This window comes from Flavobacterium sp. (assembly GCF_044348915.1).
Classification (GTDB): domain Bacteria; phylum Bacteroidota; class Bacteroidia; order Flavobacteriales; family Flavobacteriaceae; genus Flavobacterium.
This window is the reverse complement of the sequence record NZ_JBIKRX010000006.1, coordinates 1-56096: the sequence shown is the minus strand read 5'-3', so window position 1 is coordinate 56096 and position 56096 is coordinate 1. Positions and strand designations below refer to the sequence as shown.

Annotated in this window: 60 protein-coding genes, 1 tRNA gene and 1 pseudogene (1 of these 62 running past the window's edge); 21 read left to right on the top strand and 41 right to left on the bottom strand. The window is 35.3% G+C overall.

The annotated features are described in order from the left end of the window. From ACIQ1E_RS02180 to ACIQ1E_RS02165, 4 genes are all read right to left on the bottom strand, one after another. On the bottom strand, positions 1-356 hold the 5' portion of the coding sequence (locus tag ACIQ1E_RS02180; protein WP_396168287.1) for a DUF6146 family protein. It extends 121 nt beyond the left edge of the window; only the first 356 of its 477 coding nucleotides appear in the window; it begins with the start codon at positions 354-356; its stop codon lies beyond the left edge, outside the window. 108 nt (positions 357-464) lie between these two features. Continuing rightward, positions 465-1415: a D-2-hydroxyacid dehydrogenase gene (locus tag ACIQ1E_RS02175; RefSeq protein WP_396168285.1), complete on the bottom strand. Its 951-nt coding sequence runs from the start codon at positions 1413-1415 to the stop codon at positions 465-467. An 80-nt stretch (positions 1416-1495) separates the two neighbouring features. Further along, complete coding sequence (gene serC, locus ACIQ1E_RS02170; RefSeq protein ID WP_396168283.1) at positions 1496-2566, bottom strand: 3-phosphoserine/phosphohydroxythreonine transaminase; 1071 nt, start codon at positions 2564-2566, stop codon at positions 1496-1498. Between the two features lie 93 nt (positions 2567-2659). After that, the gene (locus ACIQ1E_RS02165) at positions 2660-3718 is read right to left on the bottom strand and encodes an acyl-CoA reductase (RefSeq protein WP_396168282.1); all 1059 of its coding nucleotides are present in this window, start codon (positions 3716-3718) and stop codon (positions 2660-2662) included. A gap of 140 nt (positions 3719-3858) precedes the next feature. On the opposite strand from ACIQ1E_RS02165, the gene ACIQ1E_RS02160 reads away from it, so the two are divergent. The 10 genes from ACIQ1E_RS02160 to ACIQ1E_RS02115 all read left to right on the top strand — a co-directional run bounded on the left by ACIQ1E_RS02160 (position 3859) and on the right by ACIQ1E_RS02115 (position 14298). Then, positions 3859-4209, top strand: coding sequence for a 4Fe-4S dicluster domain-containing protein (locus ACIQ1E_RS02160; protein ID WP_396168280.1), 351 nt, complete (start codon positions 3859-3861; stop codon positions 4207-4209). A 152-nt stretch (positions 4210-4361) separates the two neighbouring features. Then, positions 4362-5456, top strand: coding sequence for a redox-regulated ATPase YchF (gene ychF / locus ACIQ1E_RS02155; protein ID WP_396168278.1), 1095 nt, complete (start codon positions 4362-4364; stop codon positions 5454-5456). Positions 5457-5740: 284 nt separating this feature from the next. Next, the gene (locus ACIQ1E_RS02150; protein WP_396168277.1) at positions 5741-6406 is read left to right on the top strand and encodes a hypothetical protein; all 666 of its coding nucleotides are present in this window, start codon (positions 5741-5743) and stop codon (positions 6404-6406) included. A 53-nt stretch (positions 6407-6459) separates the two neighbouring features. Then, positions 6460-6981, top strand: a complete 522-nt coding sequence (locus ACIQ1E_RS02145; RefSeq protein ID WP_396168275.1) for an NADPH-dependent FMN reductase — start codon at positions 6460-6462, stop codon at positions 6979-6981. 61 nt (positions 6982-7042) lie between these two features. Next, on the top strand, positions 7043-7723 hold the full coding sequence (locus ACIQ1E_RS02140) for a TIGR02117 family protein (protein ID WP_396168310.1): 681 nt from the start codon (positions 7043-7045) through the stop codon (positions 7721-7723). 147 nt (positions 7724-7870) lie between these two features. Then, positions 7871-9763 carry a DNA topoisomerase IV subunit B gene (locus ACIQ1E_RS02135; RefSeq protein WP_396168274.1) on the top strand — a complete coding sequence of 631 codons (1893 nt, stop codon included), beginning with the start codon at positions 7871-7873 and terminating at the stop codon, positions 9761-9763. A gap of 22 nt (positions 9764-9785) precedes the next feature. Beyond that, on the top strand, positions 9786-10922 hold the full coding sequence (locus ACIQ1E_RS02130; protein ID WP_396168272.1) for a YhcG family protein: 1137 nt from the start codon (positions 9786-9788) through the stop codon (positions 10920-10922). A 2-nt stretch (positions 10923-10924) separates the two neighbouring features. Beyond that, entirely contained in the window at positions 10925-11116 is a 192-nt protein-coding gene (locus ACIQ1E_RS02125; RefSeq protein ID WP_396168270.1) for a hypothetical protein, read from the top strand. A gap of 4 nt (positions 11117-11120) precedes the next feature. Continuing rightward, entirely contained in the window at positions 11121-11549 is a 429-nt protein-coding gene (locus ACIQ1E_RS02120) for a hypothetical protein (RefSeq protein ID WP_396168269.1), read from the top strand. Between the two features lie 34 nt (positions 11550-11583). Next, on the top strand, positions 11584-14298 hold the full coding sequence (locus ACIQ1E_RS02115) for a DNA gyrase/topoisomerase IV subunit A (protein ID WP_396168267.1): 2715 nt from the start codon (positions 11584-11586) through the stop codon (positions 14296-14298). 35 nt (positions 14299-14333) lie between these two features. On the opposite strand, the gene ACIQ1E_RS02110 is transcribed toward ACIQ1E_RS02115, so the two are convergent. The 10 genes from ACIQ1E_RS02110 to ACIQ1E_RS02065 form a co-directional block, all read right to left on the bottom strand. Continuing rightward, a complete protein-coding gene (locus ACIQ1E_RS02110; protein WP_396168265.1) occupies positions 14334-14993 on the bottom strand; it encodes a PolC-type DNA polymerase III in 660 nt (219 codons plus the stop codon). Continuing rightward, positions 14993-16897 (bottom strand): DUF294 nucleotidyltransferase-like domain-containing protein, encoded by a 1905-nt coding sequence (locus ACIQ1E_RS02105; protein WP_396168263.1) that lies wholly within the window; start codon positions 16895-16897, stop codon positions 14993-14995. Before ACIQ1E_RS02105 ends, ACIQ1E_RS02110 begins: the two co-directional genes overlap by 1 nt. Before the next feature lie 62 nt (positions 16898-16959). Beyond that, positions 16960-17733: a TerC family protein gene (locus ACIQ1E_RS02100; protein ID WP_396168262.1), complete on the bottom strand. Its 774-nt coding sequence runs from the start codon at positions 17731-17733 to the stop codon at positions 16960-16962. A 63-nt stretch (positions 17734-17796) separates the two neighbouring features. Then, entirely contained in the window at positions 17797-18180 is a 384-nt protein-coding gene (locus tag ACIQ1E_RS02095) for a DNA topoisomerase IV (RefSeq protein WP_396168308.1), read from the bottom strand. A 108-nt stretch (positions 18181-18288) separates the two neighbouring features. Next, positions 18289-18861, bottom strand: a complete 573-nt coding sequence (locus ACIQ1E_RS02090; protein WP_396168260.1) for a pentapeptide repeat-containing protein — start codon at positions 18859-18861, stop codon at positions 18289-18291. Further along, positions 18861-19082, bottom strand: coding sequence for a DUF6095 family protein (locus ACIQ1E_RS02085; RefSeq protein ID WP_396168258.1), 222 nt, complete (start codon positions 19080-19082; stop codon positions 18861-18863). Before ACIQ1E_RS02085 ends, ACIQ1E_RS02090 begins: the two co-directional genes overlap by 1 nt. Positions 19083-19119: 37 nt before the next feature. Then, the gene (gene murQ / locus ACIQ1E_RS02080; protein WP_396168256.1) at positions 19120-19935 is read right to left on the bottom strand and encodes an N-acetylmuramic acid 6-phosphate etherase; all 816 of its coding nucleotides are present in this window, start codon (positions 19933-19935) and stop codon (positions 19120-19122) included. Positions 19936-19965: 30 nt separating this feature from the next. Next, the gene (locus ACIQ1E_RS02075) at positions 19966-21048 is read right to left on the bottom strand and encodes an SGNH/GDSL hydrolase family protein (protein WP_396168254.1); all 1083 of its coding nucleotides are present in this window, start codon (positions 21046-21048) and stop codon (positions 19966-19968) included. An 18-nt stretch (positions 21049-21066) separates the two neighbouring features. Next, positions 21067-21735, bottom strand: coding sequence for a ZIP family metal transporter (locus ACIQ1E_RS02070; protein WP_396168252.1), 669 nt, complete (start codon positions 21733-21735; stop codon positions 21067-21069). Between the two features lie 62 nt (positions 21736-21797). Further along, entirely contained in the window at positions 21798-22562 is a 765-nt protein-coding gene (locus ACIQ1E_RS02065) for a class I SAM-dependent methyltransferase (RefSeq protein WP_396168250.1), read from the bottom strand. A gap of 90 nt (positions 22563-22652) precedes the next feature. On the opposite strand from ACIQ1E_RS02065, the gene ACIQ1E_RS02060 reads away from it, so the two are divergent. Both ACIQ1E_RS02060 and ACIQ1E_RS02055 read left to right on the top strand, forming a co-directional pair. Next, a complete protein-coding gene (locus ACIQ1E_RS02060; RefSeq protein ID WP_396168248.1) occupies positions 22653-23819 on the top strand; it encodes a class I SAM-dependent RNA methyltransferase in 1167 nt (388 codons plus the stop codon). 51 nt (positions 23820-23870) lie between these two features. Beyond that, complete coding sequence (locus tag ACIQ1E_RS02055) at positions 23871-24107, top strand: hypothetical protein (RefSeq protein ID WP_396168246.1); 237 nt, start codon at positions 23871-23873, stop codon at positions 24105-24107. A 63-nt stretch (positions 24108-24170) separates the two neighbouring features. On the opposite strand, the gene ACIQ1E_RS02050 is transcribed toward ACIQ1E_RS02055, so the two are convergent. The 7 genes from ACIQ1E_RS02050 to epsC form a co-directional block, all read right to left on the bottom strand. Then, positions 24171-25007 carry a DUF6048 family protein gene (locus ACIQ1E_RS02050; RefSeq protein WP_396168244.1) on the bottom strand — a complete coding sequence of 279 codons (837 nt, stop codon included), beginning with the start codon at positions 25005-25007 and terminating at the stop codon, positions 24171-24173. Continuing rightward, complete coding sequence (locus ACIQ1E_RS02045; RefSeq protein WP_396168242.1) at positions 24979-25518, bottom strand: DUF6452 family protein; 540 nt, start codon at positions 25516-25518, stop codon at positions 24979-24981. The genes ACIQ1E_RS02050 and ACIQ1E_RS02045 overlap by 29 nt, the downstream gene beginning before the upstream one ends. A 147-nt stretch (positions 25519-25665) precedes the next feature. Beyond that, positions 25666-27078, bottom strand: coding sequence for a 23S rRNA (uracil(1939)-C(5))-methyltransferase RlmD (gene rlmD / locus ACIQ1E_RS02040; protein WP_396168241.1), 1413 nt, complete (start codon positions 27076-27078; stop codon positions 25666-25668). A 104-nt stretch (positions 27079-27182) separates the two neighbouring features. Then, the gene (locus tag ACIQ1E_RS02035) at positions 27183-27626 is read right to left on the bottom strand and encodes a hypothetical protein (protein WP_396168239.1); all 444 of its coding nucleotides are present in this window, start codon (positions 27624-27626) and stop codon (positions 27183-27185) included. 30 nt (positions 27627-27656) lie between these two features. Continuing rightward, positions 27657-28301: an SGNH/GDSL hydrolase family protein gene (locus ACIQ1E_RS02030; protein ID WP_396168237.1), complete on the bottom strand. Its 645-nt coding sequence runs from the start codon at positions 28299-28301 to the stop codon at positions 27657-27659. A gap of 42 nt (positions 28302-28343) precedes the next feature. Continuing rightward, the gene (cysM, locus tag ACIQ1E_RS02025; RefSeq protein WP_396168235.1) at positions 28344-29231 is read right to left on the bottom strand and encodes a cysteine synthase CysM; all 888 of its coding nucleotides are present in this window, start codon (positions 29229-29231) and stop codon (positions 28344-28346) included. 1 nt (position 29232) lies between these two features. Then, a complete protein-coding gene (epsC, locus tag ACIQ1E_RS02020) occupies positions 29233-30039 on the bottom strand; it encodes a serine O-acetyltransferase EpsC (protein WP_396168234.1) in 807 nt (268 codons plus the stop codon). 207 nt (positions 30040-30246) lie between these two features. Here epsC and ACIQ1E_RS02015 point away from each other — a divergent pair, with 207 nt between their 5' ends. Together ACIQ1E_RS02015 and ACIQ1E_RS02010 are read left to right on the top strand one after the other, a co-directional pair. Continuing rightward, on the top strand, positions 30247-30801 hold the full coding sequence (locus ACIQ1E_RS02015; protein WP_396168232.1) for a hypothetical protein: 555 nt from the start codon (positions 30247-30249) through the stop codon (positions 30799-30801). 162 nt (positions 30802-30963) lie between these two features. Then, positions 30964-31515 carry a Smr/MutS family protein gene (locus ACIQ1E_RS02010; RefSeq protein ID WP_396168230.1) on the top strand — a complete coding sequence of 184 codons (552 nt, stop codon included), beginning with the start codon at positions 30964-30966 and terminating at the stop codon, positions 31513-31515. A gap of 94 nt (positions 31516-31609) precedes the next feature. On the opposite strand, the gene ACIQ1E_RS02005 is transcribed toward ACIQ1E_RS02010, so the two are convergent. Beyond that, the gene (locus ACIQ1E_RS02005; RefSeq protein WP_396168228.1) at positions 31610-32578 is read right to left on the bottom strand and encodes a hypothetical protein; all 969 of its coding nucleotides are present in this window, start codon (positions 32576-32578) and stop codon (positions 31610-31612) included. Positions 32579-32664: 86 nt separating this feature from the next. Here ACIQ1E_RS02005 and ACIQ1E_RS02000 point away from each other — a divergent pair, with 86 nt between their 5' ends. Continuing rightward, positions 32665-33789: a cysteine desulfurase family protein gene (locus ACIQ1E_RS02000; RefSeq protein ID WP_396168227.1), complete on the top strand. Its 1125-nt coding sequence runs from the start codon at positions 32665-32667 to the stop codon at positions 33787-33789. A 9-nt stretch (positions 33790-33798) separates the two neighbouring features. On the opposite strand, the gene ACIQ1E_RS01995 is transcribed toward ACIQ1E_RS02000, so the two are convergent. The 9 genes from ACIQ1E_RS01995 to ACIQ1E_RS01955 form a co-directional block, all read right to left on the bottom strand. Next, positions 33799-34782 carry an MlaD family protein gene (locus ACIQ1E_RS01995; RefSeq protein WP_396168226.1) on the bottom strand — a complete coding sequence of 328 codons (984 nt, stop codon included), beginning with the start codon at positions 34780-34782 and terminating at the stop codon, positions 33799-33801. 7 nt (positions 34783-34789) lie between these two features. Then, entirely contained in the window at positions 34790-35542 is a 753-nt protein-coding gene (locus ACIQ1E_RS01990) for an ABC transporter ATP-binding protein (protein WP_396168224.1), read from the bottom strand. A 2-nt stretch (positions 35543-35544) separates the two neighbouring features. Then, a complete protein-coding gene (locus ACIQ1E_RS01985; protein WP_396168222.1) occupies positions 35545-36327 on the bottom strand; it encodes an MlaE family ABC transporter permease in 783 nt (260 codons plus the stop codon). Positions 36328-36491: 164 nt separating this feature from the next. After that, positions 36492-37721 carry a phosphatidylserine/phosphatidylglycerophosphate/cardiolipin synthase family protein gene (locus ACIQ1E_RS01980; protein ID WP_396168221.1) on the bottom strand — a complete coding sequence of 410 codons (1230 nt, stop codon included), beginning with the start codon at positions 37719-37721 and terminating at the stop codon, positions 36492-36494. 86 nt (positions 37722-37807) lie between these two features. Continuing rightward, the gene (gene tpiA / locus ACIQ1E_RS01975; protein ID WP_396168219.1) at positions 37808-38560 is read right to left on the bottom strand and encodes a triose-phosphate isomerase; all 753 of its coding nucleotides are present in this window, start codon (positions 38558-38560) and stop codon (positions 37808-37810) included. Between the two features lie 97 nt (positions 38561-38657). Next, the gene (locus ACIQ1E_RS01970) at positions 38658-39149 is read right to left on the bottom strand and encodes a TlpA family protein disulfide reductase (protein WP_396168218.1); all 492 of its coding nucleotides are present in this window, start codon (positions 39147-39149) and stop codon (positions 38658-38660) included. A 130-nt stretch (positions 39150-39279) separates the two neighbouring features. Next, positions 39280-39552, bottom strand: a complete 273-nt coding sequence (locus ACIQ1E_RS01965) for a hypothetical protein (RefSeq protein WP_396168217.1) — start codon at positions 39550-39552, stop codon at positions 39280-39282. Positions 39553-39573: 21 nt separating this feature from the next. Further along, the gene (locus ACIQ1E_RS01960; protein ID WP_396168216.1) at positions 39574-40674 is read right to left on the bottom strand and encodes a BT_3928 family protein; all 1101 of its coding nucleotides are present in this window, start codon (positions 40672-40674) and stop codon (positions 39574-39576) included. 58 nt (positions 40675-40732) lie between these two features. Next, the gene (locus ACIQ1E_RS01955; RefSeq protein WP_396168215.1) at positions 40733-41269 is read right to left on the bottom strand and encodes a DUF1599 domain-containing protein; all 537 of its coding nucleotides are present in this window, start codon (positions 41267-41269) and stop codon (positions 40733-40735) included. Between the two features lie 77 nt (positions 41270-41346). Between ACIQ1E_RS01955 and folP the strand changes: the two genes are divergently transcribed. Beyond that, positions 41347-42174, top strand: coding sequence for a dihydropteroate synthase (folP, locus tag ACIQ1E_RS01950; RefSeq protein WP_396168213.1), 828 nt, complete (start codon positions 41347-41349; stop codon positions 42172-42174). Then, entirely contained in the window at positions 42174-42782 is a 609-nt protein-coding gene (locus ACIQ1E_RS01945) for a hypothetical protein (RefSeq protein WP_396168211.1), read from the top strand. The genes folP and ACIQ1E_RS01945 overlap by 1 nt, the downstream gene beginning before the upstream one ends. Positions 42783-42879: 97 nt before the next feature. Here the strand turns inward: ACIQ1E_RS01945 and rlmH are convergent, their stop codons facing one another. The 5 genes from rlmH to arsC form a co-directional block, all read right to left on the bottom strand. Further along, a complete protein-coding gene (rlmH, locus tag ACIQ1E_RS01940) occupies positions 42880-43353 on the bottom strand; it encodes a 23S rRNA (pseudouridine(1915)-N(3))-methyltransferase RlmH (RefSeq protein ID WP_396168210.1) in 474 nt (157 codons plus the stop codon). Positions 43354-43363: 10 nt separating this feature from the next. Continuing rightward, the gene (locus ACIQ1E_RS01935) at positions 43364-43567 is read right to left on the bottom strand and encodes a hypothetical protein (RefSeq protein WP_396168209.1); all 204 of its coding nucleotides are present in this window, start codon (positions 43565-43567) and stop codon (positions 43364-43366) included. A gap of 43 nt (positions 43568-43610) precedes the next feature. Continuing rightward, entirely contained in the window at positions 43611-44756 is a 1146-nt protein-coding gene (locus tag ACIQ1E_RS01930; RefSeq protein ID WP_396168207.1) for a saccharopine dehydrogenase family protein, read from the bottom strand. A 169-nt stretch (positions 44757-44925) separates the two neighbouring features. Next, positions 44926-47367: a TonB-dependent receptor domain-containing protein gene (locus tag ACIQ1E_RS01925; protein ID WP_396168205.1), complete on the bottom strand. Its 2442-nt coding sequence runs from the start codon at positions 47365-47367 to the stop codon at positions 44926-44928. Between the two features lie 89 nt (positions 47368-47456). After that, positions 47457-47798 (bottom strand): arsenate reductase (glutaredoxin), encoded by a 342-nt coding sequence (arsC, locus tag ACIQ1E_RS01920; RefSeq protein WP_396168203.1) that lies wholly within the window; start codon positions 47796-47798, stop codon positions 47457-47459. Between the two features lie 111 nt (positions 47799-47909). Between arsC and ACIQ1E_RS01915 the strand changes: the two genes are divergently transcribed. Beyond that, complete coding sequence (locus ACIQ1E_RS01915) at positions 47910-48863, top strand: lysostaphin resistance A-like protein (protein WP_396168201.1); 954 nt, start codon at positions 47910-47912, stop codon at positions 48861-48863. After that, positions 48844-49896: an AMP-binding protein gene (locus tag ACIQ1E_RS01910; protein WP_396168200.1), complete on the top strand. Its 1053-nt coding sequence runs from the start codon at positions 48844-48846 to the stop codon at positions 49894-49896. The genes ACIQ1E_RS01915 and ACIQ1E_RS01910 overlap by 20 nt, the downstream gene beginning before the upstream one ends. Positions 49897-49949: 53 nt before the next feature. On the opposite strand, the gene ACIQ1E_RS01905 is transcribed toward ACIQ1E_RS01910, so the two are convergent. Together ACIQ1E_RS01905 and ACIQ1E_RS01900 are read right to left on the bottom strand one after the other, a co-directional pair. Then, positions 49950-50372, bottom strand: coding sequence for a DoxX family protein (locus ACIQ1E_RS01905; RefSeq protein ID WP_396168199.1), 423 nt, complete (start codon positions 50370-50372; stop codon positions 49950-49952). A gap of 85 nt (positions 50373-50457) precedes the next feature. Further along, positions 50458-52083 carry an acyl-CoA carboxylase subunit beta gene (locus ACIQ1E_RS01900; protein WP_396168197.1) on the bottom strand — a complete coding sequence of 542 codons (1626 nt, stop codon included), beginning with the start codon at positions 52081-52083 and terminating at the stop codon, positions 50458-50460. Between the two features lie 233 nt (positions 52084-52316). Between ACIQ1E_RS01900 and ACIQ1E_RS01895 the strand changes: the two genes are divergently transcribed. Continuing rightward, positions 52317-52390 (top strand) — tRNA-Pro (locus ACIQ1E_RS01895). A 6-nt stretch (positions 52391-52396) separates the two neighbouring features. Here ACIQ1E_RS01895 and lpxD read toward each other — a convergent pair. After that, positions 52397-53398 (bottom strand): UDP-3-O-(3-hydroxymyristoyl)glucosamine N-acyltransferase, encoded by a 1002-nt coding sequence (gene lpxD, locus ACIQ1E_RS01890; RefSeq protein ID WP_396168196.1) that lies wholly within the window; start codon positions 53396-53398, stop codon positions 52397-52399. Positions 53399-53592: 194 nt separating this feature from the next. Between lpxD and ACIQ1E_RS01885 the strand changes: the two genes are divergently transcribed. After that, positions 53593-54309: a L,D-transpeptidase gene (locus tag ACIQ1E_RS01885; RefSeq protein WP_396168194.1), complete on the top strand. Its 717-nt coding sequence runs from the start codon at positions 53593-53595 to the stop codon at positions 54307-54309. A gap of 66 nt (positions 54310-54375) precedes the next feature. On the opposite strand, the gene glgP is transcribed toward ACIQ1E_RS01885, so the two are convergent. Both glgP and ACIQ1E_RS01875 read right to left on the bottom strand, forming a co-directional pair. Further along, positions 54376-55929 carry an alpha-glucan family phosphorylase gene (glgP, locus tag ACIQ1E_RS01880; protein WP_396168307.1) on the bottom strand — a complete coding sequence of 518 codons (1554 nt, stop codon included), beginning with the start codon at positions 55927-55929 and terminating at the stop codon, positions 54376-54378. Positions 55930-55978: 49 nt separating this feature from the next. Continuing rightward, positions 55979-56096, bottom strand: a pseudogene (locus ACIQ1E_RS01875) (IS1595 family transposase); the annotation flags it as partial.

Here is a 56096-nt window from a genome sequence, read left to right as displayed (position 1 = left end):
CTCATTTCATATAAATTCGGATTGAAGCGTTGAGGTTGTAACACACGATTGTTCCACTCGTTGATGTAGAAAATATTCTTCGTTTCCAAGTAGGACTGAGAATGATATCCTCTTTGAAAAGCTCTGCTAGCAATCCAAGAACTGAAACCGGGATCGATAATGATCACCTCATATTCTAATGAATCATTGGCAATTCGGATGGTGTCATTGGTTACTTTGACATCTTTTTTTGCAATTTTTATAGTGTCATTTATTGTAGTTATATTTTTTTCAGGATCGGACGCAGTTGACTTTTTGCTAGTGCAGCTCACGATAAGAAAGAGAATCAAAGTTAATATGTAGCAGTAATTTTTCACTTTGCAGTTTTGAAAAATAAAATTACAAAAAACAAATGGTTGATGAATAGTATTTAACAAAAAAAAGGCTGCCTAAATAGACAGCCTGTAAATATATAGTATAGATATTTAGCTTAAAATGTTAATTATTTGCGAAGCTAATTCAGTTCCAATTCGATCTTGTGCTTCTCCAGTTGCAGCTCCGATGTGTGGAGTCAAAGAGATTTTTGGGTGCATCAAAATAGTCATTTCAGGTTTTGGTTCACTTTCGAAAACGTCTAGTCCAGCAAAGGATACTTTTCCTGAATCTAATGCTTTGATTAACGCTACTTCGTCAATAACGCCACCACGAGCACAGTTTACGATTCCAACTCCGTCTTTCATAGTAGCTAATTCTGCTTCGCTAATGATGTATCCATCTTGAGCAGGAACGTGCAATGTAATGAAATCGGCTTCTTTGAATAATGATTCTAAAGATTGAGAAACAATAGTTGTGGTAATAGATTGCCCGTCGAAAAATTCAACTTTAACATCTACAGTAGGAATAAAACTATCGGCAGCAATTACTTTCATGCCAAGACCCAAAGCCATTTTTGCAGTAGCTTGACCAATACGGCCAATTCCAACAATACCTAAAGTTTTACCTCTTAATTCAGTTCCGTTAGCGTAGGCTTTTTTCAAACCTTCAAAGTTTGAATCCCCTTCTAAAGGCATATTTCTATTCGAATCGTGCAGGAATCGAACTCCTGAGAATAAGTGTGCAAATACCAATTCCGCCACCGATTCCGATGAAGAGGCAGGAGTATTGATAACACTGATACCTTTGCTTTTTGCATAATCAACATCGATATTATCCATCCCAACACCTCCACGACCAATAATTTTTAGTCCAGGACAAGCGTCGATTATATCTTTGCGAACTTTGGTTGCACTTCTTACCAAAACTACGCTTACGTTGTTTTCGTTTACAAAATTTGCAACTTGTTCTTGGGCTACTTTTGTAGTTATAACTTCAAATCCACCTTTTTCTAAAGCTAGAATTCCACTTTTCGAAATTCCGTCATTGGCTAATACTTTCATTTTCTTTTCATTGTGAGAAATGAATTCGTTTCACTCTCTTATTAAATTATAATTTTCTAATCCCTTTTGGAATCTAAGGCTTATACTCTATTTTCTAAATCTTTCATTACTTCAACCAAAACCTGAACACTTTCTAATGGCATTGCGTTATACATAGAAGCTCTATAACCTCCTACTGAACGGTGCCCTGGCAAACCAACAATTCCGGCTTCTTTCAACATTGCATTGAAAGTATCCGTGTGTAATGGAGTGTCCAATAAGAAGGTCGCATTCATTGTAGAACGGTCTTCAACTACTGCTGTTCCTTTAAATAAAGGGTTTCTATCAATTTCTGTGTATAGTAAATCTGCTTTTGCATTGTTTATCTTTTCTATTGCAGCAATTCCACCAAGGTTTTTAAGCCATTGCAAAGTCAAAAGTGAAGCGTAAATAGGAAAAACAGGTGGTGTGTTGTACATACTTTCTGCTTTAATATGCTTAGAATAATCTAGCATACTTGGAATAGTACGTCCGTTTTTACCTAGAATTTCTTCTTTGATTACGACCAAAGCCGCTCCCGCAGGTCCCATATTTTTTTGAGCTCCCGCGTAAATAATGCCGAATTTAGAAAAATCTATGTTTCTCGAAAAGATGTCAGAACTCATATCGCAAACCATTGGAATATCCAAAGTAGGAAATTCTTTCATTTGAGTTCCGAAAATGGTATTGTTACTAGTACAGTGAAAATAATCCGCATCTGCAGGGATTGAGTATCCTTTAGGAACGTGGTTGTAGTTTTCGTTTTTTGATGAACCAACGATAACAGTTTCTCCGAAAAATTTAGCTTCTTTGATAGCTGCGCTGGCCCAAGTACCTGAATCAAGATAAGCAGCTTTACCGTTTTCTTTCATTAAGTTGTATGGTGCCATCAAAAATTCCATACTTGCTCCACCAGCAAGAAAAAGAGCTTGATATCCTTTTCCTTCTAATCCTAAAAGTTCCAAAGCCAATGCTCGAGCTTCTTCCATTACGGCAACGAAATCTTTACTTCGGTGCGAAATTTCTAAAATGGACAAGTCCGAATTATTGAAATTTAATATGGCTTGAGCTGATTTTTCAAAAACTTCTTGTGGTAAAATACAAGGTCCTGCGCTGTAGTTGTGTTTTTTCATGGTGTGATTGATGTCCAAAAAATTAAGTTGCAAATTTCGGAAATCGGACTTGAATATGCATTAAATAATTCGGAATAATTCGCTTATTTTTTTTTATAATGTTAACAAAAAAGACACTGTATCCACATTATCTGCATAATCCCATAAATTTGGCTTTTGTGTACAGCCAAATGGGATGCTGTTTTCGACAAGATTGTTGCCGACAATGCATTGAACTTTTTCATTTTCAGATTCAAGTCGATTTTGTAAATCTTCAATAGATTCATAGTATTCATAAAAAACACTCGAAATAGGGGAGCTGTAGCTGTTGTCTTCTTTAATAGTCAAAAAACCATTATCTAATAGCTTGAAATTACTCATCAAGAAAACCGCTTTGTTATAATCATAATTATTGGCGTATTTTTCATAATGGATTATATCTTGGTATTCAAAAATGGCTTCAAAAAAGGGGTTGAAAGAATAGCCTTTTGGGACGAATAGTTTGGAAACATTGCGGCAACCCAATCCAAAATACCTAAAAATATCTTCACCCAAAGCAACTAGTTGTTCTTTGGTTTCCTCTCCATTCAAAACAGCAACTGAATTTCGGTTTTTACGAATAATGCTAGGTTTATCTTTAAAATAATATTCGAAATAACGCGCAGTATTGTCACTTCCGGTGGCGATTACAGCATCAAAATTTTCTAGTTTTCCTTCGATAAAAGTGATTTTGTTAGCCAATTCGGGTTCAATCGCAATTAAATAGTTTGCTAAAAAAGGCAATAAAAATTGATCGTTTGATGAAGTTTTTATAAGGGCATTATGTCCTGAAATTAATACCGATAAAAAATCGTGAAAACCAACTAGCGGAATATTTCCGGCTAAAATCAGCCCAACGGTTTTAGGTTTTACATCATTGAGATTATAGGCAGACAGCCATTTCTCAAAGTTTTCTTCCGTTAAGGCTGTTGCCCAAGATTGAAGAGCAAAGTAAACGTTTTCAGGGGTGTACCAACCGTTGTGGGATTGTGATAGTTGTATTAAATTTTCAAAATCTTCAAAAAACAACTCATTTTGCAAAACCGATGGATTCTGGCTAGACTCATTCTCGGAAAACTGGCTTAAAAATTTTCCCAATTCAATAAATCCTCTTTTTTTATCGCTTTCTAGCATTTGTTATTTGTATTTGAAAAGTTTTGATTGTATTTTTGGCAAAAATAAGCTTTTTATTAGCTCTAGACAATAGTCAAAAGCAGAGGTCTAAAGTTCTTAATGCTTTAAAATTCAACGTATAAACCAAAAACAAAATAGATATGGCAATTATAATAACAGACGAGTGCATCAACTGTGGTGCCTGTGAGCCGGAATGTCCAAATACTGCAATTTACGAAGGAGCAGACGATTGGAGATATAGAGACGGAACTAGAATCAAAGGAAAAGTAGTTTTACCGTCAGGAGAAGAAGTAGATGCCGATGAGGCTCAAACACCTATTTCGGATGATATTTATTACATTGTACCAGGAAAATGTACAGAATGTAAAGGTTTTCATAAAGAGCCACAATGTGCAGCGGTTTGCCCAGTAGATTGTTGTATTCCTGATGATAATCACGTAGAAAGCGAAGAAACATTGTTAAGCAGACAAGCATTTTTGCATAACGAATAAGATGTTTTTTCCAAAAATAACAAAGGCTGTTCTAATCAAATTAGTGCAGCTTTTTTTATGAATTATGATCTCAAAATAATTAATACTTAAATTTTGTTTATCAAGCATTTATTAAGTCTTATATTTGCACACTTTTAATAAAATACAGTATAATGAAAGCAGGAATTGTAGGATTACCAAATGTTGGAAAATCAACATTATTCAATTGTTTATCCAATGCCAAAGCGCAAAGTGCCAACTTTCCGTTTTGTACCATCGAACCCAATATAGGAGTTGTAAACGTACCCGATCCCCGAATCAATAAGTTAGAAGAATTAGTAAAACCGGAACGCGTTCAAATGGCAACTGTAGATATCGTAGATATCGCAGGTTTGGTAAAAGGAGCCAGTAAAGGCGAAGGATTGGGAAATCAATTCCTTGGAAACATCAGAGAGTGCAACGCCATTATTCACGTTTTGCGTTGTTTTGATAATGACAATATCGTTCACGTTGACGGAAATGTAGATCCTATCCGTGACAAAGAAACAATTGATATCGAATTGCAATTGAAAGATTTAGAAAACGTTGAAAAACGTCTCGAAAAAGTGAATCGTGCTGCCAAAACTGGAAATAAAGATGCCCAAGTCGAAAAAGCACTTTTAGACCGAATTAGAGAAACCTTATTGCAAGCAAAATCAGCCAGAACGGTTGTTCCTCAAACTAATGACGAAGAAGTTTTGATGGAAGGTTTCCAATTGATTACAGCAAAACCCGTTTTGTACGTTTGCAATGTTGATGAAAATTCAGCTGTAAACGGAAATAAATATGTAGATCAAGTTCGCGAATTGGTAAAAGATGAAGATGCAGAAGTGATTGTTCTTTCCGTTGGTGCTGAGGCTGATATCACAGAGTTAGAAAGCTACGAAGAGCGCCAGGTTTTCCTTGAAGATATGGGATTGACTGAGCCTGGATCAGCAGTTTTAATCCGTGCAGCTTATAAACTATTGAAGCAACAAACGTATTTTACGGCTGGTGTCAAAGAAGTTCGTGCTTGGACCATCAATATTGGAGCTACTGCACCACAAGCTGCTGGAGTAATCCACACCGATTTCGAAAAAGGATTCATCCGTGCCGAAGTGATTTCGTACGAAGATTTTGTGCAGTATGGTTCAGAAGCCAAATGCAAAGAAGCCGGAAAGTTCAAGGTCGAAGGAAAAGAATATATCGTAAAAGATGGCGATGTGATGCACTTTAGATTTAATGTGTAAGAAGAAAATAGAATAAGGAATTAAGAAAATAGACAAAACTGTTCAAGCAATTGGGCAGTTTTTTTTGTGCACCTAATCCAGCTTTTCATTGCAAGATTTTTCCATAACGCTATTTTTTCTAAGACCAAAAAGGAGCTTCCTTTGGTCGCTCTTTTTGGTCAAGAAAAAAGGAGCGTTACAGCAAAATGCTTTTCATTTCAATCTGGGGTAAAATCAAGAGGGGAAATCAATTGTATTTAAGATTTTTATGCGTAATTTTACTAGGAATTTTAGAGATGTAGAAAATGAAAAAATATTTTTTAGTGCTTGGAATTCTGCTTTTGTTTTCCTGCAAAAAGGCCGAACCTAGTGGACTCAGTTTTTATTTCGAAAGTTCCCAACCTATAAATGATGCCGAATTGGCAGATATTCCCAATAAATTTCAGGGGTTGTTTATAGACTCCGATTCAGTTTATTTGAATATTAAAGGCCATGTTATCCTTCGCGAAAGTTTTTTTAAGTTCAAGTGTCATAAAAACTACATTGATTCCCTTAAGAACGACTTTGTTTTTTCAAAGGGCAAGTACATTGCTAAAGATGACAATGAAGTATTTGATTATAGACAACTCAAAGATTCTATCGAATTATCAAGTAAACAAATTGATACTTTTTTTATCTTTTCAGCGGCACAGAAAGCCAAACGATTTGACGGAAAATTAGTTCTTAACTACAAGGATTCATTATATTGGACTGTCAAATCAATCAGTTTAGGAAAAAATAGCCTCAAAATCAAATATATGTATACTGAGCAAGATATAAAGCGTATCGATTCATTGACCAAAGTCAAATCGACGATGCTGGATTCATCATCATTTGTTATAAAACCTAGTAGAAATGAATTCAAACGAATTCTAAATTTGAAACATTTGGGCGAAGATGTAGAATATAGAAAAGTTGCCAAATATTATTAAAAAGAGTACTTTTTGTTTTTGCTTTTTTATACTATATTTATAAAAATTTTTTTATGAAAATCATCGCCTTTGCAGGAAGCAACAGCCAGAACTCGATCAACAAAAAGTTAGCAACTTATACAGCCAGTCTTTTCGAAAATGCCGAAGTCGAAGTTTTGGATTTAAACGATTTTCAAATGCGCTTGTTTAGTGTGGATATCGAAACGGAAATCGGTCAACATCCATTGGCGAAAGTCTTTTTAGATAAAATAGCTTCAGCCGATATTCTCGTAGTTTCTCTCGCTGAACATAACGGAAATTATTCTGCAGCTTTCAAAAATATTATCGATTGGTGTTCCAGAATTGGAGCGAAAGTATTTCAGGAAAAACCAATGTTATTATTGGCGACTTCGCCGGGCGCTAGAGGAGGAATGTCGGTTCTTGAAATTGCCAAAAATGCATTTCCACGTTATGGAGCGATTATTAAAAACACTTTTTCTTTACCAAGTTTTAACGATAATTTTGATGTTGAAAAAGGCAAGATTTCCAATATAGAATTGGACAATCAGTTGAAAGAAATTGTTAAAAAATTTTAAAAACCTATTCTTTTTGGCTTGAAAATTGTTTTCATCCTTAGAACCAAAAAGTATTTGTATGATGTCAGTAAAAAAGAGCCTAAAAACTTTAGGTTTAGCAGTTTTAGGGATAATGAGTTTCCTTGTTTTATATGTAGTTTCTGTACTTTTAATTTCTAAAATTTCGGTTAACTCGAATGTTTCTCAAAAAGATAAAGAAATTGAAATCTTCATTTTATCCAATGGAGTTCATACTGATATTGTTGTTCCAATAAAAAATAAGTACAAAGATTGGTCAAAAGAAATTCTCTTTCAACAAACTAAATCAAAAGATAGTTTGGTCAATTATCTTGCTTTTGGTTGGGGAGATAAAGGGTTTTATCTTAATACTCCCGAATGGTCTGATTTGAAAGCGAGTACAGCTTTCAATGCCGCTTTTGGATTAAGTTCGTCGGCAATGCACACCACTTTTTATAAAAATATGAATGAAAATGCGAATTGTAAAAAGATCAAAATTTCTGCTAAAGAATATCAAAAATTAGTAACTTATATTTCCGAAAGTTTTGCGTTTGATTCTTCTAAACGTGTCCAATGGATTTCTAATTATAGTTATGGAAACAGAGATGCTTTTTATGAAGCTAAAGGCAGTTATACTTTGTTTTACACTTGTAATACGTGGTCGAATAATGCCTTAAAAATCACAAATCAAAAGGCAAGTTTGTGGACAGTAACCGATACTGGAATTCTTTGTCATTATCAATGATTTGTTTTGTTTTTTGCTCATTACTTTGTCAATAACTTTGATAAATATCATTTTAAAAATCTTCCGAAATACACTATATTAGCACACCCGAGGTCGATACGCAAAGCATAGACCGAATAGAACTTAGTAAATTCGATAAAATTTAAAATGTCAGATCAAGCTCAATACAACGAAGACAATATACGCTCACTCGACTGGAAAGAACACATCAGAATGCGTCCCGGAATGTACATCGGAAAATTGGGTGACGGTTCTTCTTCCGATGACGGTATATACATTTTGCTCAAGGAAGTGCTGGACAACTGTATCGATGAATTCGTTATGGGTGCTGGAAAAACCATAGAAGTCAGCATAAAGGAAAAAACAGTTTCGGTTCGCGATTACGGCCGTGGAATTCCTCTCGGTAAAGTAATTGATGTGGTTTCTAAAATGAATACAGGTGGAAAATACGATTCACTTGCCTTCAAAAAATCTGTAGGTTTAAATGGAGTTGGAACAAAAGCCGTGAACGCTTTGTCCAGTTATTTTCGTGTGGAATCGGTTCGTGATGAAAAACAGAAAGGAGCCGAATTCTCAGGAGGAAATTTAGTTTTAGACGAAGAAATTATTGAAACTACCAAGCGAAAAGGAACCAAAGTTACCTTTATTCCAGACGAAACAATTTTCAAAAATTATAAATTCCGCTATGAATATGTAATCCGAATGCTCAAAAACTATTGTTACCTAAACAATGGTTTGACCATTTTATTCAACGGTGAAAAATATTTTTCCGAAAACGGATTGAAAGATTTATTAGAGGAAACCATAAGTGTCGAAGATTTAGAGTATCCAATCATTCACTTAAAAGGCGATGATATTGAAATTGCTTTAACACATAGTAAAACCCAATATTCCGAAGAATACCACTCTTTTGTAAACGGTCAGAATACCACTCAAGGAGGTACGCATTTGGCTGCTTATCGTGAAGCTCTCGTAAAAACTATTCGAGAATTTTACAACAAGCCATTCGAAGCTTCTGATGTGCGGAAGTCGGTTGTTACTGCGATAAGTATCAAAGTGATGGAGCCTGTTTTCGAATCGCAAACCAAGACCAAATTAGGTTCCACAGATATGGGTTCAGAACCCGGAATGCAATCGGTACGAACTTTTGTAAATGATTTTGTAAAAAATAAACTAGATAATTATTTGCACAAAAATCCTGAAACTGCCGATGCACTTTTACGTAAAATTTTACAAGCAGAAAGAGAACGAAAAGAACTTTCAGGAATTCGAAAATTAGCTAAGGATAGAGCCAAAAAGGCCAATCTTCACAATAAAAAATTAAGGGATTGTCGTGCCCATCTTACCGATACGAAAAATCCAAGAAACCTAGAAAGCACACTTTTTATCACCGAGGGAGATTCGGCTTCGGGCTCTATTACAAAATCTCGTGATGTGAATACACAAGCAGTGTTTAGCCTTCGGGGTAAGCCATTGAATTCGTATGGAATGAGCAAGAAAATTGTGTATGAAAACGAAGAATTCAATCTCTTGCAAGCCGCTTTGGATATCGAAGACGATATGGAAAACCTGCGCTACAACAATATTGTAATCGCTACCGATGCCGATGTCGACGGAATGCACATTCGATTATTGTTGATTACCTTCTTCCTGCAATTTTTTCCAGAATTAATCAAAGAAGGGCATTTGTATATTTTGCAAACACCGCTTTTCCGGGTTCGAAACAAGAAAGAAACCATCTATTGTTATTCTGATGAAGAAAGAAGAGATGCTATCGAAAAATTAAAACCAACCCGAGCCGCAGGCGAACGGAGCGGAGCTAAACCAGAAATCACCCGATTCAAGGGATTGGGAGAAATATCGCCAGACGAATTCAAGAATTTTATTGGCGAAACCATTCGGCTAGATCCAATTATGATGGATAAAAACACTTCGGTTGAGCAATTGTTATCTTTCTATATGGGGAAAAACACACCCGACCGACAAGATTTTATCATCAACAATTTGAAGGTGGAATTAGATACTATAGAGGCGAGTTAGAAATGGTTTTAAAATAAAAAATTTGTCAAAAGATCTTCAAAATAAAATGCTGTTCCAGCAAGTAGTTGAGCTATTGCAAAATGCTCGACAGCAGGTTTTACGCACTGTAAACTCAACAATGGTTTGCACCTATTTTGAAATTGGGAGAATGATAGTTGAAGAAGAACAAAGTGGAAAAGACCGAGCGGAATACGGAAAACAAATTCTAAAAGGACTTTCAGAACTGTTAACGAATGAGTTTGGGAAAGGGTTTTCAGTTGAAAACCTTGATCGAATTAGAAAGTTTTACAGAGTGTATTCAATTTCGTCATCACTGATGCGGATATTGGAAATTACAAATTCGTCATCACTGATGACGAATTCTGAAAGTGTAAAATTAGAAGAAAATCAAACTACAAAAACGCAGTCACTGATTTCGTTTTCTGAAGAATCAATTTCGAAATCACTGATTTCGTTTTTCAAGCTGACTTGGACACATTATGTTTTCTTAATGCGAATTGATGATGAAAAGGAAAGGCGTTTTTACGAAATAGAATCTGAAAAATACAATTGGAGCGTTCGGGAATTAAAAAGACAATATGATTCGGCACTTTATACACGATTGGCTTTAAGCAGAGATAAAGAAGGAGTTTTGAAACTTTCAGAGCAAGGGCAGATAATTGAAAAACCAAAAGATATTATCAAAGATCCTTATATTCTGGAATTTCTTGGATTGCGAGAATTACATCAATATTCAGAAACTGAATTAGAGGCGGAAATCATTGGTAAATTAGAACATTTTCTATTAGAATTAGGTCACGGATTTACGTTTGTAGCGCGTCAACAAAGAATTACTTTCGATGATAAGCATTTCCGAATTGATTTGGTTTTCTACAATCGAGTTTTAAAAAGTTTTGTTTTGATAGACTTGAAAATAGGCGAATTAAAACATCAAGATTTGGGTCAAATGCAAATGTATGTCAATTATTACGACAGAAAAATGCGTTTGGAAGACGAGAACAAAACAATAGGAATTGTACTTTGCCAAAACAAAAGTGATTTAGTTGTAGAATACACTTTACCAGAGAACAACGAGCAAATTTTTGCCAGTAAATACAAAACAGTTCTTCCAAGTAAGGAAGATTTAATAAAATTAATTTATAAGGAAGTAACCGAATAGTTATGAAATATTGGATAATAATTTTAGCTGTTTTTTTTATAATTTCTTGTAAAAAAGAACAAATAGAAAAAAAAGATAAAGCTGAAACTGATTTAGGTATTCCAATTCCTAAATCAGTTAGTAAGTCAATTAGAAAAAGAATTTTTCCATTGAAAGAGATTTCAAAAGTTGAATTAATTTCTTATCCTACATAGAGTTATGTGGGATACAATATCATTTAAGGGTCAAAAACCTTTTCAAAAGCCATTAGTTGATAATTATAAGCTGACTTTTGATAGTACTATGATAAAAGAGAGAGTCACTCTAAATAAAGTAGAACAAAAAGAACTTTTAGATTTAATTGTTTGTGATACTTGTATGCCAGAAGAGGTCGTTATGGCTTGTTATGACCCACGGCATATGATTTTGTTTAAAGATAAAAAGAATAAAATTATTGGTTATACTGAATTTTGTTTTACTTGTTTAGGATCTAGAAGTTCAGAAAATTTAAGTAAATTTCAAAAGTATTGTTATTCTGATATGAATGAATTATTTAAAAAATTTGGTATTAAATATTTTATTGAAGATCCAAGTGATGAGGATAAAGAATATTCATTTTTAAAAAGTAAAGGTTATATAAAAGATTGATTTTTTTAAATATTAAAAATCATTAACAAAATAAATGAAAGACGAAGAAGAAGATAACATCATTCCCAACGAAGACGAGAATAACGAAGAGTTAAACGAGTCAACGAGCGAAGAAGGTTTTGAAGACATTATTAGTTCGGGAGGAAATCATTTTTACGAGAACGACGAAAATAGCGAAGATACCATTACCAAAGTTACAGGAATGTACAAAGACTGGTTTTTGGACTATGCTTCCTATGTAATTCTAGAGCGTGCGGTTCCCGCAATTGAGGACGGTTTCAAACCCGTTCAGCGTAGAATTATGCACTCGCTCAAGGAATTGGATGATGGTCGTTACAACAAAGTAGCAAATGTTGTGGGTCACACTATGCAATACCATCCGCACGGAGATCAAAGTATTGGCGATGCGATGGTGCAAATTGGTCAAAAAGAATTGTTGATAGATTGCCAAGGAAACTGGGGGAATATCTTAACTGGAGATGGTGCTGCGGCTTCACGTTATATCGAAGCGCGTTTGTCGAAATTTGCCTTAGAAGTTTTATATTCTCCAAAAATTACCGATTGGGGTGTTTCTTATGACGGACGTCGTGCGGAACCCAACAATCTTCCTGTAAAATTTCCTTTGCTTTTGGCACAAGGAGCCGAAGGGATTGCTGTTGGACTTTCAACAAAAGTTTTGCCACATAATTTTAATGAATTAATCGATGCTTCCATAAAAATATTAAAAGGGAAATCATTCCAGATTTTTCCCGATTTTATGACTGCAGGTATTGCCGATGTTTCCAATTATAATGATGGAATGCGTGGCGGAAGGGTTCGTGTTCGTGCCAAAATCGCTCAGTTAGACAAAAATACTTTGGTGATTACCCAAATTCCGTTTTCGACCAGTACAACGACTTTGATTGATAGTATTTTGAAAGCTAATGATAAAGGAAAAATCAAAATCAAGAAAATCGAAGACAATACAGCTGCTGAGGTTGAGATATTAATTCATCTATATCCTGGAGTTTCTCCAGACAAAACCATCGACGCCTTGTTTGCCTTTACGGCTTGTGAAACATCAGTAGCTCCATTGGGTTGCGTGATTCAAGACAACAAACCGTTGTTTGTAGGCGTTTCAGATATGTTGAAAATTTCTACAGCGAGAACCGTTGAATTACTCAAGGCAGAACTGGAAATTCAATTAGAAGAACTTAAAAACAAATGGCATTTTTCTACTTTAGAAAAAATCTTCATTCGGGAAGAAATGTATATTGATTTCAAGTTGTATTCCGACAGAGAGTCGCTTTACACCTATATGTACGACCGTTTTGAGCCATTTGCAAAATCATTCGTCAGAGAAATAAATGATGACGATTTGCAGCGTTTGACTCAAATTCCGATGATTCGTATTACTCGTTTTGATTCTGATAAGGCCGATGATTTTATCGCTAAGTTGGAAGACGAAATGAAAGAAGTAGAATTTAATCTAGCGAATTTAACCGATTTTGCGATTGCTTATTTTACCAAATTAAAGGAGAAATACGGAAAAGGAAGAGAACGCCAAACCGAATTGCGTGGTTTTGATAATATCGAAGCAACAAAAGTAGCTTTGCGTAACACCAAACTTTTTGTAAATAGGGCAGAAGGTTTCATAGGAACAGGTTTGAAGAAGGACGAATATGTTACCGATTGTTCTGATATTGATGATGTAATTGTATTTCTGCGTGATGGAAATATGATGATTAGCAAAGTCGACGATAAAAAATTTGTTGGAAAAGACATCATACACGTTGCGGTTTTTGACAAAAGCGATAAGAGAACTATTTATAATATGATTTATCGTGACGGAAAATCTGGTCCAGCGTATATTAAGCGTTTCAATGTTTCGGGAGTAACTCGCGATAAATTGTATGATTTGACCAATGAAAATAAAGGATCACAAATTCTTTATTTTACGTGTAATCCAAATGGTGAAGCCGAAGTTATAACCATTTTATTACGTCAAATAGGAAGCATCAAGAAATTAAAGTGGGATGTAGATTTCGCTAATATAGCCATAAAAGGTCGGGCTTCGAAAGGGAATTTGGTTAGTAAATATCCAATTAAGAAGATCGAAATCAAGGAGAAAGGTATTTCAACTTTGAAACCAAGAAAAATTTGGTTTGACGATACGGTTCAGAGATTAAACGTGGATGCAAGAGGTGAATTGCTTGGCGAATTCAGACCCAATGACAAGATTCTTGTGATTGCGCAAACTGGGAAACTCAAAGTTATTATTCCAGAATTATCTACACATTTCGATGAAGATATGGTGGTTTTAGAAAAATGGCATCCTAAAAAACCAATTTCAGCCATTTATTTCGATGGCGAAAAAGAAAAATATTATATCAAACGTTTCTTGGTAGAAAACGAAGGAAAAGAAGAAATTTTCATTACTGAACATCCAAAATCGCAACTAGAAATTGTTTCTACTGATTATCGCCCAATGGCCGAATTGGTTTTTACAAAAGTGAAAGGGGTTCAAAAAGAAAATCAATTGGTAGATATCGAAAACTTTATAGCGGTTAAAGGTTTCAAAGCCTTAGGCAATCAATTGACTTCGGATAAATTGAAACAAGTTAATCTTTTGGAACCATTGCCATTTGAAGAACCTGAAGAGGTTGTGCCCGAAGAATTAGAAGTTGAAGGAGACACCGAAGTTGGACCAATAAATGATTCCGATGATGATGTTCAGCTCAATGAAGACGGACAAATTACATTATTTTAATGCATAAAAACTAGTACAAAAGGATTTGGTTTTCATCAATATTTTAATAATTGTTGAAGGCTAAATCCTTTTTTGTCTTTCAGTTTATTCAATATTTTCAAAAAAGCAATAGCTGTTATATAGGCATCTCCCATTGCAGTATGTCTGTCTTTTTTGGAGATGTCAAATTTATCAGCAAGGTCATCAAGACTATAATGGTCTTTTCTTTCTAACAGCGGTGAATTCAATAATGTTTTTTTATAAAGAACTCCAGTGTCTAAAGTTTTGTTCTTTAAAATGGGCATTCCATTTCTTTCTAAGGCTCTATTAATCATAGTAACATCAAAAATGGCGTGGTGGGCTACAATTATGGAATCGCCTAAATACGCTACAAATTGGTGTAAGGCTTCTAATTCATTTGGACGATCAAGTACAGATGCTTTTAAAATGCCGTGAATTTGAGCGGTAGATTGATTGTAGTGTTCCTGTTGAATAAAAATTTCTAAGCTTTCTGTTAGAGGAATCCTATAATCTTGAAGTACAATGGCTCCAATGCAAAGTATTCTGTCTTTTTCATAATCAAAACCTGTAGTTTCAGTGTCTAGCACCACAAAACGTAACGAATTAATCTCACCCAGTATTTCTTCGTCTGATGAATTGTCGGAAGAACGCCAAAGTGATTGTATGAAAGTTTTGATTTTGGTAAAGAATGTCATTATAATATGTTTGAAGCATTAAATCGTACTCGAATGATTTCTTGTAATTCCTTGATGGTCTTAAAGGTGCTTTTTAACTTTATTTTTTCTGCTTTTGACAGTCGGTCTAAAGCGATGTATTGACCAGAATCATTGTGTAAAAGCCCTTGTTTGGTTCTGAATTTCAATAAAGCCTTATAAGAATATGCGCAAGCTAAATACAACTCACTATTTTGAGGTTCTAGTTCGGCTAATTTTTCAAAACGTTCAGCTGTATTGCTAATCGATTTTACCGAATGGGAGAGAATCAATACTCTAGCAGCATCGGCAAGAGGCATTAATGCCCGATTTTTTATATTGAAAAAATCTTTGTGAGCACCATCAGGTTCTAACAAAAATTCCCTGAAGAATCCAGTAGGTGATTGGCTTTGCAAAGCGCCACTTACAAGATGTAAATATAATGAAGGATTGGCTTTGACGTCTTCAAAGATATAATCGGATAAACTATCGACGATTTCTTTCTCTCCATAAACCAAACTGTAATCAAAGAATATAAACGATAATAGCACTTCGTTTTTTCCGGTATTGGTGATCCAATGATGCACTTTATCTTTGCATTCGCTAAGACTCAAACACCAATTTGGATTCGAAGCCATCATTTCGGCGGGGCAATATTCGTAGCCAATTTCAAAAAGGCCTTTATTGATTTTGCTCGCCATTTCCAAAAAGTACTTTTTAGCATCTGCTTCCTTTTCTGCGGGAACATCCTCGTAAACTATAGCATTGTCTTGATCCGTTTGCAATAATTGCTCGCTTCGTCCTTGACTTCCCATTGCCAACCAAGAGAATTTTACTGGAGGAGTATCCATTTTTTTCAGCACAATTGCAATTACTTGCTTTGTACAGGCGTCATTCAATTCTGAAATTATCTTCGAAATCAGGGTCATTGGAATATTTTGATCCAAATAGCCCTGTAACAAATGTGTAATATTAGATCGGATTAATTTAATTTTTTTAAACTTTTTAGCCCTTTTTATGGCACTTAGCAAAACTGCTGGATTATTTCCAATAGAGACCATTACATCGTGCTTAGTCAACATTCCCACAGCTTTAGTATTTGTGGTTCCGTCTACGGTTAAGCATAAATGACTAATGTCACTTTTCATCATGGCTATTTGGGCTTGGGTGATGGTCATTTTTGTTGGATAAGTAATGACAGGTGAAGTCATTATTTCCGATGCGGGAGTTGTAATTGGAAATTGTCCTGTAACAATTTTGTTTCTTAAATCTTTATCAGTTATAATACCAATTGGAAGATAATCTTCAACCACTACAATAGCTCCAACATTTTTAGCAATCATAATTTCAGCAACTTCTTTTGCTCTATTTGATGGGGAACAGCTAATAATTTTTTTTGAATACTTTACATCTTGCAAATCCAAAAGTTTTGTATCAGCCTCTATAGATTCTTCTCCGTATAATTTTCCTCTATGGCTATTTGAAAAAGGGTTTAATGTATTGGAAGCAAAACATTGAATCAAAAAATTTCCAACGGCTTTATTTTCAAGAGCATAAGGTTTGAAAATGTTTATGGGAATTGCATAAAGAATGGTTTCCTCGTAGGCTCTGGCTTCCATTTTATAGTTCTCATTGGCAATAAGTGGTCTCAACCCAAAAATATCTCCTTCGTCACACATGTCTAATATTTCACTTTGCTGGTCTGCTTTGAGAGCTACTGCGCCTTTGTGAACGACATAAAAACTATCATGAGTATCTTCATTTACTGCAAAAACCACACTGTCTTTTTCTTTGTAGATAATAGATATTTGTTCAGAAATAATTTCTAAATCTCTTTGATTTAAAAAACTGAATGGGGGAAAGTTTTTTAAAAAGTCCGCTACTCTGTGTGAGATTGTATTTTTCATAGTGCTAATTTACAATTGCTTTGAATAAAAAAAGCTCCAAAAGGAGCTTTGATTCAATTGTTTTATTTCTTTTTCTTATCGACTTTCATATTCAAGAATTCAACTAAAAGTGAAAATGAAATGGCAAAATACAAATACCCTTTTTGCACGGGGGTTACGTGGCTGCCAAAGATTAAGGCATTCGATAAATGGGCACTTTCTGTTATAAGCATAAACCCAATAAGGATTAAAAAAGACAATCCTAGAATTTGAATAGAAGGGTGTTTGTTGACAAAAGCTCCGACAGGAACAGCAAATTGCATCATAATCAAAACCGATATTATCACAGCTGTAATCATAATATATAAAGCTCCTTCAACACCGTTTGTCATTCCTACTGCCGTTAAAATACTATCGAACGAAAATACCAAATCAATCATAATAATTTGCAGAAGTACTCCTTGAAAGGATTTGGAAGCCGTCTTTTTGATTTCTTTTTCTTCTTCGCCTTTTTCATCCACTTTTTCGTGAATTTCCTTCGTGCTTTTATAAATCAAAAATAATCCACCCAATAGGAGAATTAGACTTTGTCCTGTAACTCCAGCCGAAAACCAATTAAAATCAACATAAAACCATGGCTTTTTCATTTGAATCAAGAAACTAATTCCAAACAAAAGGGCTATTCTCATGAACATGGCCAAAAACATTCCAATTTTTGTAGCTCTTTTTCGTTTCTCTACAGGCAATTTTCCTGTCACTATGGATATGAAAATTATATTGTCAATCCCAAGAATTATTTCTAGAAAAGTCAAGGTTAATAAGGCTATCCAAGCATCAGGATTTAAAAATACTTCCATGTTTTAATTTATAAATTATAATTTTTTTATGCAACTTCCGCCTCCCAACTTCCTGCCCACCTGTTATCTGAAATCTGAAATCTTCTCCACAGTTCCGCGTTGTTTTTTGTCACTTCCCACAATTCCGAATTCAAATGTATAGGATTTTTTTGAGGTGCTCAAAATTTTCATACTAATTGCCTTTTTTTCTTCCATGTTTTTAGGATGAATTTTTTGCAATATGTATTCACAATCACTGACCCATCGAATGCTTGAAGTGTCAGTTTTTCCTTCGAAAGTTTCAATTTCTATACTTTCTTTGCGTTCAAAAACGGTAGTTTTTTTGACTCCATCCACTTCATATTCAAACTTGAATTTGCCAGTTTTAAAATCCTTGCAATTGTGTTCCACATTATAACACGACATTAAAGCCAAAAGTGGGAGTAGGAAAATAATTTTTTTACTCATAATTTTATTTGAAATTTGGTTTTCGTGAATCTTCGATTTCATTTTGTTTTTTAAAAATCTTTTTGCTTCTAGTTAAAAATTCAATTTTGTGAACTTTGCGGTTAAACTTTACTCGATTTTAATATCATATTTATCTAAAAGTCCCACAATTCCTTGAGTTGAAAATTTGGCTTTCTTCATTGGATTAAATTCTGGATCAATTTTGTAATTATAAGCGGTTCTGAAATCTACTCCAGCCAATTGTGTGTCATTAAAAATAGCATTGTCCAAATTGCAGCTCTCAAAAACCGAATTCGTGAGATTAGTTCCAATAAAAGTAACTTCTTTCATCGAACAGGTATTGAATTTCGTTTTTGGTATTTTCTTATTGGCAAAAGAGGAATAATCCAAAGTGCAATCGTCAAAACTTACACAAAAAAGGAAATCAGCACACAAATGAAATTGAATTCCAAGCAATTTACAGTTTTTAAAATGAACCGTTTTCAAACTTGTATTCCCCAAAAGAGTCATCGATAGATTGCAATGGATAAACTCGCAATCCATAAAAGTATTGTTTGAGAAATCACTATTCGAGAAATCACAGTTCTTGAAAATGCAATCTTCAAACTCCTTATTGTTGACTTTTTTGTCAATAAAGGAGACTTTTTCAAACGTATGGTTAGTATATAATAAGTTTTCCATTAATCATTAAAAACACTTCGCATCAATAGTCTTAGTCCGTCAAAAGCCAAATAAACAGCACTCAAACAAATCGTGATTCCGATTGCTAAAACCAAATAATGCCAAACATTTTGTTTGTTGATAAATGCATTGTAAATCAGTGATGGACCGATAAACAATAACGGCAAAGCCCAAGCTAATTTCTTAATTCCCTTGGATAGTAATTCTTTGTTGGTTGACATTTTGAAGGTTTTAAATATTCTTTAAACTGACCACTGATTACCGACCACTATAATTATTCACTGCTTTTCGAACGCTACCGAATTTTTCTAGCAGTTCAGATGCTAACTCGTAGGATACTGGGATTTCTGCCATTATCATTTTCACACCTCGATCTACCAATTTGCTATTGCTCAATTGCATATCGACCATTTTATTGCCTTTCACTTTTCCCAATTGAATCATTGCAGAAGTTGAAATCATATTGAGGACCAATTTTTGTGCAGTACCGGCTTTCATTCTTGAACTTCCGGTTACAAATTCTGGTCCAACTATTACTTCAATAGGAAATTTTGCTGTTTGCGAAAGAGGACTTCCTGCATTGCACGAAATACCTCCAGTTGCGATGTTTCGTGAATTACAAGCTTGAAGTCCACCAATTACATATGGTGTTGTTCCAGACGCAGCGATTCCCACTACAACATCATTTTCGTTAATGTCGTGTTCTTGCAAATCAATCCAAGCTTGATGCGCATCGTCTTCGGCATTTTCTACCGCTTTGCGAATCGCTTTGTCGCCTCCGGCAATTATTCCGTTTACTAACTCAGCAGGAACTCCATAAGTAGGAGGGCATTCAGAGGCGTCAAGGATTCCTAAACGTCCGGATGTTCCTGCGCCGATATAGAACAATCGTCCGCCCAATTTCATTTTGGCAACGATGTCAGAAACTAAGGCTTCTATTTGGGGCAATGCTTTTTCAACGGCAAGAGGTACTGTTTTGTCTTCTTGATTGATATTAGATAATAATTCCTGAACTGACATTTTTTCTAAATGTTTGTATTTCGAGGATTGTTCGGTGGTTTTTGTAAAGGTCATTTTTTGATGTTTTTTAATTATATTTTTATTTTACCATTTAATATTTTTGTCTATAAAAGTAATCAAATTGTCAGCCATTTCTTTCTGCTCACTAATTTTCGGGTGACCTGAAGTATTTTTGTATTTAAAGAAATGAGTGTATATTTTTTTATCATTTAAATTTTCGACCGCTTTTATAACATAGTTTGGCCATTTCGACCCTTCTTTGGTAGCATCCATATTGCCAAGAACACAAATAATTGACGCTCTAGGATATTTCGTTCTAATGGTTTTTACAAAGTTTTCATACGATTCTATTATAAAATTTTCTTTAGGTTTTTCAGAGCCAAATCTATTCTTAAATTGTTCGTTTTTTGGAAGGTTGACAATCCAAGAATCATTTTGAAATAGGTTAATAACAACAATATCCGGAGTATAATTGTTAAAATCCCATTTGGTATTTTTATCGTGTGGATCTGTCAAATCGTAAATATCCGGCATAATGATAGGAAACCAACTTACCATAATCCCAATACCGCTGGTGGCAATACAAGAAAACTGAGCATCAAACTGTCTGGCTGTAATCGCAGCATAGGTTAAATAATTGTTTTCAAAATGACCCGTTCCAGAGTCTTTTTCAGAGGTGTCTTCATTGCCATACCCACAAGTTATAGAATCTCCATAAAACTCCATTTTCCTTTTTTTAGATTTCGACTTGGGTAAAATTTTTGTTTCAGTATTGGTTTCAAACCCATAAAAAAAAGTTTGCCCTTTTCCCCATTCTGTACGTTTGAAAAGTTGGATTTTGTGAATTCCTTTGCTTAGACCAGACGCCAGTAAATAGTTTTTCTTGACAGTATCTAGTTGAATTTTTGAAATTACTTTGTCGTCTAAAATTACATCATAGTAATTTGAGGTATCCGCATCTTTTAAAATTGCCGAAATTTCAGCCCCTTTAAAATTCAGGTTTATAGAGGAACCTGACCAATTGATAAGGGCTGCGCTATCCTTGAAAGCAACCCTTCCTTCATACTGAATTTTGGGACTATCAAAAGAAATAGTTTTGTTTTGAGCCGCAAGGAGTTGGGGCACTAGAATAATCAGCAAAATCAATGCAAGTAAATTAATTTTCATAACTATTTTTTTATAAAATTATATAAAATACGCCAAAACCACCCCAAAGATAATCATTGAAACTTTGGCTACATTAAACTTGTGACCTTCGCTGCTTTCGAAAATAATGGTCGACGAAATATGGAATAATATCCCGATAACTACAGCGGTTATTTCGATGTAATAATCATTCAATACGGGTAAATAATTAGATAAAACGGTCCCAAGCGGAGTCATTACTGCAAAACTAATCATAAATGCAAAAATAGCTTTTTTATTCAAGTTCGAATTGATGAAAAATGTGGTTAGAATGATCGCAATTGGCAAATGATGTATGGCAATCCCAATCGCTAAATTATGGTGATGACTAACAGGAAATCCTTCTAAAAATGCGTGAATACATAGGCTGATAAATAGCAACCAAGGAATATGCGTCATTTTTTCGTGACCATGAACGTGACCGTGTTCGGCACCTTTGGAGAAAAATTCCAATATAATTTGGAACAAAATCCCTGCCATTATAAAAAGTCCAATAGTATGATTATGACTTTCATAAACTTCTGGCAATAAATGGATCACGGTTAGAGAAAGCAAAAATGAACCGCTGAACGCCAATAATAATTTAAGATTCGTTTTGCTTTTTGGTTTCAAAAACAAGGCAATAACATAACCAAGAAGGACTGAAAATAAGGGTAAAAGGTAGTTCATTTTTTTGTTTAACTGATTAACAGGTTAATCGATTAAACAAATAACCGATTAACCAATTAAGCCTATTTAAATATCATTATTAATCGTTCGCTATCAGCTTTGTGGAATTTCTTCAATTTATAATCACCAAAAATATCCAAAAGAAAAATTCCAGCTTCTTCCATCATTTCTTTAAAATCTTTAAGGGTCAAGGCTTTAACTTTTTCGGTAAAATGGAATTTCTCACCTTGATCCTCGAAGTCAATTTCTTTGAAAATATGGCCATCATTCACATATCGTTTGATATGAAAATCTATGTTTTCCACTGTTTTTACTTCTTCAGGAACAAGATTATCGATAACTTGATTTACGTTCATAAAGTCGATAACTGCAAAACCGTGTTCGGTAAGGCTTTCTTTCATTGCCTTTAGCGTTGTAAGATTGTCATCGTCATTTTCGAAATAGCCAAAACTAGTGAACAAGTTGAAAATAGCATCAAATTTATCCTCAAAAACATCACGCATATCGTGAACTTGAAACTGCAAAGTTTTGTTTTGGTTTTTGTTGGCTTCGGTAATGCTGTTTTCAGACAAATCGGCACCCACAACATCATACCCCAATTGATTCAAATATATAGAATGACGCCCTTTGCCACAAGCCAAATCAAGTACTTTGGCTCTCTCTGGAAGATTGAGGTAATGGGTCAAATTGTCCATAAATACCTGTGCTTCCCTATAATTTCTTTCTTTATAAAGAATGTGATAATAGGGAGTGTCAAACCAAGAGGCAAACCAGTTTTTGGTTTTGCGATTTTGAATTTCCGATTGTGGATTTTTTAAATCTGACATTTATTATTTTGAATTTCATTTAAAATGCAAAATTAGACTATTTTTGCCGAATAATTAGTATAACAATTCCCCCTTTGGGGGCAAGGGTCTATGGAAAATTTTAAAATGATTGCCAAAACCTTTTTTGGTTTTGAAGAAATATTAGCAAACGAACTGAAAATGCTGGGTGCACAAGATGTGGAGCAAGGCGTGAGGATGGTAAGTTTCAAAGGCGATAAGGGTTTTATGTATAAAGCCAATTTGTCGTTGAGAACCGCTTTGAAAATATTGAAGCCTATTTATTTCTTCAAGGCAACCAATGAACAAGCCTTGTACAAAGGGATTTCGGGAGTAAACTGGTCGAAATACCTCAGTGCCAATCAGACTTTTGTGATTGATGCTACGGTGCATTCTACTTATTTTAATCATTCGGAGTTTATTTCGCAAAAATGTAAAGATGCGATTGTGGACCAGTTTCGTGAGCGAACAGGACAACGTCCGAGTATTGAGAAAATTCATCCCGATTTAAGAATCAATATTCACATTGACAAAGATCAGGTTTCGGTGGCATTAGATACTTCTGGAAATTCATTACACCAAAGAGGGTATCGATTGGCGACGAATATTGCGCCTATCAACGAAGTTTTGGCAGCGGGAATTTTGTTGCTTTCGGGTTGGGACGGTCAAGGCGATTTCTTGGATCCAATGTGTGGTTCAGGAACTTTCTTGGCAGAAGCGGCTATGATTGCTTGTAATATTCCTGCGAATATCAATCGTAAGGAATTTGCTTTCGAAAAATGGAACGATTGGGATAACGATTTGTTCGACCAAATTATGGATTCTCTGATGAATAAAATTCGAGAATTTCATTACACCATAAAAGGCTATGATAAAGCACCAAGTGCTGTGATGAAGGCTAAAGACAATATCAGAAACGCCAATCTTGATGAATACATTACTATCGAAGAACGCAATTTTTTCGAAACGGAAAAAACGTCTCAAGGGAAGTTACATATTGTTTTTAATCCGCCTTATGACGAGCGATTGGACATTCATATGGAAGAGTTTTACAAGAATATTGGTGATACATTGAAGAAAAATTATCCAGGAACCAATGCTTGGTTCATCACTGGTAACTTGGAAGCATTAAAATTCGTAGGACTAAAACCTTCCCGAAAAATCAAACTTTTTAATGCCAGCATTGAAGCCCGCTTGGTGAAATACGAAATGTATGAAGGAAGCAAGAGAACGAAGTTCCAGGTATCAGAAGGCAGTTAGCAGATTTCAGAAAATTGGGAACTCAAAACCATAACTCATAACCTAAAAACAATGACAAAATTACAAGTACGTGCGTTTCTATATCAGTTAGGCTGTTTTGGAATTTTATTTATTTTATTCCGATTCTTATTAGGCAAATATACCCATTTAGAAGGGGCGTGGATTTCTGTTACTGCTTTTGTAGTAGGAACTATTTTGGCGCCAAAATTTCAAGCTGCAAAAACCAAAGACGGCGAAAAATTATTCATGTCTTGGATTTTTATAAAAGGAATTAAGGAAATAGGGTAGTAAGGAAGTACGAAATAAGAAGTACGAAATAAGAAGTACGAATTATAAATTTATCGGATTTTATTATTTAACTTTTTCCTCTGGCTTTACCGTTTTCTTATAAAACGGAATAAAATAGGTCACGGTGTAGTTGAAACCTGCTCCAAAATTGCCATCATAAGTTCTGTTGAATCCCGGAATGTATAAATTTTCGAAGTTATCACTTGGTTTCTTCTCGTAAAGAAGTGTGTTCAATCTAAGGCTAAATCCAACAAAAATATTGTTGTACACTTTTACTTTGAGTCCTGCCACTACCTCAATCCAACCTGCAGTTAGTCCACTAAAAGTTTCTCCGGAATTAACAGGAGGTACTTCTCCCCAATAGGGATGAGCATTGTAAATTTTGTAACTATTCAATTCTTGGCTGAAAGTGCTAAAACCACCTCTTAAACCTATGGAAATAATATTTTCCATATCGAGCCAATTGTTGTACGCATTATAATCAAATCCTCCTTTTATATACGTTCCTATTGTAGTGGTGGTTAATCTGTCGTCTTCGGTTGTTTTGTCTTCACTACCTAGTTCGGCTGCTAAAAAATACTTTTTGGTCAAACGATAATCACCTACAAGCTCTATTCCTTTGTAGTTTTTGTCGTACAATCCACGTGTTAATCGATACAAGTCAAGTCCAACGCGTAAACCATAGCGGTCTTTTTTAAGTGGGACAATCGTATCGGTTTTGGTTGTATCCTTGGTTGTATCCTTGGTTTTTCTCGTCGCTTTTTTGGGCGCTTCAGGTATTTCACCAACAATCTTTGTTCTTTCGAGCTGAGTTTTGCTAGGAATCGTGTCTTGGGCTTGCGTCGTTAATATTGACAACAGTAGACAAAAACTAAAAAAATACTTTAATGTGTGTTTCATTTTCGTTATCTATGTTGCTTTTTTCAATAGTTATAAACTGCATCCATTTTGCTTTGGTTACCGGAACCGCAACGTGAAAAATGGGATTGTTTGGTGCAAAAGTGAATAGGGTTTTAAAACCGCAAGCTCTTGAAACAAAAACATCGTTTCTGGTGTAGTTGAAGGTCACTTTATCGGTGTCTATCAAAGTAGGGTTTGCATTGCCAGAATTTAATATAAAATCGTAGGTGGTGGTATTTGCATCTGTTTTTAATGGAATAGAAACGCTGCTTCCGTTGACTAAATATTGTTCCTCGCCAGAGCTTCCTTCGTTGAAGATAATTCCTTCTTTCATTCCTTCGCCAATAACTTTTAAATTGGTTACATTTTTCTTAACTGATGGCGTAGTGATATTATAAAAATCAATCACCAAACGAGGCGTTGTGGGCGTATTGGCATCGCAAATATCGTCCTTCTCACAACTCGAGGAAGTGAAAATCAGAACTAATAATAGGCTAACTATTTTTTTCATAAATTTTTAAAAATCAATGGCAATGTCAACGGCAAAATTCAATTTCAATAACAATTTCAATAACAATTTCAATAACAATTTCAATTTCAATGGCATATCGAACAACTGATCACTAATTTCTGATCACTAATTACTGACCATTGACCACTATTTCCTCTCCAAAAGTACAACATTTTCTACGTGATGCGTTTGTGGAAACATATCTACAGGTCGCACACGAGCCACTTTGTATTTTTCGTCCATCAAAGCCAAATCTCTGGCTTGTGTCGCCGAGTTGCAACTTACATACACAATTTTTCCTGGTTCAATTTTCAATATTTGCTCGATAACGTCTTTGTGCATTCCGTCACGTGGTGGGTCGGTAATAATTACGTCAGGTTTGCCGTGTTGTGCAATAAAACTTTCGTTGAAAACTACTTTCATATCGCCCACATAAAACTCGCAATTGGTAATATTGTTGCGTTCCGCATTGGCTTTGGCATCAATAATCGCTTCGGGAACGCTTTCTACTCCAATTACTTTTTTGGCGTTTTTCGAAACAAATTGTGCAATGGTTCCAGTTCCTGTGTATAAATCATAAACGGTTTCTGTACCAGTCAATCCAGCAAAATCTCGGGTAATTTTATACAATTCGTAGGCTTGGTCTGAATTGGTTTGGTAAAATGATTTGGCATTAATGCTAAATTTCAAGCCTTCCATTTCCTCTAAAATGTAATCTCTTCCTTTGTACAATTTAATGTTTTGGTCGTATAAAGTATCGTTTGCTTTATTATTCACCACATATTGCAGCGAAGTAATTTGCGGGAATTTTTCATAAATATGGTCTAAAAGCAATTCTCTGTTGGCTTTGTCATTTTCGAAAAACTGAATCAAAACCATTATTTCACCAGTCGAAGCAGTGCGCATCATCAAAGTTCTAAGCAAACCTTCGTGATTTCTTGGGTTGAAAAAAGTCAAACCATTTTCATTGGCGAAAGACCTGATTTCGTTGCGAATCGCATTCGAAGGATCTTCCTGTAAATGACATTTATTGATATCTAAAATTTTGTCCCACATTTTCGGAATATGAAAACCTAGGGCATTTCTATTACCCAAGTCATCGTCGCTTCCAATTTCAGCTTCGGTCAACCAACGGCTGTTCGAAAACGAAAATTCCATTTTGTTTCTGTAAAAGAATTGTTTTTCGGAACCTAAAATCGGTTCAAACTCGGGAAGTGCTATTTTGCCAATGCGTTGCAAATGATTGAAAACCTCGTTTTGTTTGTAGTACAATTGCTGGCTGTATTTCATATTTTGCCATTTACAACCGCCACAAACACCAAAATGTTCGCAAATAGGTTCGATTCTGTGTTCTGAAAATTCGTGAAATTTAACTGCTTTTCCTTCATAATAGGCCTTACGCTTTTTGAAAGTTTGCACATCGACCACGTCGCCGGGAACAACATTCGGAATAAAAATTACTTTTCCATCTGGGGCTTTTGCCACCGAAACGCCTTTTGCACCTGCATCAAGGACTTTTATATGATCAAAAACGATCTTGTCTGTATTTTTCTTAGCCATAGCGCAAAAATAAGTCTTTGAATGGTTTTATAAATTCAAATTGGGAAATATTTTTGAAAAGTTGGTATTTATTCAAAATTAATCAAGGAAATGAGTTCTTGTGATTACCGTTTCCGTTTAATCAATTCATAATTAACAATGGCGAGACCATAGAAAATGGAATCAGCCGAAATTTTTCCGAGTAGGATTCCCATAAAATAATTACCTGTCAAAATCGGCATCCAATACATACAAAATGGGCGTATGAAGAACAAATCTAGGATAGCTGGATACCCAAATTCCAGGAGTAAGTTTCGAATTAGGATAATTATTTCTTTAAGCGATGTTTTTTTATCCAATAACCGATTGGCTTTGACTAATTTTTGGTATGCCATAAATACAATAACCCCATAAAAGGCAATATATTCGGCAAAAGTGATCAAATACGCTGTTATCAAACCATCAAAGATTCGGCTGAATTGAGAACTCGCCAACGCAGCCGATGTCGCTGCTATTTCGGCATATTTATACCGATCAAACCATTCTTTGAAATTGGATTTATTGAACATTAATTATTTTACTTTTTTTTAAAGGAAAGTTTATTTTGATGATAGGACTTCAGCTATCGCTTTTTCAGCAAGTGGCGCCATTACTTCATATCCTGCTTTATTGGGATGTACCCCGTCTTCAGAGTATTGCGCTTTCATTCCATTTCGTTCATCTACCATAGCCGAATAGTAGTCTAAATAAAGAATTTTATTGGCATCGGCATAGTTCTTAATCATTGCATTTAGTATTGCAATTTTTTGGGCAGGAAAGGAGCCTTTGTTCCAAGAGAAATCATAAGCTGGAAGCACGGAGCACAAAATCACTTTAATTTGGTTGGCTTTGGCCAATTCAGCCATCGAGAAAATATTGTCAGCCATCATTTTCAGAGTCGAAGGACCTGTATTTCCGGCAATATCGTTGACGCCGGCCATTATCACCACCAGAGATGGTTTTAATGTTATTACATCAGCTCTAAATCGAACAAGCATTTGAGGCGTAGTTTGACCACTGATGCCGCGATTCACATAAGGTTTGTTGGTGAAAAACTCGGGATGCAGCACCGACCAGAACTCAGTAATGGAATCGCCCATAAAAACGGTTCTTTTTTGTCCAAGTTCGACTGGATTTAGAGCAGCATTTTCATTTTGGTATTTTTTTAAATTGGCCCAGTCTTGAGCATTTGCCTTTGCTGCCATAAATAGTGAAAGTAGTACTATTAAGTGAAAATATTTCATATATTAATCAAACAAATCCGAAGATAGGTAGCGATCCCCTCGGTCGCAAATAATAGCTACGATGACACCAGATTCCATTTGTTCGGCGAGTTTCAAAGCGACCGTTACAGAACCACCACTGCTCATTCCTGCAAAAACTCCTTCTTCTAGTGCCAATCTTTTGGTCATCGCACGGGCTTCTTGTTCGGTAACTTCCATAATGGTATCTACTTTTGAAGCATCAAATATTTTAGGCAAATATTCCTGTGGCCATTTTCTAATTCCTGGAATTTGCGAACCATCACTGGGTTGTGCTCCAACAATTTGTATTGCAGGATTATTTTCTTTCAGATAGGTTGAAGTTCCCATAATGGTTCCTGTTGTTCCCATTGCCGAGACAAAATGTGTAACAGTGCCTTGTGTGTCTCTCCAAATTTCGGGCCCAGTCGTTTTATAATGGGCTTTCCAATTGTCTTCATTCGCAAACTGATTGAGCATAAAATAGCCACCTTCAGCCACTTTTTGGTCGGCATAATCTCTCGAGCCAATAATTCCTTTAGATGCAGGAGTCAAAATCACCTTGGCTCCATAAGCTCGCATGGTTTGAGTGCGTTCTTTTGTAGAATCTTCAGGCATAATTAACTCAATTTCTATGTTGAGTAATTGGGCTATCATCGCCAAAGCAATCCCCGTGTTGCCACTTGTTGCTTCAATAAGTTTATCACCTTTTTTGATATCACCTCTTTCTAATGCTGATACAATCATATTGTAGGCAGGTCGATCTTTTACACTTCCGCCTGGATTGTTTCCTTCCATTTTAAAAAAGAGTTTTACATTCTTGTTTTTAACGAGATTTCGGGCTTCGACTAAAGGTGTATTTCCTATGAGTTTCAGTATATCTTGACTGTTCATTCTATTTTAGCTCTTTTATTTTTACTTCGGTTATGGTGGTATTTGTCACAATTGATTTTTCTGGAATCGATTTGGTAATCCAAGTATTACCGCCTATGATGCTGTTTTTTCCTATAGTTGTGTTGCCTCCCAAAATTGTAGCATTAGCATAAATACAAACATTTTTTTCTACAGTTGGGTGTCTCTTGGTGCTTTTAAGGTCTTTACTAACGCTTAAAGCACCTAAAGTCACCCCTTGGTATAATTTTACATTTTTTTCGATTACAGTGGTCTCGCCGATAACAATACCGGTAGCATGGTCAATAAAAAAAGGTGATGCAATTTCAGCTCCTGCGTGAATATCTGTTCCGGTAATGCGATGTGCATATTCGCTCATCAGTCTTGATAGGAGCAACATATTAAGCAAATACAACTCGTGACTCAATCTGTAAATGGCAATAGCATAAAATCCTGGATAAGCCAAATATACCTCCTCAATACTGTTGGAAGCTGGGTCGTTTTCTAAAATAAAAGCCGCGTCTTGGTTGAGATTTTCTAAAACAAAAGGTAGTTTTTCAAGAAATTGATTCCAAATTTCGTCACATAAAGTGTCTGGCTTTTTGCAAGAAATTTTCGAAATGTCTTTGAATAATTTCTCAAGTTCATCAATACTTTGGTCCAATGATGCATTAGAGTCAAAAAGGGTATAGAACAGTTTTTCAGTGAAAGCCTCTGTCATAGTTTTAATCCCATAATTGATGGAAGAATGACTTTTTAAAGCTGAAATGGTTTGTATGGTTCGATTTTTAATCACGATGATAAAATTCAAATGTTAGTATAATAGGTAAAAGTAAGTTGTTTTTAGAAATTGCAGTAATAATCACCGAAAAAAATGAAAAATAAATGATGTTTTTCAAGTAAAATATCGGTTTGCAGAAGATTTAGAAGATATGTAACCAGTTTAAAAATTGGAGTTTTGTTGTAGATATTAGTATAAAAACTATATTTGAAGGCTATAAATTTTAACACTTAGAGTATGAAAACGAAATGCATTTCAAGTTTATTGATGTTGATTTTAATGGTATTTATTTCTTGTAAAAAAGAATTGGAACCACAAGAAAGTTCTGGGGTTACAAGCCCTCCATCGGCTGAAAGTCCTGCAGTTTCGCCGGTAGCAACACCTGGAGCGCCTCTCAATTCAAATCAAAACCCATCAGTGTCACCACAGAATTCAAATCAGACTGCTGTAGGAATGAATCCTCCGCACGGTCAACCGGGTCATCGTTGTGATATTGCGGTTGGTGCTCCTTTGAATTCGCCGCCTAACAAATCGAAACCAAATCCAGCGGTAACAACTTCTACAGTGAATGCTTCTGCTCCGGTAATTACAAAATCCACTGCTCCTGTGGTGGTTACCAAACCAGGAATGAATCCTCCGCACGGTCAAGTTGGACATCGCTGTGATATTGCCGTCGGTGCCCCTTTAGATTCTCCAGTTACTAAAGTTGTTCCTGCACCTACAAATACAAGCACCAATTCTCAAGTTCCTGCAATCTTAAAACTTGATTCAACAGCGACTGGAACTAAATAGGAATTCGATTAGTTTTTACAAGAGAGTTGAAAATCATCATTTTTTTTAAAATGGCTGTTTCGAGTAGAGGACAAAAAGGATAAACAAGTTTGGTTTAAAGTTGATGGACTTTGAAATCGAAGTGGAAAAATTGAAATAGTAAAACAATAATAAAGAGTTAAAATGTTCAATAAAGGAGATCAAGTTTCGGTTTTAGACGAAGATGTAAACGGGGTAGTTGTTTCGGTCAAAGACAGACAAATTACTATAGAAACTACAGATGGATTCGTGATGACATACTTTGTCAATGAATTGCTTAAGGTTAACAATTCCAGTAACTTAATGGATTCTATTAGAAGGATAAATATAGGAGAATTCGCTAAGGAAAAAGAAATTCCAAAACCCAGAAGTTTTGTTAAAGAGAAGAAGGATAAACGTGAAATTCCCGCTCCAGAATTCGATTTGCACATCGAGAAATTGGTTGCCAATAAACGCGGAATGTCCAATTATGACATCTTAACATTACAGGCCGAAACAGCAAAGCGCCACATCGAATTTGCGATTAAAAACAGGATTCCTAAGATTGTTTTTATTCATGGTGTTGGCGAGGGAATATTGAAAGCTGAGTTGGATTTTTTGCTAGGGCGTTATGATAATATCGCTTTTCAAGACGGAAATTATCAAAAATACGGGCAAGGAGCTACAGAGGTTTTCATTAAGCAAAGCAGTAAATAATTTGATTTTGAGTTAAAACTGCTGCCTAATAATAAAAAATAAACCGCAAATTGATAAGCCAATTTGCGGTTTTATAATTTAAAATAAAGAAGAATTAGAAGGTTATTAGCTCGCCATAAGTGTACATATCACCCAATTTGAAAGTACTGTTTCCTTTTTTTAGGGTCGCATTTTTAATAACAATCGTATGTTTAAAAGCGGTTGTTCCACTTTTAATAGTGCTAACTTCGATAATACCGCTGACATTGGGTACACCATTTACGCCGATCCATTCTTCGCCTACACTTGGAAGCGGCGGCGGGATTAGATTGCAGAAGTAACTAGGTGTTAGAATTCCGTTTACATACAATCGATAAGTAAGTTTGTTTTTGACAGCGCCTATTAGTGCTGTTCTAGGGCTATTTATAGGAGTTTCTACATTAGATATAAGTCCTGCATCCAGATTGTCCATTGTTATGGCTTCACTGCTGGTGTAATTGTAAACTTGTTTGGGAGCACTCGAACATTGCTCTACTGTTTTGTCAAATCCAAACGGCAAAGGTGTTGATGGTGTTACATAGTCTCCAAAAACAAATGTTTCATATACTTGCGTGCCATTCGTTTTTGCGAAAGTGATGTTTTTGAAAACAATTCGATGATTATATCCAGTAATTACAGTGCTTCCAGGAATACTTCCTGCTGATGTATTGGTAGTAGTTGAAATTTCGATTTTACCAGAAGTTGCAGTCCATTGGTCGGTGATATAGGGCTTAGCAGGTGGGATTGTATTGCAAATATTATCAGCTGCTACTGTCCCATCGTAAAATCGATAGACTACTCGATAAGTTGAATTGTCAATATCGATAACAATTGGGGCAGAGGGATCGGTAGGTTCATTTACAAAAACTGAGTTCGGAATTTCAAGCAGTAAAGCTTCTTTTTCTTTAAGTTTATAGATAATGTCGTTTGTGCTGCAGCTTTGTGTTTGAGCATCTTCGAAATCTATGGTTTCTAAAGTTAAATCACCGTCATCACATCCGTTTAATAAAAGCACAAAAAGCAAAAGGCTAAAAACTCTTTTCATCGTCTAAAATATTTGTGGCAAAAATAGTGAAAAATTGCCAATTGATAGTGCCGGAATCACAATTGATATTTCATAACTTTGCCTATATGAAAAAAGTATATCTCGATAATGCCTCGACAACTCAATTGCGTCCTGAAGTCATTCATGAAATGACTAGAGTGTTGACTGAAGATTATGGGAATCCATCTTCAACCCATAGTTTTGGGCGAATTGCCAAAAGTGTTGTAGAGCTTTCCAGAAAGTCTATTGCCAAGATTGTGAATGCATCGGCTCAAGAAATTGTATTCACTTCTTGTGGAACCGAAGCTAATAATTGGATTCTTCGCTCTGCAGTTCGGGATTTGAAAATTGAAAGAATTGTTTTAAGTAAAATAGAGCATCACGCTGTTTTATATACAGTTGAACATCTAAAAGAAGAGTTCGATATTCAAGTTGACTTTGTTGCTGTGAAGCACAATGGAGAAATCGATTTGACGGATTTGGTCGATTTGCTTTCGCAAGACATTAAAACTTTAGTGAGCTTAATGCACGTCAATAACGAAATTGGGTCTATTTTAGAAATTGAAAAAGTTGGGCGGATTTGTGAGCAACACAATGCGCTTTTTCATTCAGATATGGTGCAATCTGTTGGTAAGTTGGAAATTGATTTAAAATCGATACCTATTCATTTTATGGTGGCGAGTGCTCATAAATTCCACGGGCCAAAAGGAATTGGTTTTGCATTCATCAAGAAAAATTCAGGATTAAAGCCTTTATTTTATGGTGGTGAACAAGAGAAAGGTTTGCGTCCCGGTACGGAAGCAGTGCATCAAATTGCCGGAATGGCAAAGGCTTTGGAGCTTTCTGATGCTAATTTAGAAACCGAAAGAAATCACATTCAGGAGTTGAAAAGTTATTTGGTTACTCAATTAGAAATCGAATTTCCAGTATTTGAAATCAATGGAACTTCGGATGGAATTTATACTATTTTAAATGTATTGTTACCTTTTCCCGATGCTAAAACTGCAATGATTTTGTTTCACTTGGATATGAAAGGAATTGCTGTGTCTCGCGGCAGTGCTTGTCAATCGGGAAGTATAAAGCCCTCGCACGTTTTGGCCGAAATGCTTTCGAGTGACGATTTGAAAAAACCTAGCTTGCGCATTTCTTTAAGTCATTTTAATACCAAAGAAGACATCGATTTGCTGATTACTGCTTTAAAAAGTATTTAAATTAGAATATTACTTTTTATTTTCTGCTGCTTTAGCTTTTTCTTTGTCCTGTTTTTTGAAATAGCCACGAAGCAGAAAACTATGTTGCATCGCTTCCAAATCTTCGTTTAGTTTGATGCTGGCAGCATTGATGTTAGTCATCGTAGAATCAATTTTGTTTACTAGTCCAGGGTCGTTTGTAAGGTAATTGATAGCGCCTTTTCCTTCCTTTATATTGAGAATTGTGGCGTTTAGGTTTGCAACTACTTTGTTAATTTCAGTTGATGACTTTCGTAAGTTGGCAATAGTCTTTTTTAAATCGCTGGCAACAGCGGTATCTTTTACCACTCCTAAAACATTATTTTTATTATCAAGTGAAACTATAAGTTGATCTATTTTTGTTACTGATTCTGAAGCACTTTTAGTGGTTAATTTTAAGTTTAGTATTGTTTCTGCAAGGTCTTTAGAAACGCTGGTGTCGTTCAGCAGCGTTCCGATTGTTCCTTTGCCTTTAATAATTTCGTTGGTGATTTTTAGCAAATTAGCAGTAAGGGCAGCTGCGTTCTGATTGGTTACATTCAGGGTGCTTAACATATCTTCAGTTCGAATGCGATTGTAGGAACGAATCTCGTCACCTGATGTCACCGAAGGTTGATTGCCTTTTCCTGGAATAATGTTTATAATCATATTCCCAACCAATCCGTCAGAGCCAATGGTAGCAATTGCATCTTTTTTGATGTAGAAAAAAACAGATTTGTCAATAATCATATCGACACGGATTGTCGTATCGTTGATCATTTCGATTCCCCGAACAGTTCCGACACTAATTCCTGAATATCGGACGTTATTGCCCAATTGTAAGCCATTTACATTATTAAATACGGTTTCAAGATGATTGGTATCGCCAAACATATTTTTCTTGTTGCCAATGAAATAGACGGCCAATATAAAAATCAATAATCCAATGATAACAAACAGGCCAAGGCTAATTTTTTGTGAAGCTGTTTTTTCCATTTTAAATTTATTTAAAGAAAGCTTGTATTTTAGGGTCATTTGACGTGTGTAATTCGTCAAAAGTACCTTCGGCATAATTTATCCCATCTACTAATAAAATCATCCGATTAGCTATCGCTCTAGCGCAATCTACATCGTGGGTGATAATTAGGGCTGAGGTGTTGTATTTTTTTTGGATGGATTGCATCAACAAAATGATTTCTTTCGCGGTTATGGGATCTAATCCTGTGGTAGGTTCGTCGTACAGAATAATCTTAGGTTGCAAAATTAAAGTCCTAGCAAGTGCAATTCGTCGCTTCATTCCGCCTGAAAGTTCTTCAGGCATCAAATCGATTGTTTTTCCTAAACCCACATTTTCTAAGGCTTCCATCACCAATGGCGTCGTGTCCTCTATTACTCCAAATTTTTTGGTATGACGGCGGAGCGGAAATTCTAGATTTTCACGAACGGTCATAGAATCATAAAGCGCACTTCCTTGGAAGAGAAAACCCACTTCGGTGCGCAATTCGTCTAATTCTTCTCGTTCAAGTGATCCAATATTTTTACCCATTACGACTATGGAGCCACTATCGGGTTCTTCGAGACCTATCAAACATTTTATCATTACTGATTTGCCTGAACCTGATTTTCCCATTATAACCAGATTTTCGCCTTCGACCAATTGCATATTGAAACCGTCTAAAACGTGATTGTCGCCGTAGCTTTTTCGTAAGTCTTTGATTTCAATTATGGCTTCTCTAGTATTTGAAAGTGTTTTCATAATTATAAATCATAAAAAATATCGGTTACAAAAACGGCAATAAAATCGATGATAAAAAGCAACATTGAGGTAAAAACCACAGCAGAATTCGCTGCAAGCCCAACACCAGCAGTGCCTTTTTTGCAATTATATCCTTTGAAACATCCTACTAAACCTATAGCAAAACCAAAAAAGAACGATTTAATCGTGGCTGGAATCAAATCGCCAAATTCTAAATTATTGAACACTTGATTGAAGTATAGCAAAAAAGAAACATTTCCTTTAATGTTTTCAACCAAATAAGAGCCGTAAATAGCAATACAATCTCCAAAAAACACCAAAATTGGCAGCATTAGTGTAGTGGCCAAAATTCGAGTTACCACCAAGTATTTAAAGGGATTTGTGCCCGAAACTTCCATGGCGTCAATTTGTTCCGTTACTCGCATCGAACCTAATTCGGCGCCAATTCCAGAACCAATGCGGCCGGCACAAATTAATGCGGTGATTATAGGGCCAATTTCTCGAATAATCGAAATGCCTACCATTGACGGCATCCAGGAAACGGCTCCGAATTCCTGTAAGGTGGGGCGTGATTGTAGAGTAAAAACCAACCCGATGATAAATCCTGTTACGGCAACCAATAGGAGCGAACGGTTTCCCATATTATAACATTGGCGGAGAAATTCTTTAAATTCGAAAGGACGTTTGAAAACTTCTGTAAAGAAACGACCAGCAAATTGAGAAAGTTCTCCAATTTCAAGAAGGAAACTCTTAAATGAATCGATTATTTTGAAAATAGTTTTCATCTTTTGGTTGCATTTTTATAAAAAAATGAACACTTCTCCTAATACAGCAAACGGACATAGTAAATTTACGAATAATCTGTTGATTTTGAGTTGTTTTGTATGTGTTATATTTGAACAATTTTAGTGCATTAAATGCCGTTTGCAAAAAGCAGACGTAGATGTTTCTAATACAATTTCCTAAATCTTTTATGTGGAAGGTAAGTTACCATTATTTCGATAGTTCTTGCTGTCCAATACGAAACCCAATTGTTAAATTTTGAAGTCAAACCAAAGGTTAATTTTAGAGTTTCGGGAGTAATTCTTTCACATTGCGCGATAATTTCATGGAGATGAACCAAATAATCGGTTGCAAATTCCGCCGAATCGATGGCTACATTCATTTCGATGCTGGCATACGAGCTCAAATTATTGAGGTTGAAAGAGCCAATGGTTGTCCAATTGCTGTCAATCACTGCTGATTTTCCGTGCAAAACTGATTTTTTCCATTCGTATAATTCAATATTGTAACGTAAAAGTTTTGAGTACAAATGACAACTGGCTCGTCTAGCCATTGGAACATCCGATATTCCGGAAAGTATCAACTTTATGGATACATTGTTTTGTGAGGCATTTTTCAGTGTGTTAATCAATTTTTTGCCCGGAAGAAAATAACTACTGACAATTACAATTTCTTTTTCGGCAGTATTGATTTTGTTGATGTAGGTTTTGAAAATTTCATTTTTTCTTTTTAGCCAGTCATTTTGAAGCACAGAAATACTATTTACTTGTCCGTTTTCATAATTTGAAATGATTTTTTTTCTTCGGATAATTCTATTCTTGAAATAGATATCTCTACACAATTTCTGTAACGATTCTGCTATATTTTCATCATTGATTTCTACCGCATAGTCGAGCCAAGGTGCTGTTTTCTCTGTTCCGTGGTATTTGTCGGCGATATTGATACCTCCAATTAATGCCGTTTTAGCATCGACAACGACTATTTTTTGGTGTAATCTTCTGCCAATGTACAAAGAATTCAAAGAGAAAAAAGGGGAGAAGATTCTAATGTCAATTCCTTCGTTTTTGAGTTCGTTTATGATCTCTGTTGGAAAGGACAAGGAGCCAAAACCATCAATGAGAATGTTGATTTTTACCTTTCGAGAAGCCGCTTTTTGTAAAGCCGCAATTATTTTTTTGCCTGTAGTATCATAATCAAAAATATAGGTTTGAATATGGATTTCAGTTTGCGCTTTGAAAATAAGGCTTTCCAAACGGGAAAAATAGTCTTCACCGCTATGTACCAGCGTGATTTTTTCAGAAGTAGAAAAAGAATTCTTATTGGTCAACATCGCTTTACTTGATAAACTTTTTTGAAATACCTGGAGTTTCTCAAATATACGTAATTCTAATGTCAATTAGAGGAATGTTAGCTATAATTCCACAAAAAAATCCCCGACTATTTTCATAATCGAGGATATTTACAAAAAATAAATTTTATTTTTTAGATAGCGTTTACAATTGCTAAGAAATCTTTAGCATTTAGTGCTGCCCCACCAATTAGACCTCCATCAACATCTGGTTTAGAGAAAATTTCTTTGGCATTGTCTGGTTTTACACTTCCACCATATAGAATTGAAACATCTTCGGCTATATCGCTTCCAAAAGCTTTGCGAACCGTTTCTCTGATGAATTCGTGCATTTCTTGTGCTTGTTCTGGACTAGCAGTTTCTCCAGTTCCAATAGCCCAAACAGGTTCATAAGCCAAAACAATTTTTTTCCAATCTTTAGCTTGAAGGTGAAACAAACCATCTTTCAATTGGTTTTCAACAATATTGAAATGAGTTTTCGATTGACGGTCTTTTAATTCTTCGCCAAAGCAAAAAATAACAGTCATATCGTGTTGTAAAGCCGTGTCTACTTTGCTAGCAATCAAGGCATCGGTTTCGTGAAAAATAGCTCTACGTTCTGAATGTCCAAGGATTACGGTATTTACACCAACGCTTTTTAGCATATCGGCAGCGATTTCGCCAGTGTAAGCGCCACTTTCTGCTTGATGCATATTTTGTGCAGACACTTGGATTGGAGTTGAATCCAAAAGGCTAGTTGCCAAAGCCAAATTGACAAAAGTTGGAGCTACAATTACTTGAGCTGTATTTTCAGTTGATACTTGAGTTTTTAATTCGTTTAATAATTCTACGGTTTGAGTTGCATTTTTATGCATTTTCCAGTTTCCTGCAACAATCTTCTTTCTCATTTTAATTGTGTTATTTATTTGATAATAATGTTTCTAATTTTTTTATTTTTTATCCAACGGTTGAAACCGTTGGCTATGGTTAATTATAACTATCGTTTTACAATTTACTTAATTCGTCATTTATTTTATCAAAATCAGTTTCAATAGCTCTGTAAATTACAATTTTCCCGGTTTTATCAAGGATAATATATCTCGGAATCCAATCTAAGTCAATTGCTTTTCCGAAAACACCTTTCATTTGATCGTTTGCCATATAATGATCTCCGACAATTCCGTGTTTTGCGATTCCTTCTTTCCATTTGTCGGCAGTTTTGTCCATTGAAATGAATACATAATCTACTTGCGGATTGTTGGCTTGTAACTCTTTGATTTTTGGCATTGCTTTTATGCAATCTCCACACCAAGACGCCCAAACTTCGATGACAAGTGGCTTGCCTTTATGGCTTTTTAGAATGTTTTTAAAAGCAACTTGTTTTCCATCATTGGCCAACAAAGTTTCTGATAACGCTTCTTTGGAAAAAGAATTTTTTTGCGCCTGCGAACAAGAAAAACTTGCTACTGCAATAAAGAAGAGAAGTATTTTTTTCATCTTAAAAATTTTTCCCAAAGTTACATTTTTAAAACAAAAAAGCGAAGACTAAAATGCATTATTTCAGGGATTTGTACTATTTCGATTTCGTACTCAAATGTTGTATATAAGGATAAAGGATGGCTGCTATTTACTTAGAATTCTCATCGGAGTTCTCGTCTAAATAGACTCTTTTGGTTCTTTTTCTTTTCTTTGGAAATAACAATTGCTTGGTAGTATAGCCTATATAAATTCCAGATATTGCCATTAAGGTGCATCCGAAAACAACGTGAAAAGTTAAGCCTAAAGGGACTTCATAAATCTTTGACACAACATTTAGAATATAGTACCCAATTCCAAATACAATGCAACTGATAAAAAACAATAGCAATTTCTTTTTCTTTCTTTCTCTTCTAGTGCTCATAAATAAATATGGAATTATAAGTTATAATTTTAAATCTTCAATGTCATTATAATGCACTTTTTGTGTCACGGTTCCATAATTTAGAACAACAAAACTTGGATTCGCTCTTTCGACAGTTTTTAATGCTGTAGCATCGCAAAATAAGCAATTAAAATTGAAATTGTATTGTTTTTTCACATTCGAAATCACATCTGTTGTCGAGCCAGTCAAAATGGCTACGTAATATCCTTTGGCGGTTGCTTTTTTATGCAATTCATTGATTTTTTGCAAGCCCGAAACATTTGCTTTTTCTAGATCGTAAGCCACAATCAAGAGCGATTTCTCTTTCGATAATACCGATTCGGTTTGATCTTCTCCGTCTAACGTTAATTTGAAATCGTGAATTGGAGGGACGTAACCTTGCACAATAATTTTATCTTTTCTATCAACAAATTCAGCTCCTGCTGGTAGATTCATCAAATCTTTTTCGGTAAACTCTTTGTCAACTCCATTCACTTTATAGATGAAAATCATTTCAATAACACTTTTAGGAGCGCTGTCGGGAATTTCCATTGATTTTCGGATGTTTGTTCCCACTTGATAAGGTCTGAAATCTTTCAAAGGCAAATGATTGATAACCCAATATCCCATAATAGCACTTAAAGCAATGCTTGTGAGTACCAAAAGATTTTGAATATTTTTCGAAAATAGGGGCTTAATGTATTTTTGATTGTAAAATAAAATTAGAATAAAAAACAACAGAATAAGATCTTTCGAAAAAGATTGCCAAGGAGTCAAATGCAGTGCATCGCCAAAGCATCCACAGTCTTTTACTACATCAAAATAAGCAGAGTAAAAAGTCAGAAATGAGAACAAAACTACCAAAAGCAACAGACTCCAAATTGTCCATTTTGTTTTGTAACCAATGAGCAACATTACGCCTAAAACTACTTCTAAAATAACCAAAAACAAGGCTATTGCCAATGTGAACTGCACAAAAAACGGCATATTAAAAACAGGCTCGCTAAAATATTCGTCTAATTTATACGAAAAACCTAACGGATCGTTGAGTTTTATTAATCCTGAAATAATGAATAAAATCCCGACAAAAAGTCTTGAGAATTGGGTGATGAATGATTTCATTGCTTTTTTTATTAAAAAATTTCTTTTGCAAAGTAGAGACTTTGAAAAAGATTTAAATTTATTTTTTCATTAATATCAACGCGAAAACAGCATAATTTATCATATCCTGGTAATTCGCATCAATCCCTTCTGAAACCAAAGTTTTTCCTTTATTGTCTTCGATTTGTTTCACGCGAAGTAATTTTTGAAGAATCAAATCGGTCAAAGAACTTACTCGCATTTCGCGCCAAGCTTCACCGTAATCGTGGTTTTTGGCTTCCATTAAATCTTTGGTCAATTTTACTTTTTCATCATATAATTGAGTAGCTTCTTCGACATTCAAATCGGGCTGATCAACCACGCCTAATTCCAATTGAATCAACGCCATAATAGAATAATTGATAATTCCGATGAATTCGCCAGTTTCGTCTTCGTCTATTTTTCGGACTTCGTTTTCTTGTAAACTTCTTATTCTTTGTGCTTTGATAAAGATCTGGTCGGTTAGCGAAGGTAATCTCAAAATACGCCAAGCGCTACCATAATCTTTCATTTTATTGTTAAATAGCGAGCGACAAATTGCAATTACGCTATCGTATTGATGTGAAGTAATGTTCATTTATTGGTGTATATTTGTCACAAAAATAAGGATAATTATTTTGTTTTAAGTAAGATGATTAACGAAATTTATTTACGATGACTATAAACTGCAAAGGACAACTTATCGATTTGACAACTCCCAAAGTTATGGGAATTTTGAATGTGACTCCTAACTCGTTTTATGATGGTGGGATGTATAAAAGCAACAGTGAAATGCTGACTAAAGTCGGAAAGATGCTCAATGAGGGAGCTACATTCATCGATGTTGGTGCCTATTCTAGTAAACCGAGTGCCGAATATGTTTCGGAAGAAGAGGAGCTGCAAAGGATCATTCCTATTATTAATCTTATTTTGGAATATTATCCTGAGGCCTTACTTTCTGTAGATACGTTTAGAAGCGAAGTCGCCAAAATTTGTATAGAGAATGGTGCGGCAATAATTAATGATATTTCTGCTGGAAATTTAGATGACAAAATGCTAGAAACGATTGCACAATACAATGTTCCTTATATAATGATGCATATGCGAGGCACTCCCGAAACGATGCAAAAGATGACGAGTTATGAGGATATTGTCAAAGAAATTCTTTTCTATTTTTCTGAAAAAGTGGCTAATGCGAGAAGTTTCGGAATCAACGATTTGATCATCGATCCGGGCTTTGGTTTTGCCAAAACTTTGGATCAAAATTATGAAGTTTTACAAAAAATGGAACTGTTCGAAATCTTGGAATTGCCTTTGTTGGCTGGATTTTCGAGAAAATCAATGATTTATAAAACCTTAAATTCTACTGCCGATGAGGCTTTGAATGGAACCACAGTTTTGAATTCGATTGCCTTGACGAAAGGTGCTAAAATTCTACGTGTGCACGATGTAAAAGAAGCGGTGGAATGTGTGAGTTTGTATAATAAAATTAACAATCAATAATGAAATATTTTTCGCTTGTTGTTCTTTTAATCTTGTTTTCTTGTGGTGAAAAGAAAGATGTTTTGTTGCCAAAATCAAACACAACAGTAGTTTCGGATGTGAAAGACCATTCACCGATTTACATTTTCTTTAATACCCAAGGCAAAGACACTTTGGCGGAAGTCAATCGGAACAATGCGATTAGTTCCACCAACGAGATTTTTAATATAGACAAGCGATTGCCCTTGCGATTAGTAATTCCTGAAGTGATAAAATTGCAAGAAAAAAAGCGAAATTCAGCTCACAAAAACGAAGCTGCCGAAAATTATTATTCGTATGCGGATAGTATAGGGAAGAATATGGCGTTTCTGCCTTTTACGAAAGTGAATTATAAAATGGGGAAGCCGTTGTCTAGTTTTATCGTGTTTTTTTCTAAAAAAAATCAAATTTTTGTAGATGGAACCCCAGGTAATCGAGAAGAATTAAAACATTTTTTAAATAGTTTTAAAGATAAGACCAATATTATTAGATTCGGGTTTGATGAAAATATGAGTTATGGAAGTTATATTCAGAATGAAATTTTCATTCAAAGTATAAAAATTCAAAATAAAGAAGAATTTATCTACTAATTATGAAAATGGAATTCTCTTATGAGATTCCTACGGAATGACAAAATGGGTACTGACAAATCTCTGATTACTAAAAACTGCCTACTGTCCACTTTTTTTACTGGTGATGATACGGTTCATTCTTTAAAATCGTAAAACCACGATACAATTGTTCAATAAAAAACAAACGCACCATTTGGTGGGAAAATGTCATTAGCGAAAGAGAGATTTTCCCTTGTGCTTTGGCATAAACCGTTTCCGAAAATCCATAAGGGCCGCCAATAACAAATACCAAAGTTTTTACTCCTGAATTCATTTTCTTCTGCAATTCTTCTGAAAATTTTACACTAGAAAAAGTTTTTCCGTTTTCGTCCAATAAAATCAATTGGTCTGTAGGGCTGATTTTGGCTAAAATCAATTCGCCTTCTTTTTCTTTTTGCTGGCTTTCCGACAAGTTTTTTACATTCTTGATGTCCGGAATTATCTCTAAATCGAACTTAATGTAAAACGACAATCGTTTTTGATACTCGTCAATCAAGGACTGTAAATTTTTATTATCGGTTTTGCCAATGGCGATAAGCTTGATGTTCATTGAAATACAATTAGCTATCCAAAAATGAGTCGGATTTGTTTTTCTTAAATAATTTAATAACCAATAAAACAGCGGCTACGGCCTCAAAGGTCATCCCGATGATAAGAAAGAAAGTTGTCCAATCTTTTCGCTCGTTCGTAATTTTGAATAAAGCACCAATAACTGTAAGCACTGCTCCGATTAGGAATAGAACAAGGATTTGTGAGTTTTTCATTAGGTGTAAATTAGGTTTCAAAGATATTGAAAAGAATTATAACTTATGATTTTTGTACGGTCGTCGTTTTTACATAGTGAACATTTCGCGCTGCTAAATAGTTCAAAATGTAGTCAAAACAAGGTTCGTGTTTGCCAATTAATTCTGGAGGAAAAATTCCTTTTTCCGTAAATAATCCTTCTAAAAATAGGTTCGCAACAGCCGTTGCAGTATATCCTGTGGTTCTCGCCATCGACGAAGTTTGCGTTTCAGGACAGTATTCATCGTATAAGTTATAAACCACTTCTTCGATTTCTCCATTTTTATTTTCGCCTTTCATTGAGACGCGCATTACTGTGAGTTCTTGTTCAGTTTCGCCTAATTTCCATTCGTTGAAAAGGATTTTGCTAGTGAAATCAAGCGGCGAAATTTCGGTTCCGTTTATTGTTATTTTCTTTTCGCTAAAGAACCCACTGTCTTTTAAGACTTTCACATATTCGACGTGACCAGGGTATCGCAATGTTTTTTCCTTCATATTCTTGATATGAGGCATCGTAAACAATATCGAACGTAATCCGTCAGAGTTGAAGGATTCTAAGGTTCCCACTTGGTCAAATTCAATTAATTCACAGTCGGTTAGAGCGTCTCGAATGATGATATTTCCGTTTTCGACATACCGAGCCGGACGTGTATATTCTTCGATTACATCACTAGGAGAAAAAGGGGCTTTGTAATTGAACGGCCATTTTTTGACCTTTGGCAAACCACCAACCAAGGTTTCGAAGTCAGTCAACTTCAATTTTTCATTATAATAGCCCAAAATGATATTGTGCATTCCGGGAGCTACGCCACAATCAACTATGGCTGTGACTCCATTTGATTTTGCCAAGGCGTCTAATTCGAGCGCATTCTCTGGAAAAAAAGAGATGTCCACGACATTTTTACCTGCTTCAATAATGGTTTTAATGGTTTGGAAACCCAAAAATCCAGGAACGGCACAAACTACAAAATCGAAAGTTGAAAGTGCAGATTTGAGCTTTTCTCTGTCGCTTACATCAAGGTGAACAATGGAAATACTCGGATGTTTTCCTTTGATATATTCTAATCGTTCAATGTTTTTATCTGCGATGGTTAGCTTGTGTTTTTTTGATAAATCGGCAGCCATTGTGCTGCCAACCATTCCTGCTCCTAAAACTAGTATGTTTGTCATAACTATAATTTGGTAGATTTTTGATTTAATTTAAAGCTAAGATAGTACTTCGGATGAATATTTTATGCATTCAAAAAGGAGATTATAAAAAAAGACCTATGAAGTATAATTTTCATAGGTCTTTCTTAAATTGCTAAGATGTAAATGCAATAACTATTGTTTTTGCTTCTTATCCTGGCATATCACCACCACCTTCTTCCATTTCGCGTCGTGGTTGTTTTTCTCTTTCGTTTTTCGATTTGTTCAATCGATAGGTAAACGAAAGGGTAAATTGCCGCACATTTCTCTGTCTTTCAGAATAAGCATCGATAACGCCCGGGATTAGAACTTCCATTTTCATTTTTCTGGTATTAAAAACATCGCTAACATTGAATGCGACCGTTGCTTTATCCTTTAAAACATCTTTACTAAATCCTAAATTCATTGCGAAAATGCCTATAAATTTACCCTGTGCCGTTTTCTGATCTCCAAAGTAATTCATATTCGTTTGCCAATCGATTTTAGCAGGCAAAGTCACTTTTGAATTTAATCTAGCTGTCCAAGAAGTTGTTTTTTGATCGAAATTTTGTGTGATTTCAACATTATTAAAATCGGTGTAGGTGTAGTCTCCATTGGTTTCTATGTTGAAAAAATTGAAATTACTATTCAATTTCCACCATTTATAGGGTGAGTAATTGAGGTTGAACTCAAATCCAAGTCGGTTTTCGGTGGCTACATTGATGGGAGTTGAGATAATGACTGGCACTCCGTTGACTTCTGTTCCCGAGTTTATTCGAACAAAAAGGAAAGCATCGGTAGTTCGGTTATTGTACAGCGAGGTGCTTAGCAAAAATTTCCCCCATTTTTTTAAGAATCCAAAATCGATAGCGTTGGTCATTGCGGGATCTAAATCAGGATTCCCTTGAAAGATGTTGATGTTACTCGAATAATTGCTAAAGGGATTGATAAATCTTCCTCTTGGTCGTGAGATTCGTCGGCTATAACTCAACGACAAACTACTTTCTTCTGAAATTTCATAGGTGACAAAAGCCGATGGAAAGAAGTTATTGTATCTTTTTTTGTTAAAATCACTAGTGGTAAATTGATTCACATCCACATTCGTGTCTTCCCAACGAAGGCCAAAGAGGTAAGAAAATTTGTTTACTTTTAGTCCATATTGGGTGTAGAAAGCATTTACGTTTTCGATATATTCTAATTTGTTGGTAAAGTCAGTATTAATAGAACCATTATTAAAAACAGTGACATCGGTTAAGTTATTGACGAAACTACCGCGGTATCCTGCTTCGAACTGGCTCCCTTTACTAAAAGGTAGCACATAATCCAATTGATACAATTGACGCGTATTTTTTTGTTTGTTTTCCGTAAAATCGTTCCCGTTTTGACTGTCCACGATATCGGCCAGTTCTTTTTCGTTGTTATTAGAAATTTGAACATCAACATCTAATTTGTGGCCGTCTTTTTTGAACTTTTTTTGAAGATTGGATTTGAATTCGAAATCTTCTTCTCTATTTTCTCCATTGCTAACTCGAGTTCTATTGTCGTTATTAGAGGGGTCGGCATATTGATTGTCGTAATATACGTCCTCTAAATTTGTTTCGTTACTGTTTCTGTAATTGATAGAATTGGTCCAAGTAGTCGAGTTGTTTAAAAACAATTCAATGCCGAGGTTTCCGTTGTAGCTTTTGCTTTTATTCTCTCCATCTCTTGTTTCTTTGATTAAACTAGGAGAGTTTGGTTTTGGGTTCAGATATGTAGTTTCGTTTAGCGCATTCCCCAAGGCTAATCTATCAGCATATCCTTGATTGGTGAATAAATTGTATTTTTCTTTTTTGTAATTTAAAGTTCCGCCTAGGCTATTGTTTTTTGGGGTACCTAATGCGCCAATAAAAGTCCCATTGAATCCTTGATTTTTTCCTTTTTTTAGAATGATATTCAAAATTCCAGCGCCACCTTCAGCATCATATCGCGCTGATGGATTGGTAATTACTTCGACTTTATCGATAGCATCCGCAGAAATTAATCGCAAGGCTTCGTTAATATTGACGGCGTTTGAAGGTTTTCCGTCTATAAAAATAGTTACGCTCTCGTTGCCTCTTAAGCTTATGGCTCCTTCAGCATCGACGGATACAGATGGAATATTATTCAGCACGTCACTTACCGTTCCTCCTTTGACCATTAAATCATTTCCAACACTATATACTTTTTTATCCAATTTTATTTCGACCGTGGTTTTTTCGGCTCGAACTTGCACCTCATTGAGTTGGGTTGCATCCTCTTCGAGTGCAATTTGACCTAAATTAGTCTTTTCAAGAAGTTTACGGTCTTTGATTACTATGGGTTTAAACGATATAAATTCTATTTTAATATCATAAGTACCAGGAATAACATCAACACTAAATTCTCCTTTTGGATTTGTAATTCCTCCACCGATAGATTTGGTTGAAGTTTCATTAGTAATTTTAATTGTAGCGTATTCGAGTGGCTGTTTGCTCACTTTTTCGATTACTTTTCCAGTGATTTTTATTTTTGGGACTGGAGGTTTTTGTTGTGCAAAATGATTTATCGTAGTAAATATCAATAGTAAAGCGCAAATAGATTTAAGGTTTCTCATCAAAAGGTGTCTTTTTTTTACAGTTAGAATGCAAAAGTAGTTTTTGGTTTAAGGAACAAATCACAAAGGTTTGTTAATCTTTAATACTACTATAAAATGGAGTTAGTTTTTTCTAGAGGTCTAGCAATTACAGCTTTATTTCCATTAATTACAATTGGTCTTTCTATTAAAATTGGATTCTCAATCATTGCTTGAATGATTGCTTCGTCCGACATTGTGGTGTTTTTAAAGTTTTCAATCCAAATTTTCTCTTTTTGGCGTACTAATTCAATTGGGTTTATCTCTAATTTTTCGATGATTGACTTAAGTTCGTCAAAACTAGGAACATCTTCCAAGTATTTAATCACTTCATATTCTTTTCCAGAATCTTCAAGAAAAGCGAGACATTCTCGGGATTTTGTGCAACGGGAATTGTGATAAATTTGAATCATAAACAATGTTTTTAATTTTTCGGCAAAGTAAAGCATAAAAACAGAAAATTAAGTTAATTTCGGTATTCCAATAGAAAAGTTAAGGTGATTTTAATTCAATCCATTTAAAATATGTTTATCGAACAAGCTTATAAGGGAATAAATTCGTGGTGGCGAGTTGTAATAACTACTGTCTGCACGGCAGGAATTTTTATAGGTAATTTTATTGCTTATTTTATGATGTCTAAAGAAGAGATCGATGCGATATACAAGTCGATGGGAGAAATCCCCAATAACGTCTCGCTTTTTATCAATTTGATGCCCTTTGTTTTTTTGTTGGGTTTGTTGCTTTTGTTTGTCCGAAATTTGCATCATAGGGATATTCTTTCGCTTACAACATCAAGGACTAAAATAGATTATTCTCGGTTTTTCTTTTCCTTTGCATTGGTTGTGCTGTCTACCATTGGGGTTTTTGTTGTTTCGTATTTTGTCGATAATTCGAATATTGTTTGGAATTTTAATCCTTTAAAATTTTTCGTGTTATTTATTATCAGTTTGTTGCTTTTTCCTTTTCAAATTGGTCTCGAAGAATATTTATTCAGAGGGTATTTAATGCAACAAATTGGCATAATGGCACGAAATAGATGGTTTCCATTGATTGTAACATCGGTTGTATTTGGATTGTTTCATAGCGCGAATCCTGAGGTGGCTAAAATGGGTTTTGGAGTGATGTTTTTTTATATAGGAACGGGTTTTTTATTGGGTATCATGACTTTGATGGATGAAAGTTTGGAGTTGGCTTTGGGATTTCATTTTGGTAATAATTTGATGGCAGCTCTATTGATAACTTCAGATTATTCAGCGATTCACACTGATGCCCTTTTCAGATATTCAGGAGTCGAGAATCCAGCTGATATATTAAATGAAATGATAGTTTCAATTGTAATTGTGTATCCGATAATCTTATTTATATTTGCAAAGAGATACAATTGGACGGATTGGAAAGCAAAACTTTTTGGTAAAATCCAGCCTCTCATTTTACAAACTACAAATACAACACAACACAATGCATCAGATAACCTATAAAAATATTCACAACCGTTTTAAATTGAATGGGATTCACATTTCTAGAGAAGAAATGTTCTATGTAGCCTATTGTTTTATTAAAGAAGGAAAGCCTTTCGAGCAGCATATTGGCACTTTCTTGTTGGATTGGTTTGATGAAAAATCCTATATCGAATTGAGTACATCTGGGACTACAGGTACACCAAAAATTATTCGAATTGAAAAACAAGCCATGCTTGATTCTGCATTGGCAACAGGGGATTTCTTTGGTTTAGAGCCTGGAGATACCATGCTACATTGTTTGCCAACCAATTTCGTTGCGGGAAAAATGATGTGGGTTCGTTCTTTTATTCTGGGACTAGACATGAAATTTGTGGAGCCGAATTCTAATCCATTAGATAAAATTGATGAAGATTTCGATTTTTGCGCAATGGTACCTCTTCAGGCAAAAAACTCATTGAAAAAGTTAAAGCAAAAAAGGATTAAGAAATTGATCATTGGAGGGGTAAGAATTCATAAACCTTTGGAAGACGCGTTGGTGAAATTGCCGATAGAGGTTTATGAGACCTACGGTATGACGGAAACTATTACGCACATCGCTGCAAAGAAAGTAGGTGCAGTTGCATTTACAACCTTACCTAGTGTAACTGTTTCTGTGGATGATCGGAATTGTTTAGTCGTAAAAGCCAAAAAAATAAATAAAAACGCCATAGTTACGAATGATGTTGTAAAGTTGATTTCGGATACTCAATTCATTTGGGAAGGTAGATATGACAATATTATAAATAGCGGTGGGATAAAATTAATGCCAGAGCATATTGAAGAAAAGCTTTCTACACTAATTCCTCGACGTTATTTTGTCTTTGGTAAAGCCGATGCGGACTTAGGTGAAAGAGCCGTGCTTTATGTTGAGGGAGCGCCAATGGTTATCGAAGATGCTGTATTCAATGTTTTGAATAAATTCGAGATCCCCAAAGAAATTGTTTTTATTCCTAAGTTTCAAGAAACTGCGACGGGGAAAATTAGGCGAAAGGATAGCATTTCGTCTTTGTAAAATTTATAAAAATAGAAGGAAAGAGAGGGCAGCAGCCCTCTCTTTTTTGTGAATTATTCTTGCATTTTGAAATAGTAATCGGCAGAATGTTTTCCGCTACCGTAAACTATAAATGCAATACAGAATCCAAGAGTTATAAGAGAAAACAATAAATTTTGGGTGTGCATTTGTCCCATAAAATTGATGATAATAGCACCAATTAATATAGGCAATTGTACAATTATTGCCCATCTTGTAAGTAAACCAAAGAAAATCAAAATACCTCCCAAAATGTGGGCTGAAGCCACATAATGCAATAAAATCATTCCGCCACCAATACGTTCAATCGGTGACAATAAATCCGCTAAGTATTGGGTATTTGTAATAAAAGAGATTCCTTTTAAAAACAAAATAACGCCAAGTGCCATCCGAACTAAATCTACTGAGAAATAAGTGTGCGCATTGGCCCATTTATTCAAATGTTTTACATTGTTCATAGTAATTAAGTTTAAAATGTTGCACTAAGTTACTGATTTTAAACTAAGAAAGCAATAAAACACATTTAAATTATAAGGAGTGTTTTTAAACTTGAATCACACCCAAATTGAATTTCTTTTCGATAGGAGAGTGGTTGGCTGCTTCGATACCCATCGATATCCAAGTTCTAGTTTCTAAAGGATCAATGATTGCATCGGTCCAAAGTCTAGATGCGGCATAATAAGGGGAGGTTTGTGCATCATAGCGTGCTTTTATTTTGTCGAATAATTCTTTTTCCAAAGCTTCGTCGACAATTTCTCCTTTTGCTTTTAGCGAAGACGCTTCTATTTGCGCTAATACTTTTGCGGCTTGAGTTCCTCCCATAACCGCGAGTTCGGCACTTGGCCAGGCTATTATCAATCTTGGGTCATACGCTTTTCCGCACATGGCGTAATTCCCCGCACCATAGGAATTCCCTATTATTACAGTAAATTTTGGCACCACCGAATTAGAAACTGCATTTACCATTTTGGCACCATCTTTTATAATTCCGCCATGTTCCGATTTGGCACCTACCATAAATCCGGTGACGTCTTGCAAGAAAACCAATGGTATTTTCTTTTGGTTGCAATTGGCAATAAATCGAGTGGCTTTGTCTGCAGAATCAGAATAAATGACACCTCCAAACTGCATTTCACCCGTTTCCCTTTTCAGAACTTTCCGCTGATTGGCAACAATTCCAACCGCCCAGCCATCTATTCTCGCATAACCGGTGATGATAGTTTGTCCGTAACCGTCCTTATAGGCTTCAAACGCGGAGTTGTCGACCAATCGACTGATGATATCCATCATATCGTATTGTTCATTTCGAGCTTTTGGCAAAATTCCGTAGATTTCTTTTTCGTTCAGTGCTGGTTTTTCGGCCTTCAAACGGCTAAAACCTGCCTTATCGAAATCGCCAATTTTGTCAACAATATTTTTTATTTTATCTAAAGCGTCTTTATCGTCTTTGGCTTTGTAATCTGTAACACCAGAAATCTCGCAATGTGTTGTTGCTCCACCAAGGGTTTCATTGTCGATATTTTCACCTATAGCAGCTTTAACTAAATAACTTCCGGCCAAGAAAATACTGCCTGTTTTGTCAACAATCAAAGCTTCGTCACTCATTATAGGAAGGTAAGCACCGCCAGCAACACAACTTCCCATAACTGCCGAAATTTGGGTAATTCCCATACTGCTCATCAATGCATTGTTTCTGAATATGCGTCCAAAGTGTTCTTTGTCTGGGAAAATTTCGTCTTGCAAAGGCAGAAATACACCAGCAGAATCGACTAAGTAGATTATTGGAATTCTATTTTCCATCGCGATTTCTTGCGCTCTTAAATTTTTCTTCGCTGTAATTGGAAACCAAGCACCTGCTTTAACAGTGGCATCATTGGCAACAACAATACATTGTTTTCCTTTTATGTGTCCCATTTTCACGACAACACCACCAGAAGGACAACCACCATATTCTTTGTACATTCCTTCTCCAACAAAAGCACCAATTTCTATCGATTTTCCTTTGTCGAGTAAATAATCAACCCGTTCTCGAGCCGTCATTTTTCCTTCGGAATGTAATTTTTCGATTCGTTTTTCGCCTCCTCCAAGTTTGATTTTGGCAAATTTAAGTTTGAGTTCTGACAGAAGGAGTTTATTGTGATCTTCGTTTTTGTTGAAGTTTAAATCCATTTTTAGGTTGGGTTTAGAAAATACTGGGCTAAAATACAAAAAAAACTATTAGCCCCCTAACCCCTAAAGAGGGAATAACCGCATAGTCTAACGGCAAAAAAAAAAATGAAAATCTGTGATCCGAGCATAGCGAACAGACGAAGTAAATCTTTGCATAATTTTTCAAAAATCTGAAATCAAAAATCTGATATAAATTTTGATAACCCATTATAAAAAAATAAATTTGCAGCACTCGGGATGTAGCGCAGCCAGGTAGCGTACTAGCATGGGGTGCTAGGGGTCGCTGGTTCGAATCCAGTCATCCCGACTTTTTTTATTTTGATTTTCCTTCGTTTACTAATCTTTTCAAAATAGCCCATTGTTTCAAGGCATCACGAGCTTCAACTGCAGGATAACCCAACATCGTTTTTCCAGCTGGAATATCGCCCGTAACTCCCGATCCAGCTCCAACAATGGCTCCATCGCCAATGGTCGTATGGTCTTTTATCGAGGCGCTTCCGCCAATGATTACTCCGTTACCTAAGGTTACCGAGCCTGCTAATCCAGAATTCCCTGCCATGATGCAGAATTTTCCTAATTTACTATTGTGACCTATTTGCACTAAATTGTCAATTTTACACCCGTCGCCTAAAACTGTAGAACTAAATTTCCCTCTATCAACGCAAGAATTAGCACCAATTTCGACATTGTTTCCAATGATTACATTACCAATTTGTGGAATTTTGACTAAACCTCTTTGCGGGTCGGGACGAAATCCAAAACCGTCTGCGCCGATAGTAGCATTGGGATGGATAATACAATCACTTCCAATATGGCAACGTTCGCGAATCACTGCTCCTGGCCAAATTATCGTGTTGTTTCCAATAGTACATTCGTCAAGGATAGTTACATTGGGATAAATGGTAACATTTTCTCCAATTTGTACTTTTGGACCTATATAACTTCCCGCACCAATTCGGCTTCCTGTCCCTAGAATAGCCGTTTCATCAATTATAGATTTTGGATGAATATCAATGTTAAATAATGGAGTAGGAGGAGCAAATAACGCTAAGATTTGAGACATAGCTAAATCGGCATTTTTTACCTTAATAAAAACTTTGTTTTCACCGGGTTCTATCGAAATATCTTCGTTGACAACAGCGGCACACGCATTCGATGATTCCCAAAATTTTTCGTATTTTTTGTGGCCAATAAAAGAAATTTCCGATGCAGTAGCTTGATCTAACTGCTCTGGAGCAGTTATTCTTAGAGTTGTATCTCCAACAATGATACCCTTTAAAACTTCATTAATTTCGTGGATGGAATAAGATGTCATTGGTGTAGATTTGGGATATATTTCTCAAATAAAATGAATTTACGAATGAAATCCTAATAAATAGAAAGTAACGACGTGTTATTTGACTTTTCGTTGACTAACTAGTAAATTAACCATCTATTTATCTTACTTTTATTTTTTATTTTGAAATTTTAAATGGGTTTCTTTATAAAAGATTTTAAAACCGTACTTATATGAAACATTCAGCACAATTAATGCTCTTTTTTATAATCGTTTTTGCGCCTTTCAAAGTGCAATCGCAAACCAAGATTTCTGCCATTGAAGAGGCATTATTCATTGCAAGAAAAAACCAAATTCAACTGGAGAACGTTAGTCAATTGCTTGTGGTTTACAATTACAAACCCGAAAGTTTTAATGCAGTATTTGTGGCATTGGAAAAAAAGGGTATAAATTGGGAAGTAAAACAAGAACCTATTGCAGCCGGAATTGGTAAAAATGGTTTTGCATTACCCAATCAAAAAGTCGAAGGCGATGGAAAATCGCCAACAGGAATTTTTAAGTTGGGAAAATTATTTTCTTATGAAAAACAACTGAATACATTGCTTGAAAATCAGCAAACCACCCAAGATGACAAATGGATTGACGATGTAAATTCTCCCGATTACAATAAGCACATAGTTGGTGCTACCGAAGCAAAATCGTATGAAAATCTGTTATTGAATACTGATGTTTATAAATACTGCCAAGTGATAGAATACAATACAAATCCCGTTATTAAAGGAAAAGGAAGTGCTATCTTTTTTCATTTGTCCTTGAAACCATCCTCTTTCACTTCGGGTTGTGTGGCTATAGAGGAAGAATATATGAAATTGATGGTAGGCTGGCTCGATCCCAAACAAAACCCAACTATTATTATGGGAAATTTAGATGTTCTGAAAGCAGGTTTGTAGTAAAAAAAAAGACCTGACAGCTAATTTAATCTGTCAGGTCTGAATTATATCAGCTTAAACTACTGTTTATTTATACAATTTCTTGTAATATTCATCAACCATTCTTCCTGATTCAAAAAACGGAGAAACTTGACTCATACTAGTTTCTACCATATCCCACCATTTTTTTGGAGTATTGTAATACAATGGAAGTACTTCGTTTTCAAGCATTTCGTATAGATTTTCTAAATCTAAATCGTCTTGTACGTGAGTAGGTAAATTGTGATCAATAATTGGTAAAACAAAAGAATTTTGAGTTTTATTCAAATCTTTGAATTCACGAACCCAACCGTCATTAGTCGAAAAATTGATGGCACCATTCATAGCTGCAGTCATTCCAGAAGTTCCCGATGCTTCACGGGTAACTCTCGGGTTATTCAACCAAACATCTGCCCCTTTTTTTAATTGGCGTGATAATTTTAATTCGTGTCCTGCAAGAACAGCCATATTTTTGATGTTTTTGCTAATGTGAGTCAGGTTGTCAAAGTTGTGAATCGCACCATAATCTGCAGGATAAGGCTTTCCAGCAAAAATAATTTGAACTGGTCTGTCTATATTTTCTAATAATTGAATGAAACGATTGTAATCTCTTGTAATTAAATGTGGGCGTTTGTAATCGGCAAATCGTCGTGCCCAAACAATGGTTATAATATTAGGGTCGAATAGCTTTCCGGTTTGATCCGCAACAATCTCAAAAAGTTTAGTTTTTAATCTCGTTTTTCTTTTGATCAACGCTTCTCTATCTTTGTTTTTAAAGGCTTCTTCCAGCCAGGCATCTACCCAATAATTTTTGTTTTGAGCATTTGTAATGTGAATAATCGGGCAAATTCCCGGATAGTCTTTCCACATGTCACGAGAAACTTCGCCGTGTAATTTTGAAACGCCATTTGCAATACGACTCAATCGTAGTCCAACTAGCGTGTGATTAAAAGTGTCATCCTGAATTCCGGTTATCTCTCTCACTGTTTCAAGGGGAATTCCATCAAAGAAGCTTAAAGAGTTCAATAAATGAATGTTGTGTTTTTCGTTACCGGCTTCTTTGGGTGTATGCGTGGTGAAAACCATTTTTTCACGGATAGCGTCGACGCTCTTAAATTTATTGTATAAGTGGAAAACACAAGAAACAGCGTGTGCTTCATTCAAGTGATAAACATCTGGTTCATAATCTAAAGCGTCTAATAATTTTGAGCCACCAAGTCCTAAAACCATAGTTTGCGCAATTTTTGCAATCGGATCAGAATCGTACAAACGGAAAGTAGTTGATTTTGCTAAATAATCATTTTCAGGCAAATCAGTCGAAAGAAAAAACATAGGAACAGTGCCAAAAGTCTTTGGATTCAAGTAATAAGCAGTTACCCAAACATCGGCATTGTTGATCTTGATGGTGAATTTTATATTGGTTTCTTCCAAGAAATGGTATATCTTTTCTTGAAATTGAACTCCCATTGAAAGGTCTTCTTTTTTAAATTGGTCGTAATATCCTTTTTTCCATAAAATCCCAATTCCCATCACGTTTTGTTTTAGGTCGTGTGCGCTTCTCATATGAGAACCGGCCAAAAAACCTAAGCCTCCCGAATATATTTTTAGAGTAGGTATAGGCGCTTAGAGCACCCTTGTTATCTATTGATATTTATTCAAATTTCACCATCTTTTTCATTAACACATCGAAGATTGTCCCCATATTTGACCTTCTATTGTATCTAAAATGGTATTCATTCAGGTAATCCTGCATATGTTCTTTGCTGCAA

What these genes read in the sequence shown, in the direction of transcription:
- ACIQ1E_RS01955 (WP_396168215.1), bottom strand. Translation starts at nt 41,269, where the DNA reads ATGAACATTACTTCACATCAATACGATAGCGTAATTGCAATTTGTCGC.
- ACIQ1E_RS02050 (WP_396168244.1), bottom strand. Translation starts at nt 25,007, where the DNA reads ATGAAACACACATTAAAGTATTTTTTTAGTTTTTGTCTACTGTTGTCA.
- ACIQ1E_RS02140 (WP_396168310.1), top strand. Translation starts at nt 7,043, where the DNA reads ATGTCAGTAAAAAAGAGCCTAAAAACTTTAGGTTTAGCAGTTTTAGGG.
- serC (WP_396168283.1), bottom strand. Translation starts at nt 2,566, where the DNA reads ATGAAAAAACACAACTACAGCGCAGGACCTTGTATTTTACCACAAGAA.
- ychF (WP_396168278.1), top strand. Translation starts at nt 4,362, where the DNA reads ATGAAAGCAGGAATTGTAGGATTACCAAATGTTGGAAAATCAACATTA.
- ACIQ1E_RS01970 (WP_396168218.1), bottom strand. Translation starts at nt 39,149, where the DNA reads ATGAAAAAAATACTTCTCTTCTTTATTGCAGTAGCAAGTTTTTCTTGT.
- ACIQ1E_RS02105 (WP_396168263.1), bottom strand. Translation starts at nt 16,897, where the DNA reads ATGAAAAATACAATCTCACACAGAGTAGCGGACTTTTTAAAAAACTTT.
- ACIQ1E_RS02085 (WP_396168258.1), bottom strand. Translation starts at nt 19,082, where the DNA reads ATGTCAACCAACAAAGAATTACTATCCAAGGGAATTAAGAAATTAGCT.
- ACIQ1E_RS01965 (WP_396168217.1), bottom strand. Translation starts at nt 39,552, where the DNA reads ATGAGCACTAGAAGAGAAAGAAAGAAAAAGAAATTGCTATTGTTTTTT.
- ACIQ1E_RS02015 (WP_396168232.1), top strand. Translation starts at nt 30,247, where the DNA reads ATGAAAACGAAATGCATTTCAAGTTTATTGATGTTGATTTTAATGGTA.
- arsC (WP_396168203.1), bottom strand. Translation starts at nt 47,798, where the DNA reads ATGATTCAAATTTATCACAATTCCCGTTGCACAAAATCCCGAGAATGT.
- murQ (WP_396168256.1), bottom strand. Translation starts at nt 19,935, where the DNA reads ATGACCTTTACAAAAACCACCGAACAATCCTCGAAATACAAACATTTA.
- ACIQ1E_RS02010 (WP_396168230.1), top strand. Translation starts at nt 30,964, where the DNA reads ATGTTCAATAAAGGAGATCAAGTTTCGGTTTTAGACGAAGATGTAAAC.
- ACIQ1E_RS02005 (WP_396168228.1), bottom strand. Translation starts at nt 32,578, where the DNA reads ATGAAAAGAGTTTTTAGCCTTTTGCTTTTTGTGCTTTTATTAAACGGA.
- ACIQ1E_RS02060 (WP_396168248.1), top strand. Translation starts at nt 22,653, where the DNA reads ATGGAAAATTTTAAAATGATTGCCAAAACCTTTTTTGGTTTTGAAGAA.
- ACIQ1E_RS02125 (WP_396168270.1), top strand. Translation starts at nt 10,925, where the DNA reads ATGAAATATTGGATAATAATTTTAGCTGTTTTTTTTATAATTTCTTGT.
- cysM (WP_396168235.1), bottom strand. Translation starts at nt 29,231, where the DNA reads ATGAACAGTCAAGATATACTGAAACTCATAGGAAATACACCTTTAGTC.
- ACIQ1E_RS02000 (WP_396168227.1), top strand. Translation starts at nt 32,665, where the DNA reads ATGAAAAAAGTATATCTCGATAATGCCTCGACAACTCAATTGCGTCCT.
- rlmH (WP_396168210.1), bottom strand. Translation starts at nt 43,353, where the DNA reads ATGAACATCAAGCTTATCGCCATTGGCAAAACCGATAATAAAAATTTA.
- ACIQ1E_RS02070 (WP_396168252.1), bottom strand. Translation starts at nt 21,735, where the DNA reads ATGAACTACCTTTTACCCTTATTTTCAGTCCTTCTTGGTTATGTTATT.
- ACIQ1E_RS02095 (WP_396168308.1), bottom strand. Translation starts at nt 18,180, where the DNA reads ATGAGTAAAAAAATTATTTTCCTACTCCCACTTTTGGCTTTAATGTCG.
- folP (WP_396168213.1), top strand. Translation starts at nt 41,347, where the DNA reads ATGACTATAAACTGCAAAGGACAACTTATCGATTTGACAACTCCCAAA.
- lpxD (WP_396168196.1), bottom strand. Translation starts at nt 53,398, where the DNA reads ATGACATCTTATTCCATCCACGAAATTAATGAAGTTTTAAAGGGTATC.
- ACIQ1E_RS01915 (WP_396168201.1), top strand. Translation starts at nt 47,910, where the DNA reads ATGTTTATCGAACAAGCTTATAAGGGAATAAATTCGTGGTGGCGAGTT.
- ACIQ1E_RS02135 (WP_396168274.1), top strand. Translation starts at nt 7,871, where the DNA reads ATGTCAGATCAAGCTCAATACAACGAAGACAATATACGCTCACTCGAC.
- ACIQ1E_RS02045 (WP_396168242.1), bottom strand. Translation starts at nt 25,518, where the DNA reads ATGAAAAAAATAGTTAGCCTATTATTAGTTCTGATTTTCACTTCCTCG.
- ACIQ1E_RS02075 (WP_396168254.1), bottom strand. Translation starts at nt 21,048, where the DNA reads ATGAAAATTAATTTACTTGCATTGATTTTGCTGATTATTCTAGTGCCC.
- ACIQ1E_RS01900 (WP_396168197.1), bottom strand. Translation starts at nt 52,083, where the DNA reads ATGGATTTAAACTTCAACAAAAACGAAGATCACAATAAACTCCTTCTG.
- ACIQ1E_RS02160 (WP_396168280.1), top strand. Translation starts at nt 3,859, where the DNA reads ATGGCAATTATAATAACAGACGAGTGCATCAACTGTGGTGCCTGTGAG.
- ACIQ1E_RS01990 (WP_396168224.1), bottom strand. Translation starts at nt 35,542, where the DNA reads ATGAAAACACTTTCAAATACTAGAGAAGCCATAATTGAAATCAAAGAC.
- ACIQ1E_RS02165 (WP_396168282.1), bottom strand. Translation starts at nt 3,718, where the DNA reads ATGCTAGAAAGCGATAAAAAAAGAGGATTTATTGAATTGGGAAAATTT.
- rlmD (WP_396168241.1), bottom strand. Translation starts at nt 27,078, where the DNA reads ATGGCTAAGAAAAATACAGACAAGATCGTTTTTGATCATATAAAAGTC.
- ACIQ1E_RS01925 (WP_396168205.1), bottom strand. Translation starts at nt 47,367, where the DNA reads ATGAGAAACCTTAAATCTATTTGCGCTTTACTATTGATATTTACTACG.
- ACIQ1E_RS02150 (WP_396168277.1), top strand. Translation starts at nt 5,741, where the DNA reads ATGAAAAAATATTTTTTAGTGCTTGGAATTCTGCTTTTGTTTTCCTGC.
- ACIQ1E_RS01995 (WP_396168226.1), bottom strand. Translation starts at nt 34,782, where the DNA reads ATGGAAAAAACAGCTTCACAAAAAATTAGCCTTGGCCTGTTTGTTATC.
- ACIQ1E_RS01985 (WP_396168222.1), bottom strand. Translation starts at nt 36,327, where the DNA reads ATGAAAACTATTTTCAAAATAATCGATTCATTTAAGAGTTTCCTTCTT.
- tpiA (WP_396168219.1), bottom strand. Translation starts at nt 38,560, where the DNA reads ATGAGAAAGAAGATTGTTGCAGGAAACTGGAAAATGCATAAAAATGCA.
- ACIQ1E_RS02055 (WP_396168246.1), top strand. Translation starts at nt 23,871, where the DNA reads ATGACAAAATTACAAGTACGTGCGTTTCTATATCAGTTAGGCTGTTTT.
- ACIQ1E_RS02090 (WP_396168260.1), bottom strand. Translation starts at nt 18,861, where the DNA reads ATGGAAAACTTATTATATACTAACCATACGTTTGAAAAAGTCTCCTTT.
- ACIQ1E_RS02030 (WP_396168237.1), bottom strand. Translation starts at nt 28,301, where the DNA reads ATGGCAGCAAAGGCAAATGCTCAAGACTGGGCCAATTTAAAAAAATAC.
- ACIQ1E_RS01930 (WP_396168207.1), bottom strand. Translation starts at nt 44,756, where the DNA reads ATGACAAACATACTAGTTTTAGGAGCAGGAATGGTTGGCAGCACAATG.
- ACIQ1E_RS02115 (WP_396168267.1), top strand. Translation starts at nt 11,584, where the DNA reads ATGAAAGACGAAGAAGAAGATAACATCATTCCCAACGAAGACGAGAAT.
- ACIQ1E_RS02100 (WP_396168262.1), bottom strand. Translation starts at nt 17,733, where the DNA reads ATGGAAGTATTTTTAAATCCTGATGCTTGGATAGCCTTATTAACCTTG.
- ACIQ1E_RS01935 (WP_396168209.1), bottom strand. Translation starts at nt 43,567, where the DNA reads ATGAAAAACTCACAAATCCTTGTTCTATTCCTAATCGGAGCAGTGCTT.
- ACIQ1E_RS01960 (WP_396168216.1), bottom strand. Translation starts at nt 40,674, where the DNA reads ATGAAATCATTCATCACCCAATTCTCAAGACTTTTTGTCGGGATTTTA.
- ACIQ1E_RS01910 (WP_396168200.1), top strand. Translation starts at nt 48,844, where the DNA reads ATGCATCAGATAACCTATAAAAATATTCACAACCGTTTTAAATTGAAT.
- ACIQ1E_RS01885 (WP_396168194.1), top strand. Translation starts at nt 53,593, where the DNA reads ATGAAACATTCAGCACAATTAATGCTCTTTTTTATAATCGTTTTTGCG.
- ACIQ1E_RS02175 (WP_396168285.1), bottom strand. Translation starts at nt 1,415, where the DNA reads ATGAAAGTATTAGCCAATGACGGAATTTCGAAAAGTGGAATTCTAGCT.
- ACIQ1E_RS02110 (WP_396168265.1), bottom strand. Translation starts at nt 14,993, where the DNA reads ATGACATTCTTTACCAAAATCAAAACTTTCATACAATCACTTTGGCGT.
- ACIQ1E_RS02035 (WP_396168239.1), bottom strand. Translation starts at nt 27,626, where the DNA reads ATGTTCAATAAATCCAATTTCAAAGAATGGTTTGATCGGTATAAATAT.
- ACIQ1E_RS02120 (WP_396168269.1), top strand. Translation starts at nt 11,121, where the DNA reads ATGTGGGATACAATATCATTTAAGGGTCAAAAACCTTTTCAAAAGCCA.
- ACIQ1E_RS02065 (WP_396168250.1), bottom strand. Translation starts at nt 22,562, where the DNA reads ATGTCAGATTTAAAAAATCCACAATCGGAAATTCAAAATCGCAAAACC.
- ACIQ1E_RS01905 (WP_396168199.1), bottom strand. Translation starts at nt 50,372, where the DNA reads ATGAACAATGTAAAACATTTGAATAAATGGGCCAATGCGCACACTTAT.
- ACIQ1E_RS02145 (WP_396168275.1), top strand. Translation starts at nt 6,460, where the DNA reads ATGAAAATCATCGCCTTTGCAGGAAGCAACAGCCAGAACTCGATCAAC.
- ACIQ1E_RS01945 (WP_396168211.1), top strand. Translation starts at nt 42,174, where the DNA reads ATGAAATATTTTTCGCTTGTTGTTCTTTTAATCTTGTTTTCTTGTGGT.